Source organism: Bradyrhizobium sp. Kon69 (assembly GCF_055807515.1).
The window spans coordinates 1-56482 of sequence record NZ_JBVVOS010000010.1; the positions used below are offsets into that span (position 1 = coordinate 1).

Annotated in this window: 52 protein-coding genes, 2 pseudogenes and 1 riboswitch (1 of these 55 cut by a window edge); of the genes and pseudogenes, 24 read left to right on the plus strand and 30 right to left on the minus strand. The window is 61.0% G+C overall.

What is annotated here, in order from left to right; all coding sequences use genetic code 11:
- Positions 1-263 precede the first annotated feature (263 nt).
- The gene (locus AC0L3U_RS14890; RefSeq protein WP_473362201.1) at positions 264-1448 is read left to right on the plus strand and encodes a hypothetical protein; all 1185 of its coding nucleotides are present in this window, start codon (positions 264-266) and stop codon (positions 1446-1448) included.
- Between the two features lie 84 nt (positions 1449-1532).
- Here AC0L3U_RS14890 and AC0L3U_RS14895 read toward each other — a convergent pair whose 3' ends face one another.
- Complete coding sequence (locus AC0L3U_RS14895; RefSeq protein WP_473362202.1) at positions 1533-1718, minus strand: hypothetical protein; 186 nt, start codon at positions 1716-1718, stop codon at positions 1533-1535.
- On the opposite strand from AC0L3U_RS14895, the gene AC0L3U_RS14900 reads away from it, so the two are divergent.
- Entirely contained in the window at positions 1717-3960 is a 2244-nt protein-coding gene (locus AC0L3U_RS14900) for a Z1 domain-containing protein (protein WP_473362203.1), read from the plus strand. The two genes, AC0L3U_RS14895 and AC0L3U_RS14900, sit on opposite strands and share 2 nt — an antisense overlap.
- 313 nt (positions 3961-4273) lie before the next feature.
- Here AC0L3U_RS14900 and AC0L3U_RS14905 read toward each other — a convergent pair whose 3' ends face one another.
- Entirely contained in the window at positions 4274-4702 is a 429-nt protein-coding gene (locus tag AC0L3U_RS14905) for a hypothetical protein (RefSeq protein ID WP_473362204.1), read from the minus strand.
- Between the two features lie 34 nt (positions 4703-4736).
- A riboswitch (SAM-I-IV-variant riboswitch) is annotated at positions 4737-4835 on the minus strand.
- 1878 nt (positions 4836-6713) lie between these two features.
- On the opposite strand from AC0L3U_RS14905, the gene AC0L3U_RS14910 reads away from it, so the two are divergent.
- Entirely contained in the window at positions 6714-7313 is a 600-nt protein-coding gene (locus AC0L3U_RS14910) for a putative PDDEXK endonuclease (RefSeq protein ID WP_473362205.1), read from the plus strand.
- A gap of 650 nt (positions 7314-7963) precedes the next feature.
- On the opposite strand, the gene AC0L3U_RS14915 is transcribed toward AC0L3U_RS14910, so the two are convergent.
- Complete coding sequence (locus AC0L3U_RS14915; RefSeq protein WP_473362206.1) at positions 7964-8929, minus strand: TIGR03885 family FMN-dependent LLM class oxidoreductase; 966 nt, start codon at positions 8927-8929, stop codon at positions 7964-7966.
- Between the two features lie 678 nt (positions 8930-9607).
- Between AC0L3U_RS14915 and AC0L3U_RS14920 the strand changes: the two genes are divergently transcribed.
- The 4 genes from AC0L3U_RS14920 to AC0L3U_RS14935 all read left to right on the plus strand — a co-directional run bounded on the left by AC0L3U_RS14920 (position 9608) and on the right by AC0L3U_RS14935 (position 13127).
- A complete protein-coding gene (locus tag AC0L3U_RS14920) occupies positions 9608-10075 on the plus strand; it encodes a phosphatase PAP2 family protein (RefSeq protein WP_473362369.1) in 468 nt (155 codons plus the stop codon).
- An 8-nt stretch (positions 10076-10083) separates the two neighbouring features.
- Positions 10084-10308 carry a hypothetical protein gene (locus AC0L3U_RS14925; RefSeq protein WP_473362207.1) on the plus strand — a complete coding sequence of 75 codons (225 nt, stop codon included), beginning with the start codon at positions 10084-10086 and terminating at the stop codon, positions 10306-10308.
- Between the two features lie 664 nt (positions 10309-10972).
- The gene (locus tag AC0L3U_RS14930) at positions 10973-12304 is read left to right on the plus strand and encodes a hypothetical protein (RefSeq protein ID WP_473362370.1); all 1332 of its coding nucleotides are present in this window, start codon (positions 10973-10975) and stop codon (positions 12302-12304) included.
- A 4-nt stretch (positions 12305-12308) separates the two neighbouring features.
- Entirely contained in the window at positions 12309-13127 is an 819-nt protein-coding gene (locus AC0L3U_RS14935) for a COG3904 family protein (protein ID WP_473362208.1), read from the plus strand.
- A gap of 157 nt (positions 13128-13284) precedes the next feature.
- Here the strand turns inward: AC0L3U_RS14935 and AC0L3U_RS14940 are convergent, their stop codons facing one another.
- Positions 13285-14664, minus strand: coding sequence for an inorganic phosphate transporter (locus AC0L3U_RS14940; protein WP_473362209.1), 1380 nt, complete (start codon positions 14662-14664; stop codon positions 13285-13287).
- A gap of 285 nt (positions 14665-14949) precedes the next feature.
- On the opposite strand from AC0L3U_RS14940, the gene AC0L3U_RS14945 reads away from it, so the two are divergent.
- Positions 14950-17322, plus strand: a complete 2373-nt coding sequence (locus AC0L3U_RS14945) for a membrane-bound PQQ-dependent dehydrogenase, glucose/quinate/shikimate family (RefSeq protein WP_473362210.1) — start codon at positions 14950-14952, stop codon at positions 17320-17322.
- Between the two features lie 64 nt (positions 17323-17386).
- Here AC0L3U_RS14945 and AC0L3U_RS14950 read toward each other — a convergent pair whose 3' ends face one another.
- From AC0L3U_RS14950 to AC0L3U_RS15000, 11 genes and pseudogenes are all read right to left on the minus strand, one after another.
- On the minus strand, positions 17387-17755 hold the full coding sequence (locus AC0L3U_RS14950; RefSeq protein ID WP_473362211.1) for an SPW repeat domain-containing protein: 369 nt from the start codon (positions 17753-17755) through the stop codon (positions 17387-17389).
- 76 nt (positions 17756-17831) lie between these two features.
- On the minus strand, positions 17832-18032 hold the full coding sequence (locus AC0L3U_RS14955; RefSeq protein WP_247453462.1) for a hypothetical protein: 201 nt from the start codon (positions 18030-18032) through the stop codon (positions 17832-17834).
- A gap of 164 nt (positions 18033-18196) precedes the next feature.
- Entirely contained in the window at positions 18197-19450 is a 1254-nt protein-coding gene (locus tag AC0L3U_RS14960; RefSeq protein WP_473362212.1) for a cation:proton antiporter, read from the minus strand.
- A gap of 131 nt (positions 19451-19581) precedes the next feature.
- The gene (locus AC0L3U_RS14965; RefSeq protein ID WP_473362213.1) at positions 19582-19863 is read right to left on the minus strand and encodes a hypothetical protein; all 282 of its coding nucleotides are present in this window, start codon (positions 19861-19863) and stop codon (positions 19582-19584) included.
- Entirely contained in the window at positions 19860-20132 is a 273-nt protein-coding gene (locus AC0L3U_RS14970; RefSeq protein ID WP_027567585.1) for a hypothetical protein, read from the minus strand. The genes AC0L3U_RS14965 and AC0L3U_RS14970 overlap by 4 nt, the downstream gene beginning before the upstream one ends.
- An 847-nt stretch (positions 20133-20979) precedes the next feature.
- Positions 20980-21126 carry a hypothetical protein gene (locus tag AC0L3U_RS14975; RefSeq protein ID WP_473362214.1) on the minus strand — a complete coding sequence of 49 codons (147 nt, stop codon included), beginning with the start codon at positions 21124-21126 and terminating at the stop codon, positions 20980-20982.
- A 199-nt stretch (positions 21127-21325) separates the two neighbouring features.
- A complete protein-coding gene (locus tag AC0L3U_RS14980) occupies positions 21326-24469 on the minus strand; it encodes an efflux RND transporter permease subunit (RefSeq protein ID WP_473362215.1) in 3144 nt (1047 codons plus the stop codon).
- Between the two features lies 1 nt (position 24470).
- Positions 24471-25649, minus strand: a complete 1179-nt coding sequence (locus AC0L3U_RS14985; RefSeq protein WP_473362216.1) for an efflux RND transporter periplasmic adaptor subunit — start codon at positions 25647-25649, stop codon at positions 24471-24473.
- 286 nt (positions 25650-25935) lie between these two features.
- The gene (locus AC0L3U_RS14990) at positions 25936-26196 is read right to left on the minus strand and encodes a hypothetical protein (RefSeq protein WP_473362217.1); all 261 of its coding nucleotides are present in this window, start codon (positions 26194-26196) and stop codon (positions 25936-25938) included.
- 157 nt (positions 26197-26353) lie between these two features.
- A pseudogene (locus AC0L3U_RS14995) lies at positions 26354-27819 on the minus strand (sodium:solute symporter family protein).
- Positions 27816-28013, minus strand: a complete 198-nt coding sequence (locus AC0L3U_RS15000; RefSeq protein ID WP_473362218.1) for a DUF3311 domain-containing protein — start codon at positions 28011-28013, stop codon at positions 27816-27818. Before AC0L3U_RS15000 ends, AC0L3U_RS14995 begins: the two are co-directional and overlap by 4 nt.
- Before the next feature lie 431 nt (positions 28014-28444).
- Here AC0L3U_RS15000 and AC0L3U_RS15005 point away from each other — a divergent pair, with 431 nt between their 5' ends.
- The gene (locus AC0L3U_RS15005) at positions 28445-28690 is read left to right on the plus strand and encodes a DUF3551 domain-containing protein (RefSeq protein WP_473362219.1); all 246 of its coding nucleotides are present in this window, start codon (positions 28445-28447) and stop codon (positions 28688-28690) included.
- 123 nt (positions 28691-28813) lie between these two features.
- Here AC0L3U_RS15005 and AC0L3U_RS15010 read toward each other — a convergent pair whose 3' ends face one another.
- The 7 genes from AC0L3U_RS15010 to AC0L3U_RS15040 all read right to left on the minus strand — a co-directional run bounded on the left by AC0L3U_RS15010 (position 28814) and on the right by AC0L3U_RS15040 (position 33317).
- Positions 28814-28963 (minus strand): hypothetical protein, encoded by a 150-nt coding sequence (locus AC0L3U_RS15010; protein ID WP_473362220.1) that lies wholly within the window; start codon positions 28961-28963, stop codon positions 28814-28816.
- A gap of 323 nt (positions 28964-29286) precedes the next feature.
- The gene (locus AC0L3U_RS15015) at positions 29287-29640 is read right to left on the minus strand and encodes a BA14K family protein (protein ID WP_473362221.1); all 354 of its coding nucleotides are present in this window, start codon (positions 29638-29640) and stop codon (positions 29287-29289) included.
- Between the two features lie 55 nt (positions 29641-29695).
- Positions 29696-29959: a DUF2934 domain-containing protein gene (locus AC0L3U_RS15020; RefSeq protein WP_473362222.1), complete on the minus strand. Its 264-nt coding sequence runs from the start codon at positions 29957-29959 to the stop codon at positions 29696-29698.
- Between the two features lie 11 nt (positions 29960-29970).
- A complete protein-coding gene (locus AC0L3U_RS15025; RefSeq protein WP_473362223.1) occupies positions 29971-30315 on the minus strand; it encodes a hypothetical protein in 345 nt (114 codons plus the stop codon).
- Between the two features lie 492 nt (positions 30316-30807).
- A complete protein-coding gene (locus tag AC0L3U_RS15030; protein ID WP_473362224.1) occupies positions 30808-31581 on the minus strand; it encodes an NAD(P)/FAD-dependent oxidoreductase in 774 nt (257 codons plus the stop codon).
- 53 nt (positions 31582-31634) lie between these two features.
- Positions 31635-32051 (minus strand): FAD-dependent oxidoreductase, encoded by a 417-nt coding sequence (locus AC0L3U_RS15035; protein ID WP_473362225.1) that lies wholly within the window; start codon positions 32049-32051, stop codon positions 31635-31637.
- Between the two features lie 1044 nt (positions 32052-33095).
- Positions 33096-33317: a hypothetical protein gene (locus AC0L3U_RS15040; protein WP_473362226.1), complete on the minus strand. Its 222-nt coding sequence runs from the start codon at positions 33315-33317 to the stop codon at positions 33096-33098.
- 522 nt (positions 33318-33839) lie between these two features.
- Between AC0L3U_RS15040 and AC0L3U_RS15045 the strand changes: the two genes are divergently transcribed.
- The 4 genes from AC0L3U_RS15045 (at position 33840) to AC0L3U_RS15060 (ending at position 37603) form a co-directional block, all read left to right on the plus strand.
- Positions 33840-35195, plus strand: coding sequence for a sensor histidine kinase (locus tag AC0L3U_RS15045; protein WP_473362227.1), 1356 nt, complete (start codon positions 33840-33842; stop codon positions 35193-35195).
- Positions 35188-35562 carry a response regulator gene (locus AC0L3U_RS15050; protein ID WP_473362228.1) on the plus strand — a complete coding sequence of 125 codons (375 nt, stop codon included), beginning with the start codon at positions 35188-35190 and terminating at the stop codon, positions 35560-35562. The genes AC0L3U_RS15045 and AC0L3U_RS15050 overlap by 8 nt, the downstream gene beginning before the upstream one ends.
- A 362-nt stretch (positions 35563-35924) precedes the next feature.
- Entirely contained in the window at positions 35925-36116 is a 192-nt protein-coding gene (locus tag AC0L3U_RS15055; protein ID WP_249808924.1) for a hypothetical protein, read from the plus strand.
- Positions 36117-36883: 767 nt separating this feature from the next.
- Positions 36884-37603, plus strand: coding sequence for a Crp/Fnr family transcriptional regulator (locus AC0L3U_RS15060; RefSeq protein ID WP_473362229.1), 720 nt, complete (start codon positions 36884-36886; stop codon positions 37601-37603).
- Between the two features lie 515 nt (positions 37604-38118).
- On the opposite strand, the gene AC0L3U_RS15065 is transcribed toward AC0L3U_RS15060, so the two are convergent.
- Positions 38119-38652: a DUF4142 domain-containing protein gene (locus AC0L3U_RS15065; RefSeq protein WP_473362230.1), complete on the minus strand. Its 534-nt coding sequence runs from the start codon at positions 38650-38652 to the stop codon at positions 38119-38121.
- Positions 38653-38790: 138 nt separating this feature from the next.
- Positions 38791-39285, minus strand: a complete 495-nt coding sequence (locus AC0L3U_RS15070; RefSeq protein WP_473362231.1) for a hypothetical protein — start codon at positions 39283-39285, stop codon at positions 38791-38793.
- An 8-nt stretch (positions 39286-39293) separates the two neighbouring features.
- Between AC0L3U_RS15070 and AC0L3U_RS15075 the strand changes: the two are divergent.
- The 5 genes and pseudogenes from AC0L3U_RS15075 to AC0L3U_RS15095 all read left to right on the plus strand — a co-directional run.
- Positions 39294-39992, plus strand: a pseudogene (locus AC0L3U_RS15075) (Mu transposase domain-containing protein); the annotation flags it as partial.
- Positions 39993-40162: 170 nt separating this feature from the next.
- Positions 40163-40876, plus strand: coding sequence for a hypothetical protein (locus AC0L3U_RS15080; RefSeq protein ID WP_473362232.1), 714 nt, complete (start codon positions 40163-40165; stop codon positions 40874-40876).
- On the plus strand, positions 40873-41361 hold the full coding sequence (locus tag AC0L3U_RS15085) for an FUSC family protein (RefSeq protein WP_473362233.1): 489 nt from the start codon (positions 40873-40875) through the stop codon (positions 41359-41361). The genes AC0L3U_RS15080 and AC0L3U_RS15085 overlap by 4 nt, the downstream gene beginning before the upstream one ends.
- A 98-nt stretch (positions 41362-41459) precedes the next feature.
- The gene (locus tag AC0L3U_RS15090) at positions 41460-42560 is read left to right on the plus strand and encodes a S1C family serine protease (RefSeq protein WP_473362234.1); all 1101 of its coding nucleotides are present in this window, start codon (positions 41460-41462) and stop codon (positions 42558-42560) included.
- A 971-nt stretch (positions 42561-43531) separates the two neighbouring features.
- Entirely contained in the window at positions 43532-43741 is a 210-nt protein-coding gene (locus tag AC0L3U_RS15095) for a PRC-barrel domain containing protein (protein WP_473362235.1), read from the plus strand.
- A 479-nt stretch (positions 43742-44220) separates the two neighbouring features.
- On the opposite strand, the gene AC0L3U_RS15100 is transcribed toward AC0L3U_RS15095, so the two are convergent.
- Positions 44221-44376: a hypothetical protein gene (locus tag AC0L3U_RS15100; protein WP_473362236.1), complete on the minus strand. Its 156-nt coding sequence runs from the start codon at positions 44374-44376 to the stop codon at positions 44221-44223.
- Positions 44377-44658: 282 nt separating this feature from the next.
- On the opposite strand from AC0L3U_RS15100, the gene AC0L3U_RS15105 reads away from it, so the two are divergent.
- The 3 genes from AC0L3U_RS15105 to AC0L3U_RS15115 are packed head-to-tail and all read left to right on the plus strand — an operon-like array spanning position 44659 to position 47885.
- The gene (locus AC0L3U_RS15105) at positions 44659-45141 is read left to right on the plus strand and encodes a MarR family winged helix-turn-helix transcriptional regulator (protein WP_473362237.1); all 483 of its coding nucleotides are present in this window, start codon (positions 44659-44661) and stop codon (positions 45139-45141) included.
- The gene (locus AC0L3U_RS15110; RefSeq protein ID WP_473362238.1) at positions 45134-46357 is read left to right on the plus strand and encodes an HlyD family secretion protein; all 1224 of its coding nucleotides are present in this window, start codon (positions 45134-45136) and stop codon (positions 46355-46357) included. Before AC0L3U_RS15105 ends, AC0L3U_RS15110 begins: the two co-directional genes overlap by 8 nt.
- A gap of 7 nt (positions 46358-46364) precedes the next feature.
- Positions 46365-47885 (plus strand): DHA2 family efflux MFS transporter permease subunit, encoded by a 1521-nt coding sequence (locus tag AC0L3U_RS15115; protein WP_473362239.1) that lies wholly within the window; start codon positions 46365-46367, stop codon positions 47883-47885.
- Positions 47886-48564: 679 nt separating this feature from the next.
- Here AC0L3U_RS15115 and AC0L3U_RS15120 read toward each other — a convergent pair.
- Both AC0L3U_RS15120 and gcvA read right to left on the minus strand, forming a co-directional pair.
- Positions 48565-49959: a cytochrome P450 gene (locus AC0L3U_RS15120; protein ID WP_473362240.1), complete on the minus strand. Its 1395-nt coding sequence runs from the start codon at positions 49957-49959 to the stop codon at positions 48565-48567.
- A 509-nt stretch (positions 49960-50468) separates the two neighbouring features.
- Positions 50469-51362, minus strand: a complete 894-nt coding sequence (gcvA, locus tag AC0L3U_RS15125; RefSeq protein ID WP_473362241.1) for a transcriptional regulator GcvA — start codon at positions 51360-51362, stop codon at positions 50469-50471.
- 101 nt (positions 51363-51463) lie between these two features.
- On the opposite strand from gcvA, the gene AC0L3U_RS15130 reads away from it, so the two are divergent.
- The 3 genes from AC0L3U_RS15130 to AC0L3U_RS15140 all read left to right on the plus strand — a co-directional run bounded on the left by AC0L3U_RS15130 (position 51464) and on the right by AC0L3U_RS15140 (position 53685).
- Complete coding sequence (locus AC0L3U_RS15130; RefSeq protein ID WP_473362242.1) at positions 51464-52888, plus strand: MATE family efflux transporter; 1425 nt, start codon at positions 51464-51466, stop codon at positions 52886-52888.
- Between the two features lie 157 nt (positions 52889-53045).
- Entirely contained in the window at positions 53046-53246 is a 201-nt protein-coding gene (locus AC0L3U_RS15135) for a hypothetical protein (protein WP_473362243.1), read from the plus strand.
- Positions 53247-53262: 16 nt separating this feature from the next.
- The gene (locus tag AC0L3U_RS15140; RefSeq protein WP_473362244.1) at positions 53263-53685 is read left to right on the plus strand and encodes a hypothetical protein; all 423 of its coding nucleotides are present in this window, start codon (positions 53263-53265) and stop codon (positions 53683-53685) included.
- 173 nt (positions 53686-53858) lie between these two features.
- On the opposite strand, the gene AC0L3U_RS15145 is transcribed toward AC0L3U_RS15140, so the two are convergent.
- From AC0L3U_RS15145 to AC0L3U_RS15155, 3 genes are all read right to left on the minus strand, one after another.
- Positions 53859-54611: a ZIP family metal transporter gene (locus AC0L3U_RS15145; protein WP_473362245.1), complete on the minus strand. Its 753-nt coding sequence runs from the start codon at positions 54609-54611 to the stop codon at positions 53859-53861.
- 283 nt (positions 54612-54894) lie between these two features.
- Positions 54895-55767 carry an SDR family oxidoreductase gene (locus AC0L3U_RS15150; protein ID WP_473362246.1) on the minus strand — a complete coding sequence of 291 codons (873 nt, stop codon included), beginning with the start codon at positions 55765-55767 and terminating at the stop codon, positions 54895-54897.
- On the minus strand, positions 55764-56482 hold the 3' portion of the coding sequence (locus tag AC0L3U_RS15155) for a glycoside hydrolase family 15 protein (RefSeq protein WP_473362371.1). The gene runs 1123 nt beyond the window's last position; only the last 719 of its 1842 coding nucleotides appear in the window; its start codon lies off the right edge, out of view; its stop codon occupies positions 55764-55766. The genes AC0L3U_RS15150 and AC0L3U_RS15155 overlap by 4 nt, the downstream gene beginning before the upstream one ends.

Consider the following 56482-nt stretch of genomic DNA (forward strand, 5'->3'; position numbering starts at 1 on the left):
TTCCGCTTCATCTCTGGTCCTTCCCTAAAGGGCCAGACTCCAGTTCAACATGGATTAAGCCGCGGGGGCAACGTCACGGCGCCTGAAAGCAGCGGCGACCACCGCGGCGCTGGCCGGGACACCTCGGCCGGACGGCGCCACTGCACCAGGACGGCCCCGCCGGCGTTCTGGCCAATCTGCATCAAGCCAGAGCAGGCGAGTTACCGCCTCAAGCGCGGAGGCTGCCTACACCCGACCAAACGACCACGAGCGAGCCAAACGACATGCCCGACGCAGAAGCAAGGAAGCCCGTCACGCTCAGCCGCGAGGAACTGTATGCGCAGGTCTGGGCCACTCCAATAAGTCGCATGGCGGCGCAATACGGGGTTTCTGGCAACGGTCTTGCCAAGATCTGCGGGCGCCTTCATGTACCCTATCCGCCACGAGGCCACTGGGCCCGGAAAGCGGCCGGCAAGAAGGTCACCCAGGTGCCGCTGCCGACGATCCGTCCGGGCACGCCGGCTCAGGTGACAATCACGCCCACCCTCCCGGCACCGACGCCACCGCAGACGCCGCCCGAGCTATTGGAAGCCCTTGCCGCCGCCCGCCGGCTGACCGCCGGCCTCAAGGTCCCCGGCAGGCTAACCCACCCACATCGCGTCGTCGCCGGCTGGATCGAGGAGCGCCGGCGCTGGCGCGACCAGGCAAAACAGCTTTCGTGGGACCGCGGCGAATACGTTCCGCCTGACTTCATGCCGATGGAGCGCCGCCGGCACCGCCTCCTGAGCGCCCTGTTCATTGCGCTCGAGAAGCACGGCTACACGGCGAAGGTTGACGAACGCGGGCGCCCGGCGGTGGAAGTCGACAGGCTGCCGGTCGCCCTCACCATCAAGGAGAAATATCGCCAGGTACGCCTACCGTTCACCGAGGAGGAGAAGAAACGCGGTTTCAATCCGAACCGACCCTGGAAGCGGGAAATGCAGCCCACCGGCCTGCTGCAGCTATCGATCGAACCCGGCCTGCATCCGGCTCTCGCCCAGTCCTGGATCGATACACCCGACCAGTCGCTCGAACAGCAACTGCCGGAGATCGCGGCCGTCCTCGTTGCGGCGGCACCGATCCTGCAGGAGCGCCGCCGACAATACGAGGAAGACGAGCGACGACGACGCGACGAGGAAATGCGGCGCTACGAAGAGCGTCAGGAGCAATTGCGGGAGCGCAACCGTCTGCAGGGCTTCCTGGAGCTTGCTTCACGCTGGAGGCAGGTGGAAGACGCCCGCCTGTTCTTGCAGGCCTTGGCAGCGCGCGCGGCCAACGAGACGGCCGAACTCGTCGGTGATCAGACGATGGATGAATGGGTCGCATGGGCGCGTGAGCGTCTCACCGCGCACGACCCGGTCGAAGCCGGAGTCGCCACGGTGTTTCGGACGATAGCATCCATCGATCAATGGACATACCGCGGCAATTAGCGACGCACTTGTCATCCGATTAGCCCTTGGTTGAATCCGCTCCTCACTTACGAATGGCTCGTCGCTTAGGAACAGATTCATGCCTCAGACTAGGAAGCGCTTGCGCCGTAAGGCCATCCAAAAGAGCGCGGGCGACGCCTGTTGGGCCTTGACGGCGCGCGTCCGTTTTAATTGACTCCGATCTCCGAGGCTCGCATAGGTCGAATCAATCCGTGCCGTGCGGCGATTGGCGCTGTTAATGCCGCGATCATAGGCGCGCGGCGATTTCATGATGCCTCGCGACGAAGAACATAATTGCGAAAGCAGGATGGAAATGCCAACGACAGTTCTGAACCTTTCAGGTTTTTTCTATCCCGCCTACAAGGCCGCTAACTCGTCGTTTAGCGCCGATACATTCAAATGCGCCGAGGAGACTGTTCAAGAACTCCTCGATTCCACGACTACTCTAGACCACCCGGGAATGCTCCTGGGTAAGGTGCAGAGCGGCAAAACAAGAACTTTCATCAGTGTCTTAGCTCTCGCGTTCGACAACGACTTTGACGTCGCGATCATTCTCAGCAAGAACTCGCGCGCACTCATCGAGCAGACATGCAAACGTGTAAGAAGCGAATTCAAGTCCTTCATCGATGAAGGGGAGATTGAAGTCTACGATATAATGCACGCGCCCGAGCGTTTTGGGGCCTTCGAGCTCGAATCCAAGCTGATCTTTGCCGCCAAGAAGCAGACCGACAATCTTGATCGGCTAACGGACCTTTTTTCTCATAGCCCCGCGATGACCGGAAAACGCACACTCATAATCGATGATGAGGCTGACAGCGCTTCAATCGGTTACGCAAAGAAAGGAGGACTGATCGAGGCAAAGACCATCGCTTCTCAAGTAAGTACACTGCGATCAGCCATTGCTCAGTGTTCATTCCTTCAAGTTACCGCGACACCTTATTCGCTCTATCTCCAACCGACGGAGGTCGAGGTCGCCAATGTCATGACATTCAAGCCGACTCGCCCAACCTTCACAAAACTCGTACCAGTTCCTGAGGGGTACGTCGGTGGCGACATCTATTTTGGCGAGGCCTCGCGTAGTGAGGGCGATACGCTCGAAAGTCTCATTCATCATACTGTCGACCACAATGAATTTGCCCGCCTAAAGAAAAAGGACCGTCGCAGTCTGGATCCTGACGACGTTCTGACCTCCGACAAAATCGAAGGCTACAGAAGCGCAATCGTGAACTTCATCGTCGGCGGAACAATCCAGCGCATCAACGGCAGGAATGCCGGACTCAAGGACAAAAAGCTTAGATACTCGTTTCTTCTGCATTCGGAGCCCGGCCGAGAAGCCCATGCGTGGCAGGAGACAATTACTCGAACGATGGTCGCAAAGCTGTCTTCGGTCGCCGCCCATGGTGATCCTATCTTCACTCATCTCATAACCGCATCGCATGCGGACTTATCGCGATCTTTGGCGCTCGATGCTAAGCCCATCCCGCAACTGTCGGATATTCTTATAGCCACTGCCAACGCGCTGCGAGACGAACATGTAACGATTACAAAGGTCAATTCCGACGATGATGTTGCCTCCTTACTGGATGACTCGGGCCAATTGAAGTTGAGAAGCCCGCTCAACGTTTTCATTGGAGGTCAGGTACTCGATCGCGGGGTTACGTTGTCGAGTTTAATCGGATTTTACTATGGCCGGCGACCCAATAAATTCCAGCAGGACACCGTGCTTCAGCATTCCCGTATGTACGGCTATCGTCGAGCCGAGTTGGCAGTCACAAGATTTTATACGTCGCGGACGATACGTTACGCGATGGAGCAAATGGAGGAATTCGATACTTCACTGCGCGAGACGGTTGAGGCGGGCGGCGACCGAGCAATTCAATTCATTCGCAAGGCTACGGACGGATCGATCGTGCCGTGCAGCCCAAATAAGATTTTGGTGGCAACTACGCAGACTCTGCGACCCAACAAGCGGCTGCTGCCGATCGGGTTCCAGAGCGGATATCGCACAGGGGCGCGTGGCATAGGAGCAACCATCGAGGCCTTGGACGCCAGCATCGAAGCGGTATGCGGTTTCAATGGCGAACGTCCGACGCTGGTACCGCTTAAAACAGCAACCTACTTGTTGGATCAAATCAGGCCCACTCTAGAATTTGAGGATGATGAAACGCCGGACTTTGATTGGCCTGCTGCGGAGGCCGCACTCACTCATCTGAGCCATCAAGCGATCAACCCCAGCGATCGTGGCAAAGTGTGGCTCTGGGCTGCAACGGACAGAAACTCCTCGCGTCTTGCAAGCGCCAGTTCACATGCGACTTTCATCGAAACGCCGGATTCCGAACGAACCGAAGGACAGCTCGCAAAGCAGTTCGCGGTCCAACAACCCATCCTTTTCTTGCTGCGACAAAACGGCAACGAAGATAAGGGATGGAGAGGCACCCCGTTTTACTGGCCTGTCATTCGCGCGCAAACTCAAACGCCGACCGCGATTTATACGGCAAAAACGATAGATTAGGCGGCGCTGCTGACCTCTCATGAGCCTTGCCGCCCAAATCGGAGCTTCGCGGCGACTTGCTACTAGATATGGTCTCCTTGGACGCGGGGGACGATTGAAAAAGAAGGCCATGGGTAGCCAGCTATGCAAGATTGGATGCTGCCACGAATTACTGACTACTGGGACCAACGAGTTCGGGCCATAGACCGTCTATCACGGGCATTAACGGCGATTCCTTCATCTGACTACCTTGGAGAGATGGCCTTGTTGCGGGCGGCAATTGCCCGTCACGTTGGCGTTCTCACAGATCAGGACCTGATCATGGCCGCCGTAGTCATGGCCGCTGCTCGGGCTTGCTGCGGCTGATCTCGTCGATCAGCACCGATTCAGCGCCCCACACGGTGGCCGGCGTTTGGAGGAACCGCACTCCCGTCCCCTCGCGATCGGGATAGGGAAAGCCCACCAGGTCATCGAACGAGATCAGGCTGGCATTGTAGTGCCGATGCTGAAGATTCAGCGCCTCCGACAGCGAGTTGAGCAGGTAGGTCTTGCCAGTACCCGACGCACCGATCAACAGCAGCGGATCCCCGGTGACCAGCGCAGCGAGGATGACCGGCTCGATCTCGCCGAAGCCATAGACCCCTAGCGCGGTAAGATATGGACCGGAATTGCGGGCCGGCAGCGCGCTCGGCTCCTTCTTCTCGCAAATTTCCACAACGGATTGACCAGCCTTCGCGCGAAGACCCGACCGACGATTTGACATAAAAAACCCCGAGATTGCACACGCATCTGGAGGGCTGGCGACCTACTGTTGCCCTTGCGGGCCACATCGTCGTGCCACCGTTGCCGGTCAAGGCTGGTTGGCGGGACCGTCAGGTCCTCTCAGGATGCAAAATCAGCGTTAGCATGCCGTTATCGAATGTCAAAACGAAAGTCAGGTCGCGCGGCGGATCCAGAATTGGCCGAGGTACGTGGACAGGGGACCTTCAGCAAGGCAATCTGTCGAAAAAAGGCTGCACCTCATTTCGATCAGTCGCGTCCAAAGGATCCGGCCACATTGTTGGCGTTCAGCACGCCGATGCCGCTTGGATAGCGGTCCCTTCTTTTGCAATTTCAATTAGTTCCGATCATCTGGACGTTCTTGATCGCCATCTATACTTCTTCAGCATCAACCAAAACGATAGTTTAAGGTCCCAGCACCTTGGCAGCGTCAGACCAACTGTTAATCTCCTCGGGGAGACGAGACCGACTATCGCTGGACGTGGCCAACATCCTGCTGGCCGAGAAACACCGTTTGGTGCTCGCCGAGGACAACTGCGTAGGCGGCCTACTCGTGCGCGGGTCATGCCGCCGTCTCGGGCCAGTGCGTTCAATGGACATAAGACTAGTGATCTCGCGTGGCGCCATGCGCATCTAATGCATTCAACGCGCTCAGAGTTTCAAAGGGAATCGATGCCGAAGGGTTTGAGTGCTTCTACGGTTAAGTCGTGGTTCCAGTATCGATGCGAGCGCAAAGTTCGATACGAGCTTTCTAGCGATGAAGAACTCGCTTCTGTTCCCATCATCAAGGACGTGCGGGAGCAAGCATGGGCCATCCTTGGTCGAGATTTCGAGGACCGTATCGTACAGCGATTAGATAAAGAGGCGGGCGTCTTAGTACCTTCTCCTGGAGATCGAGGCGGATTGTCCGAGGTTCTCGCGAGCGCTTTCATTAGAGGAAAACGGCCTGAGCGGTATGCTGCGCAGATTAATCTTCGCACAAAAGAAACCCCGGCCTTCCTTCAAGGAGCGCGCCGGCCCTTTAGACTCAATATAACCAAGCATTTTCGCGCAACCTGGGGCAACCTTAGAGCGGCCTGCGCGGCTTCAGATAGGTCCAATCACGTACAAAAAGCATACAATTGTGACAGGGGTGACGGCACGCCGGCAGGCTTCGCAAAGCTCGCCGGCGCGCGACGTGACCCGACCCGCGGCTGGGAGACACTTCGCACCTCGGCACGCCATGGCCGGCATCGACAGGGAAGCGCCCGCGATCGCGCAAACCGCGGCAGGCGTCTTCCCTGCAAACGTCTGCGTCGCGCCGTTGGCGCCGAACATTCCCCCGTGAGCTCGGCAGGGGCAGCCTACGGGGTGTTCACTACCATCGGCGCTGGAAGCTTTATCAGCCCGTTGGACAACGCGGTCGCGCGCCCTGTGCGAGCGGCTATCATCTACTAGTTTGCATGATTGAGCATGCTGCGCGAGCAGGTTATAATCTTCGACCTCGGACGGATGTTGATGACACGACCCACTGTCGAAGCGCGTTTGACGCTCAACTTGCCTGTCACAAAATTGTGAGTCCACCTCATAGAAGGGTCGATTCGCCTGCTGCGCCGAACGTCTTTAAAACACGTCAGGATGGACTGAATTTCAACTAAATGGCGAAGCGCGCTGGTCGCGGCGATCAGCTTCAGACTCTCAACTGGTAGGCGGCAAGGATTCGAGAACGTGTTCGGGGCGGACCATAATCTTCATCACTCGCGGTCGCACCCTCCGACATTCGATCAAAATCTCGAATGAGAACTTCACCTCCAAGGCAGAAAAGACGCTGCGAAGAATCCGCCGGTCGGCGGGCGACGCCAGCTTGCTTGGCGGGCGGATAGCGGCTGAGCGAATCTTCACCTTCCGACCCGGTGCACCAAAACTCGAATCCTTCCGGACGCAACATCGATCTTCTTTTAACGCCGATTAACCAGGCCGGCTTTAGTCATTTCTACAGAAACCCATCGTTTGCTATGCCGGTGACCGTCGAACACATCGGCCGTCTTGCAGGGGTAAGTGACATTCCAAGACCATCGAACAAGGCGGCGCGAAAGAAGAGGCCGCTCAAGCCCGGGCGGGGCGCGGTAAAAGGCGCGTCGTTCGAGCGGTCAGTCTGCAAGTCGCTTTCCCTCTGGGTTTCTGGAGGTCTCCACGAAGATTGGTTCTGGAGGTCCGCGATGAGCGGCGGGCGGGCGACCGTGGGTCAGAAGACGGGGAAACACCTCGCATGGCAGGCAGGAGACATCAGCCCGACCGCACCCGGTGCCGAACGTCTATCGGAGTTCTTTTACATCGAGTGCAAGTGCGTAAGGTCCCTGGACCTCAGCAGTTGGATTTTCAGGGGAACGGGCAAAGGCCTGCAATTCTGGAAAGACGCGTGCGTCAAGGCGAATATCTATAGTAAGCACCCGATGCTAATCGCGAAGGAGAACGTAACCCGCACTTTGTTGATCGTGCCTTCGGTCCTTCCGAACATCGAGATTGCGTCCGCTGCGCTCGCGCGACTGCCGGATTCAACCTTCTACGATTACGAAACAGTCCTCTCTCAAGCGTTCTGGCTTGCGCGGCGTTAGACTAGACGCGTCTTCCCGCGCTCGACTAAGCTTCGACCATGAGCGAACGCCTCACACCTCTGCCGGGCACCGCGACCGCGGGACTTGGCGCATGCAGAACGCCGACGCGGTGATCTCAGACGGGCGCCTTGCGACATTCGCCGTTCTCGGAAATCCCGACGCCGGCGACGTCTCGCTGATCGGCACCGGGTTCTATCTTCAGGGCATGGCCCAATCTGATCGTCCGCGCCAAGATCGAGCGACAAGCAACAGGATGCCCTCCTGTACTTTTCGTTTCCGGGGTCCCGGGTGCCGGTCACGATGTGCTTATGGCGTGCCGCCAGTCTGACGCTCGGCTCAGGCCACAGAAGCCAATCGTTTGGGGCTTGGACCAGTATCGCTCATTGCCTCCGGCGCCCGTCAGTGCGCTTGTCCTACGGTCTGCTCGCGTTGATTGCGATCTGCGGTATGCAAGTCGCCGCCCGCCCAGCGTCCGATCATGACAGCTAACGCGAACATGAGCGCGACGAAGGCTATCCTCTGCATGCCGTGTCAACGCCAAGAACCCGCAGATGTTGCTTCCGTCGCAGTCGTTTGGCGCAGGCGCTTGTCCGCGAGCACACCCGGTGACCAATTCATGGGCCGCCTTGGAGTCGTGCCGGGTCCATCTCTTAAACCTCTCTCAAGGCCGGCAGCACGTGTTCCCCGAATGCGTCGATAAAGCTCAGTTGGCGCCGCCCGACTTGATGCAGATGGATTTCGGCGAACCCCATTTCCGCGTACTCGGCCAGCCACGCTCGGTGCTGTCCGAGGTCCGCGGAGACCAGGACTGACCGACGAATGTCCTCCCCCTTCACGAGACGGCCAACTGTGTCGAAATCCTGTGGTCGACGGAGGTCCCAGTTCACCTCTCCTCCGGCGACATTTGGCGCCCATTGGTGGAGCGCCTCGGCTTCAGCCTCTTGCTCGCTCGGTGCCCATGATAGCGCCGCCTGCAGAATGACGGGCTTGCCGTGCCCGCCGCCGCGGCGGAACGCCCCTACCACCTTTCCAAGTTGCTTCGGGGCCGCCTGAACCGTGATGAGAGCGTCGGCCCAGCCACCCAGCCATTCTGCCGTCTTCTCGGTCACGGCAGCACCGACCAACATCACCGGCTCTTCCGGGCGGCTGTAGAGCGTTGCCTCGATGACCGTGACGCGGCCACGATGAGTAACGGTCTCGCCCGCGAAAAGCGCCCTGATGATCTCTACACATTCAAGAAGGCGTGCGTTGCGCTCCTGCTTTTCGGGCCATGGCAGTCCAGTGATAGATTCGTTGATCGCCTCGCCGCTGCCGAGCGCCAGCCAAAAGCGACCAGGGTACATCTGCGCCAGGGTTGCAGCGCCCTGAGCTAATACGGCGGGGTGATAACGATAACCTGGTGCCGAGATGACGCCGAAGGGTAGCGAGGTCCCTTCCATGGCGGCCCCGAGCCACGACCAGGCGAACCCGGAATGGCCTTGGCGCTCGCTCCAGGGATGGAAATGGTCGGACGACATCGCGCAGTCGAAGCCCGCCTCCTCCGCGCGCTTGGTCCAACGCAGCAGATCCGACGGCGCAAACTGCTCGTGCGAAACGTGGTATCCGAAGCGCGCCATCTTTTCTCAGTCCTTGCAGATGGACATCGGTTTGCTCTGCGTACAGCAACGTGTGCAGCCTGCGTGTACCTGCAACGCCTCAGCGCAAGCCGCCGTTCCTTTGCTGGCGAGAGGCGCGAACTGTTGGACGCGAACCCTTGGATTTGGATATCACCCGCCTGGTTGAAATGAACGACTTCGGGTTTGCATCTGGGACGTGACCGCGCACTCGCGGGCTTGAGCATCGGTGATGTTTTGCAGCTGGCACTCTGACATCAGCCGGTCGCCAGTCTCGCGGCGGACTGCCTGCGAGATGAGGAAGCCCGCCATCAGCAGCGCAAGCAGCGCAACGGAGATTACCCGCGCATCTCGCACGATAGTCCCTGTGACTTGTCGACCCTCTCAAGCAGGGGCGTACTTTGAACTCCCAACGAGATGCACGTTTCCAAGCTGCGTGGGGTTCACCGCGCCCCGCAGTGAATAGAGGATGGTGTTTGCCGCGGCCAGCGTCTTCCTGCGCTGGCAAGTAGGAACGCCCGAGCGTGCGGCGCGTCGTCACAGGTGCGCGTCTCTCGCGCTCGCCATCAACCAAAAGAGACCATGAAACATTTGTTAATACCGCCTACTCCAATCGATACAGCGATAGCGACTTCAGCAGCCCGCCACACCAACCCCGTTATTCAGGACTTTGCGAGATCGATGACATGGGCGGCTGATGCTCGTGTACTCGGTACGTTGGCGGCCGTAGGTTGGATCGTGTCGCGCGGAGGCGATAGGCGGCAACGCCTTGTCACAAATCACGTAGCTATATCGCTCACGGCAGCAGTCATGTTGCCGAAGATCATAAAGCGAGTGATCGATCGAACACGACCGGACCGAGTCGTCGTAGGCGAGGACCGACGCGCCGTTGGGACGTCCGGCCAGCCGCATGACTCCTTTCCGTCGGGACATGGTGTGCACATTGGTGCGATCGTCTCAGCTCTGAGTTGGGCCTATCCCAAGAAAACAGCAGTATTCCTGGCGATTGGGGGCGCGTTGGCAGCAACCAGAGTGGCCGTGCTTGCGCACTGGACGACCGATGTCGTGCTGGGACTGACCTTTGGCGCGGCGATCGAACGAGCGGCGCGACGCGTCAGTGGAGCGCGACGCGGGAGTACCCGCGCCTGAGACAAGCAATGACCGACAAGCCCCTCCTTCTCTTTCCCGGGATGATCGGGCCGCTGCGAGTGGCCCGGGTATACGGCTACCTGGTTCAGTACGGAGACGCACTCTACCATCCCGGCGGCACGCAGCCGATATGCACAATGGCTCTGGCGCGGAAAATGGTCGAAGGCGGCTGGCTCGAGCAGCACGGCCAACGCTATGAGCCGACGAAGCAGGGTCTGCGAGCGACGGAGTGAGGTCGTCGGAAAATTAAGGAACGGCCCCAGGCCAGGGGGAAGGACCAGGGCTGAGGCCGCTCCGGACTACCTTACAGATAGCCGCATGCGTTTGAAACGCATGGAGAAACAAAGATGGCTGCTGCACATCGCTCCTATCTACCGTCTTGTTCGTTCCCGCCGCCTCATCCGATGCCACTTGACGGGCACACCACGATGCTTCGCCGACGCAACTGAGATCACGAGCACGCGTGACGTCAGATCATGGACGGCTGAGCAGATCGACGGGATGAGGAACCGGGCAGCTCCCAAACAACTTTGGACACGATGATAAAAGAATCTCTTCGGCAGCAGGCCGACCGAGCTGAGGCACTCGCCGCCCAAACGGCGGACGATCAAGGTTCGCGATGCCCTCCTCCAGGCGGCGAGACAGTATAGAGAGCAGCTCAAGACCGAGGAGAGTAAGCCGAGACCCGAGGCGTAGCCGCGGGCCCTTTGGAAGCCCGACGCTTTCGCGGGTTCCGGGATTCGGCTTAGCGGGACCAGGTAACCGCGTCCACTCATTGCCATCCACGGTTCCACAAATCTCGACATAATCTTGTCCGGATTTCCCATTAGTTGCGAATAACTTAGCCGAACAGCGGGGGCGTTGGACGGGCGGCACCACGCCGCTGCAGGAACCGCTATGCCTTCATCGACCACTCTGCCTTCCCGCTCGACCGCCGCAGTCCTTCGCGACGGCGTCTCCCGCCTCCAAGCCACGCTGAAACTCACGACGGCGATCCTGGCCTTGGCCGCCGGCGTCTACACTTATCTCGGGGTCCGAGAGCTGCTCAACGGCAGCCCGACAATGGACGTCTTTGCCGCGGCCATCTATTCGGTTGCTGTCTCCGTGGGCATCTATGCATTCTGGGTGTTCATGATGGAGCTCATGCCGCATGTGCTCGATCGTGTTGGCCGTGGCTTGATGATGGGCTGCATGCTGTTGGGCGCACTGATGATCGTGGCCATGTCGTCGTGGCTGAACGCCTCGGCTTTGGCAGGCGCCGCCGCGATCCAGCAACATCTAGCCATCACGGTGCAGAACTACGCGCGTGACCTGGACGCTGCGAACACCAACGCTATCGCCGCGCAAAGCCTGCTGCCCGATATCCAGCTCGCGTCCTCGCGTTTTGCGAAGCTGGCCGAGGCGGAACGTACGGGCTCGCTGACCGGTACGGCGGGATCCGGCACGGTCGTACAGCTCCTAACTCAGATGTCGAGCCAACTCGACAGTCTTGGGCAGCAGGTGCAGGATTCCGCCAAACGCGTTTCGGCGTTATATGAGCAGGGTGGCAAAAACCTTGCGAAGATGCGCGAGTTGATCTCAGACCGCGGGCCGATATCGTCGCGAAGCGATGCCTTCGCAAGTGAATCGCTGGCGCTGATGGGCGTGATCGCCAACCTGCAACAGACGTCGGTGGCACCCGCCGTCAAACGGGCAGCAAGCTCGCTGTCTTCCGGCTTCATCGCACCCGCGCCCGGCGGCCGCTCAGCCGATTTGGCGGAGCGCCAGACTGCGGTTGTCAGCAAAGTCGAATCCTCGATCGCCGCACAAGCGGCTTCGCTCGCCAATGCCGCCGACAAGATCCTGGCGCTGCCGCGCATCGAGCCGTCGCGTTTCCAGACCATGTCTCCCGCCGAGGCTGTGCTGCATTACGCCGCCGATTTCATACCGAGCTGGGCCGGCGCCATCTCGATCGACCTGATGCCTGCGGTGCTGGTCTTGATCCTGTGCGTCGTCCATGCCTCGATCCGGCACCAAGAGCTGCCTGGGGTCGGCACGTCCGACATTACCGTTGCCGAATTGGTCGCAGCATTGGAGATGTCCGGCGATGTCGAGCGTGCGCGGCGCTCTAGCTGGGCCGATCCCCTGCAGACGCCTGGAGACACGACGCCTCCCGAAGAGCCAGTAGCGTCGCCCCCGTCGTCCGAGGAGAATGTGACGTCGCTGTCGACTATCCGGCACACGAAGTAACCACATGGCTTTTCCAGCTTCTCTCCAGAGACATCTCGTAGGCTGGCTGACCGGCGACCCCGACCAAGCAATCCTGCGGTGGATCTTTCGGTCAGTGCTCGCCTCGACGATTGCCCTGCTCGCGATCGATCTTGCTCAGGTCAACGGATGGATCACATCAGCACCGGCCAGGGATCTACAAAGCCGACCCGAGCTTGCTGTCCCCCTCGCCCCTGGCTCGATGCCGACTGTGGTGGAGCCCGCCTCCACCCAGCGCGACAAGCGGCTGGTATCGGTGCCGCAGCCGGACGACACATTGAGCCGGCCAATGAGCTTCGAATTAGCCAGCGGTGGCCGCCTGATGGCTATGGGTACGATCACCCCAGGTTCATCGCAGGTGTTTGCTGCGGAGATCGAAAAGCGCGGTGACTACGTCAAGACGATTGTTCTTAACTCGCCCGGTGGATCCGTCGCAGACGCCCTCGCGATCGGGCGTCTGATCCGCAAACGTAACTTCGCCACGCGGGTTGAAGCCGGGCGATACTGCGCATCAGCATGCCCGCTCGTTTTTGCCGGAGGCGCGGAGCGCCACGTCGACCCAAGGGGGCTCATAGGCGTGCACCAGATTGTAGCCATTAAGTCTGCACCTGGAGGGCTCGGCCCCGACGAGATGAGCTTTGCCCAGCGAGCATCCGCGCAGTGTTTGGCTTATCTCGTCGAAATGGGGGTAAACCCACGCGTATGGGTTCACGCGATGGAGACACCACACGACCGGCTCTTCGTTTTCCAACCCGATGAGCTTGTGGCGATGAATCTCATCACTGCAGATCCGCCGCGATTATGATGGGCGAGCTAAGAAGAGCTTGCTGCTCACCACGCTTCCGGCCGCGCGCTCCGGGGAGGCCTTTCCGCCGCTCCGCGTCGCCTTGCTCGAAGCCGCCCTTCCCACCACCACGAGGGCTGCGTCCTCGACCCCGCAAGCGCTCGGCGGGCCCACACGATTAGGCCAGGATGGTGAAGAGTATCGCGGATATTCCGATTGTGGCCGGGAGCGTCAATACCCATGCCAGGATTATCCGACGGACCGTTTCGAACTGCAGGCCCGCTCCTGATGCCACCATTGTTCCCGCGATTCCGCCGGTGACAACGTGCGTCGTGCTCACCGGGTACCCGGTAAGCCCCGCGGACCCGATCAGAGTTGCGGCGACTAGCTCCGCGGAGGCTCCTTGGGCCGGCACGAGGTGCTTTCGGCCCAAGCCCTCACCGAGGGTTCTCACAATTCCCTTATATCCGAACATGGTGCCGCACCCCAGACAGAACGCGCTGATGATGCGAACCCACCAAGGTGCATACTCGACGGAGCGCATAATCTCATCGTGCGTCGTCTTCGCCTTCAGCCGATCAGATTCCGACAGCTCTTCCGAGCTTTCGGCAGCACGGAGTGCCGCCAAAACCTGGTGCAGCTTCGCCCTCGTCTTGGAGCGATCCGCGGCTGGGATCTGCTGTAGTGAATGTTTGCTCGAGAACTCGGCATGGAGCTCATTCGCGCTTTGCACGCCTTGCTGCTTCCGATCGTCCCCACCACGCGCGATCAAGTCGGCAGCAACTGGCATGCAATCTGCAATCTTCGCAATGGAAGTCCGGTCCATCGAGAGGTTCAGGGCGTAGCTCGCCGGCGTCAGCCCGATGATGGTCAGCATGATCAGCCCGATACTTTTCTGGCCATCGTTCGTGCCGTGCGCGAACGAAACGCCCGTGCAAGTCAACAGAAGGAGCACGCGCAGGCCGATGGGTGGAGGCAGAAGGTCCTCCGGCGTCTCGAATGCTCTCTTGTCGCGGATGGCAACTGCAAGCAATTTAAAGAGAGCAAGCGCAAGACCGAATCCGAGCAGCGGCGACAGCAGCAACGAGCCGAGCACGATCCCTATCTGAGCCCAGTCGATCGCAATCGTCAGATCTTGCGCCCCCTTGAATGCGACCGCGAGCGTAACACCGATTAAGGAGCCTATCAGCGCATGCGAGCTCGAGTTAGGAAGAGCCAGCCACCACGTTCCCACGTTCCAAATCAGCGCCGAGACAAACACGGCCGTCAACATGCCCACGGCTTGGCTGCCGTCCGGCGGTGAGAGCACCTCGGGCGGAATGATTTCGACCAAGGCGTATGCGACAGCGACGCCGCCGGCAATAACGCCAAGAAAGTTCATCAAGCCGGACCATATCACGGCCGGTGTGGCACCAAGCGCATGAGTATAGATGACGGTCGCAACCGCATTCGCCGTGTCATGGAATCCATTGGACAATTCGAAGAGCAGCACGAGCGCGAAACAGAAAGACAGGACCAAGACCGTCAGTGCAGATCCGCCATCGATGGAAGGCAACATCGTCTCGGGTCCCCGGCAACTCAGGGCAAAAGCTTCGTCCAGGGCGATTGTTCCAGCCCCAAGAGCCACTGCGAAGTTTCAGGGCTGTTTCGCCAAAATTGATCGTCCCCTCCGGCCCGGACCTGAAGCTTGGTGACAAGCAGGAGAAGAACCGCACCCTCGCAATTAGGAACGAGGGGGTGGATCTCGAATTGCGTGTGGTGCCGGCCGCCTTCACGCGAATGGGCCAATCCTCTGCTCGTTCCGGGGCGCGGCCGGCTTGTGTGTTCGCGCAAGGAAGCTCTAATGTACCAGCTCATTCGCTCCCGCCCGGTGATCTCCGGCACGATCTTCATTCTTCTCGGTGTCTTCTTTGCCGGGGCCGGCGGATGGCTCGTCGCGCTTGGCGGCAGCTGGTATTACCTGATCGCTGGGATCGGCCTGATCGCCACCGGCATTTTGCTGATCCTTGGCCGTCGGCTTGCCCTGGTCATCTACGCCGTAGTTTGGCTGTACACCCTGATCTGGGCGTTCTCCGAAAGCGGCCTAGACCCATGGAATTTGATGCCCCGCGTCGTCGCCCCGACGCTGCTCGGGCTCTATTTGTTGATGCCCTGGGTGACGCGAAATCTTGCTCCGCCGTTGCGCATGGACCGGCGTGGGTCTGTCGCAGCGGCCGGACTCGTCATTGCCGGAATGCTATGGGCAGCGGGCACCTGGTTCGGGCCCCAGGCCGCGCATTCGCAAATGACGGCTCCCGTCGACCGTACCGCGGCAACCGACAATGATTGGCCATTTTACGGGCACGGCCCCGAAGGAGACCGTTTCGCCGCACTGAACGAAATTTCGCCGGCCAACGTAGGTCAGCTGAAGGTAGCCTGGACCAACCGCTCAGGTGATAGTGCCGACCAAGCCGAAATCCGCCACGAGCGCGAATTCCACAGCGAAGCCACTCCGCTCAAGATCGGAGACACGCTGTTCACCTGCTTTCCGCACAGTGTCATCTTGGCCATCGACGCGACGACGGGCAAGACGAAATGGCGCTTCGACCCTAAACTCGATCGGGACGGCAATCCCTATCTGGTCTGTCGCGGCGTTGCCTATTACGAGGTGGATGATCCCGCCTGTCCGCGTCGAATCTACGCTCCGATGTTCAATGCGCAAATCGTGGCGCTCGACGCCGAGAGTGGAAAGCCATGCGAGGGCTTCGGCGACAAGGGCTTTGTCAACCAGCTCGAGAACATGGGATCATCGCCGGCGGGCTACACCATTTCCACCTCGCCGCCGCTCGTCATCAATGGTCGCATGATCGTCGGCAGCCGTATCCGCGACAATCAGGCGGTGGACGAACCCTCGGGTGTAGTTCGCGCTTACGATCCAAAGACCGGCGCGCTCGTTTGGGTGTGGGACATGGGCCGCGGGGACGACGCGACCGGGCCGCTTCCGCCGGATCAGGTTTATACAAGGGGCACTCCGAACGTCTGGGGGACGCTCACCGCAGATCCCAAGCTCAACATGGTATATCTGCCGCTAGGTAACGCCACGCCGGACTATTTCATCGGCAATCGCCGGCCGTTCGACAATAAGTACGGCAGTTCGATCGTTGCCCTGGATATTACCACAGGCAAGCAGAGGTGGTCTTTCCAGACAGTACATCACGACCAGTGGGACTTCGATCTTCCGGTTGGGCCGTCCCTCGTAGATCTGCCCTCGGAGTCCGGGCAGGTTGTTCCCGCTCTCGTGCAGACAACGAAGCAGGGGCAGATCTTCCTGCTGAACCGGGAGACCGGAGCGCCCGTCGCGTCGGTTGAAGAACGTCCGGTGCCCACCGATGGCGTTGTGCCCGGCCAGCCGATATCGACGACGCAGCCGTTCTCGGTTGGAATGCCTTCCTTCACGCCGCAACAGTTGAAGGAGAGCGATATGTGGGGCGCGACGCCAATCGACCAACTGATGTGCCGGATCGAATTCCATCGCCTCCGTTACCAGGGCATTTTCACCCCGCAAAGCACGCAAGGCATCATCGGGCACCCTGCCTTCGATGGCGTGTCCGATTGGGGCGGCGCATCGATAGATCCCGAGCGCAAGATCATGGTGCTCAACACCATGGTGATGCCGTTCAAGATTCGAATGATTCCGAAAGACAGCGCTGAAGCGAAGCAAGTATCGGGTGGCAGTCAAGTGGGCGAGGCGCCGCCTCCGAACACCGGAATGAACTACTACCCCCAGCGCGGCACGCCGTTCATTGCAGCGGTGGGACCCTGGCTCGGCATCTTCCGTACACCCTGCGCCGGCCCGCCTTGGGGCCAACTCTCCGCAGTCGACCTGAAGAGCCGGAAGCTGCTTTGGAACGTGACGCTCGGGACCTCGCGCGATACCGGCCCGTTCGGCGTGCGCTTGCCGCTGCCGCTCGGCACGGGCGCTCCCAACGTAGGCGGCGCGGTCGTGACCCGGAGCGGACTCATCTTCATCGCCGCGACGACGGACCAGTATCTGCGCGCGTTCGACCTGAGCACCGGGAAGGAGCTGTGGAGCGATCGTTTACCCGCGGGTGGCCAAGCGACGCCGATGACCTATATGGGTTCCGACGCCCGTCAATATCTGGTCATTACCGCGGGCGGCCACGGAGCTCTCGGCACGCGGTATGGAGACTACACCATCGCTTACCGCCTGCCATAGGGCGACGATTTTAACCTGGTTGTGGGACTGCCGGCGAAAGCTGCTGCGCGCCTCTGCGGCGAGATCAGGTCCGGGTCTTGGTCGGCCCCTGATCCGCTCGATCTCTCCTGGTCAAAACAACTACCGAGATCGCGAGCACGCCGAGGCTGGCAACCACGATTCGACTGCTCTGCGGAAAGGAGACGAGCATACTTGCAGCGATCATGACCGCCGCGAACAGCAGATCCAGGGCAAGGTGCGATCGGAACGGAATGACCGGCAAGAGGCCGAGCTCGTAGTCAGTCAATAGACTATAAACCAGGGCGCTTCCGCCAAGCAGCAGAAGGATGGTCTTCCGTGTGCTGTGCATGTCGTAGAGATAGGGCAGCAGCAGCACAATCAGCCCCACGGAATAGTCGGCTATTCCGTGGATTGATGTGGAAAGTAAGCGCATTGCGGTCTCCGGCCTGTCGAGCTGAAGGCGGACCAAGTCGGCCCGAGCTGCTGGCCCCCTGAGGCTCACTTGAACTCTAGCGCCACATTGTGGGGGCTTCGCCGAGGGCGGTTCGCCCGACGTGCTTCAGATTGGCGACCGAAGTATCGCCGGCCATCGCAGCTTCGAGAAGCTTGGAGGCGACATATGTGCGAGCGCTGGTTTCGTAGCGGGAGACGCTCACGCAAACCTCATCGAGAACCGCCCGCAGAATGGCGGTAGTTTCGGCGTCGAACATGGGAACTCCTCTTCCGGCACCCGAAGCGATACCGGAATCCGGGATTTCGGTGATTCAATTGAGTTAAAATGTGAGAACTTTTTGAGCTGGCCGTCGTCTGCGCCCACGTGCAAGATGCTCGAGCATCGGCTTCTTTTACTTTTTCGCCATGACTCAAGAGAGCTTCACTCAACTCCGTCCTTCCAACGAGTCAGCCGCACGACCCGCTCCAGCGTCAACCCTTGAACAACGATCGAGAACACCACCACCGCGTAGCAGATCGCCAGAAGTTCGCTCTTCCATTCGCTGGAGCCGGTACTCAGCGCCAAGGCAACCGAAACCGCACCGCGCAACCCACCCCAGGTCAGGACGACGATTGCGGGCCAACGGTTCGGATTCCTTTTATGAAGCCACAAGGCGGTGCCGATGATGCTTGCCGCTCTGACGAGCAGACCGAGCGGGATCGCAATTGCCATGACGAACAAGGTCGAGCTTTCGAGACGCGCAAGCCCGAGCATCTCGAAGCCGATCAGCAAGAACAGCAGCGAGTTCAGAATCTCGTCGACCACTGACCAGAACAGCGCAAGATTGCGGCGCGTCCTTTCGCTCATTGCCTTGCGGCGTCCGCGACTGCCGATCAAAAGGCCCGCAAGCACCACCGCGATCGGGCCGGAGGCGCCGAGACCGTTCGCGAGCGCATAAGACCCACTCGCAACAGCCAATGACATGGTGATCTCCAGGGGATAGTCGTCGATGCGCTTCATGGCCATATAACCAATCCAGCCACTTCCTGCGCCAATGATGACGCCGCCACCAATCTCTCGCAAAAGATCAAAACTGATGGAGCCAAACGTGGGATGCGCCCCTACCGCATAGGACAGCGCGGTCTGAAAAAGCACCACCGCTACGCCATCGTTGAACAGGCTCTCTCCCGCCATCACCGCCTGCAACTTTTTGGACAATCCAACTCGCGACAGGATCGTACCGACAGCCACGGGATCTGTTGGCGCCAGAATTGCACCGAGCACGAGGGACCAGGAGAGCGGCATCTTCACCCCGGTGAGGCTGAAGGCGAAATAGATCCCCAGCCCAAACAGCGCGGTCGCGATTACTACGCCGGCCGTCGCCAGAAGAAAAACCGTGATCTTGCGGGACCACAACGCAGAAACATCGACCTGCAATGTACCGGCAAAAAGCAGGAAGCAGAGGACGCCGTTCAACAGCGTATCCGGCAACTCCCGGATCCCTAGAAAGTCCTGGAGTGCCAGTCGCAGGTTCAAAGCGGGAAACAGAGCGCCGAACGCGATCACGACAAGCGATGCCATGAGCGCAACCACCGTCAGCCCAATCGTACCGGGAAGCCGCAGAACCGTCCGGTTGAGAAGACCGAACGTGGACGCAAGACAGAATAGCAATGCTATGAATGAAAGTGGCGACATCCCTCGGCCCTGATCGCGGCCGCATGCTCGATAGTCCAGGCTGGCACGTCACCACGGCGAAACTGGAGAGCCAGTATCCGGGCGCAGCACGCGACTTGAGCCGCGCCCGCTCGTCTGACTTCGCCAGCGGGCTACTTGTCGCTGCCCTGCCCTGATGAGCCGGACGTGGCGTTGCTCGTCGCAGGTTGGCCCGTCCGACCCCTGCCTGGACTGATCCCACCCGCCGCATTGTTGCCGTAGCTGTTGCCCTGGTTGGTATGGATGGTGCCGCTGGCGTTCGTGCCCGCGGTACCCTGAACGCTCGACGAATTGGTCGTCGTTTGTCCCGCGGCCGACCCGCCCGAATTGCTCTGCGCGAGGGCAAAGGGCAAACTGCCAAACATGAGGCTTAGAAAAATCGCGATATACTTCATGTTCTATCTCGGCTCCGTTTTCGAAATGGATCTGCAGCCTCGTCGTACCCACGCCGGCTGCTAAAGAACATCAGCGCCATCAGTCCGCAGCCAATCGCGAGCGAAAAGAACGATCCAAGGCCAAGTGCGATCCAGCCGTTCTCGTCCATGGCGACGTCGTCGACGCCATTGGTTGCATCCGAGACCCACACGATACCGACCACGACAAGTGCGAGCATGGCGCACAACGCAACGATGAGAATTGCTTGACCTAGGCTTAGGCTTCGCATGGGCGGCTCCTTCGACCGGCAACTGCAACGATGCGCGGCGGTTCCTAAGACAGTTTCCGGCTGGGCTGCCGCTTCGCAATCTCTGCTTTCAGATCACAGCAGACACGGCCGCCTGCGTCGGAAGAGCCGGCATGCGCGAACAAGGTAACGGCGGTACGCCGGCAGCTGAGAAGATGATCAACAGCTACGGACTTCTGAAGCTGTCAGGGTGAGGAAGCCGGCGGCTTTTCTCTGTTCAGACGGGGGGCCGAAGCCAGCTCACTAGGAACTGCGGCGCCGTCCACATTGTTCATCTCCGATGGAAATCATCGCGTTTGCAGTCCTTGCGCTGGTACTTGTCTTGGCCATCGCTCGTCTGACCGCCGGCCGGCGAAAATCCCGGCAGGAACTTGGCCGAAGCCAGGCCGCGCGCGAGTCCCGCCAGATCCTGAAAGAGGTCTCGGCACGAGCCGGAGATTCCGGCGCGCCGGCGCAAGTCGCAGTCGATCGTAACAACCGTATCGTCCCCAGCGATCTCAGCCCTAACGGGCGGCGAACAAATGCGCCACCTCGCGACGACGAGCCCATGGCCTGATCGCTTCTTGAAGCGGCGTCCACTCGAATCGCTTTCAAGCGCTCGACTGAGGGGGAGCCATCCGCGCGAGCCTCGCCTCACATGCAAAAGGCCCCGGCCGGAGCCGAGGCCTTGCGGCTTGTCAGGGGTACATCCGCCCTGCACGGCCGAAGCAGGTCTATACGTCTTGTCTAAACGAAACGGCGGTGACCGAAATAACATGTGATGGGGTAACGGAAAAATTCGACTTGCGGTCGATCCGCCCTACCAGCGTTTCACGGGGGCCGGGCCGGCCTAATATGAAGCCATGCCGCGCATCGCTTGGGTGAACCATACGCCGCGTGAATCGCGGAAGGGTTTATCAGCGAGATTGGCCCAAATGCCGGTCCCGATCAGGAGGAATGCAATCGTTAACGTCAATAAACGCGCAGTATAGCTCATCGCATTGCTCCACTTCAGCTATAATCTGCGAACGCAATGCAGGCGATGGGGGAACGTTCCTCACCACAATCGCCGTTCAAGATTTGGCAGCGAAGCCGGTGAGCCACGCCTTTCGGAGGACATCGACTTAACTGATCTGCTCGCGACCGATCGGCTGGGACAAGCGATGGCCAGCGCCCGCGCTGGTTCAAGGCATTGGCTACTCGACGGCCGGCAGTGATCTCGCACCGGGCGCGAACCGGGCCTTCACTCGCTCTCGCGCATTCTGGAAGAATATGTAAAGCATCGGGATCAGGAATATGCCGATCAAGCTTGCCGCCAGCATCCCCCCGAAGACCGCAGTGCCTACCGCGCGTCGGCTCATTTGGGCAGCCCCCGTTGCGATGACGAGGGGCACGAGCCCGAGGATGAAGGCAATCGACGTCATCATCACCGCGCGAAACCGCATGCGGGCGCCGAGCACCGCCGCATCCTCGACCGACTGCCCGGCCTCGCGCTGCTCCTTGGCAAATTCGACGATCAGAATGCCGTTCTTGGCGGCAAGCGCGATCAGGACAACGAGGCCTATCTGGGCATACAGATCGAGATTGAGCCGTGCGATCCGGATCGCGAGATAGGAGCCGAGCACGCCGACGGTGACGGACAGGAGCACGGGCACAGGGATCGTCCAGCTCTCGTAGAGCGCGACAAGGAAGAGGTAAGCGAACAGCACCGCGAGACCCAATATGACGGCGGTCTGGCCCGAGGCCTGCTGCTCCTGAAACGCCGTGCCGGTCCATTCATAGGAGAAGCCCGACGGCAGAGTTCTGCTGGAAATATCCTGCATGGCGGCGATGGCTGTTCCGGAGGAAACGCCGCCTGCCGGAGCACCGTTGATGGTGATCGAGCGGTAGTTATTGTACCGACTGATCACCTGAGGTCCCTGCACGATCTTCGCAGTTGCGATCGACCGCAGCGGGACCATCTCGTTGCGCGCGTTCCGAACATAGATCTGCCACAGCGCATCGATGTCTGCGCGGTCTTTGGCTTCGCCCTGAACGTTGACCTGCCAGGTCCGTCCGAACAGGTTGAAGTTATTGACGTAGTAGCCTCCTAGGGTTGCCTGGAGAGCGGTGAAGACGTCGCTCATGTTCAGCCCCAAGACTTCCGCCTTGGCGCGATCGATATCCAGATAGATCGACGGATTGTTGGCCGAGAAGGTGGAGAAGACGTGCGTGAGCCTCGGATCCTGGTTGGCTGCGGCGATGAGGCCGTTCATGGCAGCGTTCATCGCCTTCGGATCCTGACCTTCCAGCGCCTCGAGCTGGTACTCGAAACCGCCGCTTGTCGATAGGCCGATGATCGGCGGCAGGTTGAATGCCATGACATTCGCTTCACGGATCTGGCTGCCCATGGCAAAGGCCTTCGCGATCAGCGCCTGCGCGGATTGCTCGGCACTCGTTCGGTCTGCAAACGGCTTCAGGCGGACGACAAGCAACGCCGCATTTGGCTCGGCTCCAGCGTCGAGCAGCGAGAATCCGATGATCGAGAGCACGTGATCGACGCCGTCCAGCTGGCGCATTTTTTCCTCGACCTGTGCCGCGACCTGACTGGTTCGGGGTACGGAGGCGCCATCTGGCAGCTGGACCATCACGAAAAACGCGCCCTGATCTTCCTCGGGCAGGAAGCCGGTCGGCGTGATCAGAGACATGCCGAATATGCCGCCGGCACAGAGCGCGACCAGCACGACGGATACGGCGGCGAGCCGCACCAGGCGGCGAACACCAATTGCATACCGATCCCGCGTCCAATCGATGCCACCGAGCACACGTGCCATGATGCCGCGCCGGGGACCCGTATGCCGCAGGAACAGCGCGCATAGCGCCGGCGAGAGCGTCAGCGCGTTGATCGCGGAAATCACCATCGCCGCGCTGATCGTGACTGCGAATTGCCGGAACAGCGTGCCGGAGATGCCCGGTATGAAGGCGATCGGAACGAACACCGACAGCAAGACGAGGCTGATGGCGATGATCGGCGCGGTGATCTGGCGCATCGCCTCCTTCGCGGCTTCCGCAGGCGACAGCTCCGGGTGCTCTTCCATGACGCGTTCGACGTTCTCGACCACGACGATGGCGTCGTCCACGACGATGCCGATGGCGAGCACCATCGCCAGCAGCGACACCGTGTTGGCGGAGTAGCCCATGGCCAGCAAAACGGCGAAGGCGCCGATCAGGCTGACGGGAACAGCGACGGCCGGAATGATGGTCGCGCGCAGATTGCCGAGGAACAGGAACACGACGATCACGACAAGAATGAAGGCTTCCGCAAGCGTCCGAAGCACCTCGCGGATCGTGTCGCGCACGAAGGTCGTGGAGTCGTGGACAACGCGGTAGGTCAGGCCTGGTGGAAAGCGCGGCGACATCCGGTCCAGCGTCGCTTGCACGGCATTGGCCGTCGTCACGGCATTCGCGCCTGGGGCCAGATAAATGCCAATGGGAACGCCGGGCTTGCCATCTATCCGAGCCTCGCTGTCCAGGTTCTGCGCGCCGATCTCGACGCGCGCAACGTCGCGCACGCGCAGCACCGATCCATCGGGATTGGCACGCAAGACGATCTCGCCGAACTGCTCGGCCGAGGCCAGGCGGCCCTGGGTCTGCACGTTGAACTGAAACTGCTGCTGATCGCTGATCGGACGCGCACCGATCCGCCCCACAGGAGCCTGCACGCTCTGGCCCCGGATAGCGTTGACGACATCGCTCGGCGCCAGGCTCAGGCTGGTGAGCCGCTGAGTATCGAACCAGATCCGCATCGAGTAGTTCATGCGGGCAAACAGGTTGGCTTGCCCGACACCCGGCGTCCGCGAGATCGCGTCGAGCAGATTGATGATGGCGTAATTGGTGATGAAGACAGGGTCTTGCGCGCCGGTTTCGCTATATAGCACCAGGAACTGCAGTACCGCCGACGATCGTTTCTGGACGTTGAGACCCTGGGCCTGCACTTCCGAAGGAAGCTGCGACAGCGCGGTCTGCACCCGGTTGTTGACGTTGACGGTGTCGATGTTCGGGTCGGAGCCGAGCGCAAAAGATACTGTGAGGCTGTAGCTGCCATCATTGCCGCTCGTGGATTTCATGTAGAGCATCTGGTCCACGCCGACGATCTGCGCCTCGAGCGGCTGCGCGACACTGGATTCGACAACGGCGGCGGACGCTCCGGGGAACATGCCAGACACCGTGACCTGGGGCGGCACGATGTCCGGGAATTGAGCGACGGCGATGCGCAGCAACGCCAGTCCGCCGGCGATGGTTATGACAAATGCGATCACGATGGCGAGACGCGGTCGGTCGATGAAAATCGCCGAGATCATGTCAGCGCCCGCCTTTATTGCTATTCGGACTTGCTGCCCGGCCGCCTCCCTGGCCAGCGCCTTGGCCAGTGGTCGTTGATCCACCCGAAGCTGCTGCCGATCCCTGTGGACGGCCAACGGCTGCTGTTCCGCCGCCCTCCTCTGCAATTTCCTTCATTTGGGCTTGGAGCTGCGAGCTTGCCGGTGCTGGCGAAACCTTGGCTCCAACTCTGACCCGCTGCAGGCCCTCGACGATGACCTGATCGCCCGATTGCAGTCCACCGATAATGCCTGCCAGCGTCGTAGTCGATTGCCCGACCTGGATGCGGCGCTGCTCCGCGGTATTGTCCTTTCCGACCACGAAGACGTAGCTGCCCTGCTGGTCCGACAGCACAGCCGAGCGCGGCACCGCAAGGACGTCGATCGGCTGTACGCCCTCGAGCAGCACGGTCACGAACTCGCCGTCAAACAGCTCGCGGATCGGCGTGCCGCCCTCGACGTGCTGGGTGGGAGGGTTTTCGATCTCGCCGCGCAGGGTAATGGTATCCGTGTTGGTCGTGACCGTGTTGTTCGCGAAATTCAGATGGCCGGTGCGATCGTAGGCTCTACCGTTGGGCAGGCGCAGGCGAATGACCACCGCACTGAAGCCGCCGCGCGGCGCATAGCGGTCGCGCAGCGTCAGAGCCTCCCGGACAGAAACCGGAAACGTCACGTACATCGGGTCTTGGCTGACAATCGTGGTAAGCACACCGGAAGACGGGCTCACCACGTTGCCCTCGGTCACGGCGGTCCGGCCGATCTTGCCGTCGATGGGCGACGTGATGTCGGTGTATCCAAGATTGATCTGCGACGCTTGCACCTGCGCCTCGGCGGCTTGGACCTGGGCTTCGAGGCTGCGCTGGTTCGCGATCGCCGCATCATAATTGGACTGCAATCCAGCGGGGCCGCTCAGCAGCGCCCTCGCACGCTCGGTGGTCAGTCGAGCGTTCTCCAATGTCGCCTGCAACTGGGCGACAGCAGCCTGTTTGGCCGCGAGGTCGGCCTGGAACGGGCCCTTCTCGAGCTCGTAGAGCTTGTCTCCGCTCTTGACCTCGCTGCCGTCCGTAAAGAGGCGCTTGGTCAGAAAGGCCGAAACCCGTGCGACGACATCGACGTGGCGAACGGCCTCTACACGTCCCAGGAACTCCTCTGACTGGGTCATAGGGCGTGGCGCCGCAGCGATCACGCCCACCGCAGCCGGTGCGACAGGCGGGGTTTGGGCAGATGCAGCGGACGCGAGTACAAATCCGACGCAAAACAGGAGCAGCCCGGGATGAACCCGCGCACGGGCGGGCGACCTGCCCTCCCTGCGGCAGTGGCGAAGCAGAGAGGTGGCGAGGGCCCCTAGCACCAGCGGCACAGAGGACTCGCGAGCGCGAGCACGACTGGGATCGACCTTCTTCTCGCTTTTGTTGGCATTCGGGCGGACCTGCCTAGGAAGGAAAAGCTTACTGCCGCGGCCAGGGCCCGCGATGCGGCCGCATGCGTGCCGCAGAGGACGGACGAACCCGCTCACGATAGCCTGCGCCCCACGACACGTACTCGTTTCCGTAGTGGAGCCAGCGGTAACTGGGAAGTTCGACGCCTTCAAAAACCGCGCCGGCCGAATAACCGCCCATCGCGGGTCCAATAGCGGCGCGCGCATGCGTCGGTGCTGCCAAGGCAAACAGGATTGCGGGTGCCGCCAGAACAGGTGCCTTGCTCTTCATCCTTGCTCTCCGCAGGTGGATACGCTGCAACAGTCTCGTCCACGAAGCGAGCGAGTAACTGTCCCGGATGGTAAGTCGTTCCTCGCGTCAGGGAGCGCTCCTTAACCTGTGTTAGCTCCAAACGCGCTCGGCTCCGGTGCGGGAGTTTTAGCAGCGCCTATTCGGCGGCCGCATGAGCAGGGGCCGCCGCGAGCCGCATGCCCAAGCTGACGGCGATCAGCACGATCAAGTTGACCGCCAGCGCGACGATACCGATGTTGAGATCCTGCACCTGCGGTGGCAGCCAGGGCAATTTATGGAAATTGAGACCGGTAAGGCTGACGAACGCAACCGTGGCGATACCGGCGAGGATGCCAGCGGCTGCCCCCTCACGCGTTGCGATGTTGCGTTTCCCAAGGCTGAGCACCAGAGAGGGAAACAACTGCGTGACCAGGCTGTATCCCATCAGCAGGAGAGCCACGATGGTCTCCCCGCCCCTCAGTGTGAAGAACACCGCGACGAGCGAGATCACCGGCACGAGCAGCTTTGCCACCCGCGAGACTTGCCGATCGTCGGCGGAAGGGGCGACCACGCGGTAAAGATTGTTGGCGATCAGCGTCGCCGTGGTCATCAGGATCATGGATCCGGGCACCAGCGCGGTGAGCACGCCGGGGGCCCCTATGATGCCGACCAGCCACGGATCGAACGTCTTGACCGACAGTTGAACAGCGCCAGGTCTATGTCCGGCCCGGTCAGCCCGGGCACCTGCAGGATCGCCGCGAAGCCGACGAAGAAGACGAACAGCAGGATGAGCTGATAAAGCGGGAGCACGATCGCGTTCTTGCGAATCACGGTCGCGTTTCGGGCGGTATAGATCGAGCCGAAGCTGTGCGGCCACATGTAGAAGCCGAGCGCCGTGAGCAGTACGGTGGACGAGAACCACCACAGGCTTTCACCATGCGGGGGCAGGACCGTGAAGCCGGGCTTGGCTTGCTCGATCGCCTGAAACATCGACCCGAGTCCGCCGTAATAGTGCCAGGGAAGGTAGAGGCCGAGAAAAACCACGATGACGAGAATCAGGATGTCCTTGGCCACGGCGGTCCACGCCGAGCCATGCACGCCCGACACCATGACATAGCCTGCCACGACGGCAGCGCCTGTCCAGATCGCGACGTTAGAGGAAATCGCCCCGTAGCCGGCGATTTCAACGATGATCCCGAGTCCCTTGAACTGAAGCACCAGATAAGGAATCAGCGCGACGATGTCGACGAGCGTCACGATGATGCCGAGCGCCGGGCTGTCATATTTGCGGACGAAGAAGTCGGACTGCGAGTAGAGCCGGTGCTCCTTGGCAAAGCGCCAGATTGGCGGCAGCATGAAATATGAGAGCACGTAGGCAAGTGTGCCATAGCATAGAATGTAATAGGCCGGCGCGCCCTTGCCGTAGGCGAAGCCGCTTCCGCCGAGAAACGTGAAGGTGGTGTAGATTTCTCCCGCAAGCAACAGGAAGACAAACACGGCCCCAAAGCCACGGCCACCCACCGTCCATTGCTCCAGGTTCATGTCCTTCCCGCGCTGCGCGAGGAAGCCGAGCGCGAGGGCCAGCAGTGCCGCAGCCGCTATAAACGGGAGCGCGCCATTCACGGTTCACTCTCCTGGTTGGCGCGGTCAACCGCGTAGATCACCGCCATGATGAGCGACGTCAGGAGGATCCAGGCCACGATCCAGACCAGCAGGAACGGCAGGCCGAAGACGAGCGGGTGCACCCGGTTGACGAAGAACGGACCAATCAGGAGGGCTAGGAACGGCGCGACGGCGATCCAGTGTATGCGGCGCATGGCGGAAACTCTTGCTGTGGCCAAAACCGGTGCATTCTGCAAAAGTTCCTGTGACTTCCGGGGGACGTGAACACCGGATGAAAGATCTGGCCGTTCGGCGCCCGCCGGGCCCACAGTCGGGGTGCCCTGGACAGATGGACGGGGTGACCTCTGCGGAGATGCTGGACTTTCATTTCGTGGTCCAGATCAGCGTCCCTTCCCTTGTCCGAGTTCGGAACGGGACACTTAACTCACCATTGATAGTCCTGCACTCCAGACTTCCTCCAATGAGCAAAGTCGTCCTCGGCGTCACTGTTGTCGGACTCGCAATCGTCATAGCGACCGCGGTGTACGTCATGCTGATCTGAAACATCTCGGCCACCTCACGAAGTCCCTCAGGAACGGCGCGCGATTCGCTCCGTTGACCGGCGCACATCAAGGAGATTTTTCATATGCTTAAACTTTCGATCCAATCGGCCGCATTCGTTGCAGCCGGCGTGCTGCTACTCTCCGCGCCTGCTGCCAAGGCGCAGGATTACCGTTGGTGCATTCAGGGCAAAGGCGTCGGCTACCCAGGCGACTGCAGCTATTCGACACGCGCTCAATGCCTGGCTTCGGCGTCTGGCCGGAATGTCGGTTGCGGGATCAATCCGCGCGCCGCATACCGGCAGCAGGACCGCCACCGAGGCTGGCGGTAGTTGAAGGAACGAGCGGCGCGAGTGGCCTGTTCCGCCCGACCAACTTAAACATTCAGCGCACGCAGAGCGGAGCGCGCCGCGCTTCTGCCGTTGCGAGCTACCGGCGCGGGCCGACTGCCCCATTCAATGCTTTCCTGAACTCTCAGGTTTCTTCAGCTGGGGCCCGAAATGTGCGCCCAACGCGAGGATGACGAAGAAGAACACGGCCTTGAACTCGCCTCGGGCTGCCTGAAGGCTCGCTAACACGAGCAGAGTTAGGATCGTGTATTTCATGATCACTCCCATTGCTGGAGAGTGGCGCGACGGGGCATTCGTGGCTTGACATCACCCTCAGCCGCCGCACCCGCGCATCCACGCCGGCGGCCGATCTCGGGAGCGGAGCTGTCCTTTAGAGCGAATTGCAAAAGCGTGGGTTCTTGATATCTCCGCGGTCTGACCCGCAGAGCGGACCTATTGGGCCCCAGCCTTTTCTCCGGCGACTGGGGCCCCCATGTTCGGCGGCAGGTGGCGATGCCTTTCGGCTGCCGTCGTCTGAACAATCATCGCCGCTTCGAACGACAACTCCGAACGGGAGATGAAAGTTCGGACCGCCTCCCTTATGGGCAGGGTCGCCGCGAGCCGTCGCTGCTCAAATAGGTACCCGATGTCGGGTCATACGAACGGAAGCGCTGTGCGCAGTACGCGCTCGCGTTTTGTTGCGCCTGACTGTTGGCGATCGCACCGCCGATCAGAGCGCCCGCGGCCAATCCGCCGATCACGGCGGCGCCGCCCCCATAATGACGGTGCCGCCACCCACCACCGCGATAACCGCCGTGCCAATGGCGATATTGGACCTGCTGAATGTTGGCGTCCGGCGTGATCGACGAAGGCGCGATCGGTGCCGCCTCCGCCGGAGCGCAGGCAGTCCCGATCAAGAAGCTTGCGATTGCAAGTTTGCTTACGAACGTCATTGGCAGTCTCCTGGTGTGGTGGCTGGGCTATTGTGTCGCTGGGGGACTATTCAAGTCAGCCTGGATCGGCCATGTCGCCAGGCGCGTGCTGCTCGCCTTGATCGGTGAGAGTCGGAAATTCGCCCTGGTTCAACAAAGCTTCGATCGGCTCGGCCGTATCGTTTGTAATAGGTCTTTGCATCTGGGGTTTTGCGTCCTCAAACGCGATCGCCAGACGCGCGAGCTCCCAATGGGCTTCGGCTTTGCCCTCTGGCTGTCCTTCGTCGAGCCACATACGATGAGCTCGTTCGCGTATTCTTTGCTCGATATCGTCGATCATGTACTCGCCCTTCAGATGATCTTCGGCATCGAGTCGCCTCGGTCGAACACTGGGCTCTCAAAATCGTCGACTTCAGTCTCGTCCTCGGCTGCCGCGCGCACTGCTTCTTCCGTCTCACTCAGTCCGTCGACGGTTTCGTTGGCGCCCATCCCGGGCTGGTGCTGCCCCGTGACCTCGCTCCTTGGCCGCGCGCCGACAGGCCGATCGACATCCGCGGCCGACGGAGATGCCGGATCAGCCCCCAGATCGTCCTCTCTGCCTGATATGCCTGGAAGCAGTACCCGGTCAGATCCCCGCACCTGTGCCGTATTGGCGAATTCCGATTCCGATGATTTGTTGAGTTCGTCCTGATCCAACGCTACGCTCCTGTCTTCTTCGCACGTATTAGCGTTCGGCGTTGCGTATCGTTCCTAACGGCCGCTGCAGCGCGCAGGTAGTGATCGAAGGGCGGTGCGGCTCGCGAGCGCTAATCCTGCGCGTAGCGAAGGAACGGCCAAGTGCTGGGAAGACTTCAAGTGATCGCCAGGCAGCGTCGGAACGACGCGCGGGCAACGTCTCAATATTCGATCGAAGGAGCATCAGCATGAGTGATACGGGACCGAAGCCTGCGGGCGCCTCCGGCATAAGGTCGGGGCTGCAGCCAGGCGGTACGACGCCAGCCAGCCGAACTGGCGCTATCGGAGGCGCAATTGGAACTGGCGGCGGCAGTACGGCGAACCACCCAACCGGGAATGCGAGAGAAGACGAGCCCGCCCCCGCCGATCCGGATAAGACCAGCAGACGGTAGCCTCATCCCACCGCACGGATCTTTTTGAAGCACGGGTGCGTGACTTCTCTGCGGCGCGCCCCTAGGAGATGAGCCGCGCACCCCGCTGGAAGGTGAGATATTCCCAAAGCCAGTTGATGGCCACCGTTATCCTGTTCCTCAGTCCGATGAGGAAGTAGATGTGGACCACGCTCCAGAAGAGCCAACCCAGCAGCCCTCTCAGCCGGATCCGCCCGAGCGACACTACGGCGGACTTTCGGCCGATCGTCGCGAGATCGCCCTGGTGACGATAGACAAAGCGTTCCGGCTTTCGACTTCCCCCTGATATTTCCTCCGCAATGATAGACCCGACGAACTGCCCCATCTGCTTCGCGGCGGGTGCCAGTCCCGGCACCGGCTTGCCCTCGCTCTTTGCCGCCGCAAGGTCGCCGATCGCGAAGATGTTGCGATGAGGTGAGACCCGCAAGGAGTCGTCCACAATTACCCGGCCGGCGCGGTCGGCGGGGGCTTCGAGCCAAGCCGCGGCAGCGCTCGCGCGCACACCTGCAGCCCACAAGGTGCAGCAGCAATCGATACGACGGCCGTCGGAGAGTGTGACACCGTCCGCAGAAACGTCCGTCACCGAGCATCCCGCCAAGACCTCGACGCCCATTTTCCGCAAAGCCTCGCGTGTATACTCGGAGAGCTCTTCTTCGAAAGTCGGCAGCACGCGCTTACCAGCGTCGAGCAGCACGATTTTCGCGGACCGGGGATCAACCCGGCGAAAGTCGCGCGCAAGGACGTTATGCGCGACGTCCGCTATCGCGCCGGCAAGCTCGACCCCAGTCGGACCTCCCCCCACGATCGCGAAGGTCATGGCCTTTTGCCGAGGCGCTTCGTCCTGCAACCGCTCGGCCTGCTCAAAGCAACTCAGGATGCGCGCACGAATTCGCGTAGCATCTTCGATCGTCTAAGGCCGGGCGCGTACTGGGCCCAGTCAGGGTGCCCAAAATACGAGCTGGTCGCACCAGTTGCCAGCACAAGGTAGTCGAACGGAATCGTGAGGCCATCGAGCGTTGCGACGGCGCGAGCTTTGAGGTCTATGCCGCTCACCTCGGCCATAATCACCGTGGCATTCTGCTGCCTGGACAACACCGACCTGATCGGCCAGGCCACATCGGCCGGCGAAAGCGCGGCAGTTGCGACCTGATAGAGCAAGGGTTGAAAGCAGTGATGGTTCTTTTTGTCGACCAGGGTTACGTCGACATCGACATCTGCGAGCGCCCGGGCCACTTCCAAGCCTCCGAAGCCGCCGCCGACCACCACGACCGAAGGACGCTTTGGCAAAAAACCTCCCACCTGGGTTAGCAAGACTGCATCTGGACATCTAGTTCAACTTGCCGAGCGTGCGGGCCCGGCACGTTTATTCTGCGCGCAGTTCAACCGCCGAAATTGGCCAACGCCTCGGCGAGCTTCGTCAGGATTTGAGTTTTCATGGCGTTCCTTTGCTGCTGATCAATTGGACCCGCAGGGCTTCGTTCCTATCCGTGTGCTGTGCGATGCCTGATCTTGCTCGCTGGTTTGAGGGTGCGATGACTTCATTTTGCGTCAGATTGCGCATTGACGAAGCGCCGTCGGCGCTCAAACCGTGCTGCCGATAGCGGCATCGATCACGCTGTGGTCCGTCACCCCTCCCGGATCTTGCCTGGTCGGCACGAACCGGCGGTAGATCATCCGTTCCCGCCGACTGGCGACTTCGGCACGCGCCATGGCCCGGCGGATCATCAACGAAGCCCCGAAAGGCAATTACGTGAGGGTCATGGCAAATGGCGGCAACTTGACGCCGCAAGTATCCAGTTCGATATCCGCATCTTGCTCCGCTACCCAGAGTAGTCTCCCAGACCAGCCTAGGCTCCCATGCGAATAAAGGCGGACGCAAGCATCCACATGTTAGCGGGGCGTTGCTGGGGCGCTTGCGAATGGCCCGCGCCATCTCATCGGGCCGGGGAAGCGGTTGGCAATGTCCAATGCTCCTTGTTCATTTGTCTCCAGCGCTATTTTCTGCGCGAGCATGACGTCCCCTTCAGCCAAGGCCCCTGCAGGGACAAAGCACCATCCCGGGCCAAGTTGGTCGTTTCCATCAAGCTCGTTGATATTTGCTGATGTTCCTCGCCTGATGCGATATCGCTTCCCGCTGTGACAGCCGACGACGTCAAAGAAGCCATTTGCTTCGAATTGCTTCTTCTGGTGAGGCGACAGCCAAGCGCGGAGCAGCTGCCGCGCCCGAGCATGGCTTGTGTTCTCTTCGCGGGAAGCGCGGTACAACAGCCTTACGGCCCATGCCCGCACTCTCCAGCGGCCTCGACGGGAGTTACGCATTCGCCCAGCCGACTAACCACCCACAAGACGCGGGAAAAACAACGTCTCTTCTACGGTGGGATCGAATCTGGAGATCTTGCTCACGTCGCCTTCGGCAGTCCGGACCGCCGCGGTGAAGCCTTTGCCCGTCAATTCCACGAAGCGCCGCTCGGCATCTGCCAGCGCCCTTGCATCGGTATTACTGAAGTCATGACGGCTATCGCCGCTGTGGTCCATCACGATATGCGTTGCCATTTAGGGCTCCCATTGTCTGCCTACCAGCAATGTTGCAGAGGACGCACCCGTTCCTATTACCCCTCTGAGCGCCGGCGCTCCAATCGTCGGGCGATAACAGGAGGTTGCCGCAGCCGGGCGGCGGAGAATCACCGAGCGATGCTCGAGCGTCCCAGCCATCGGGCACAGCTCGCGGCCTCCCGGCGTGATGAGGACGCCGGACGCCCAGCCGTGCAGGAATGCCTAGATCAGCTCGGCATTCGGCGAGCGATCGTGCTCAACCATTCGGGCCAGCAGTCTGCGGCTGCTGAATTGAGCCCGGACCGAGAAGAACGTACTGGCGGAGCCGGGGGCCCAAAGAGACGATATCTACTCACGCCCAATGGCATGCGCGTAGGAACGTCCGTTCTGCGGCACGATTGCAGTTCCGAGGGCGTTTCAGACCGGCTTCGATCTCCTTCCGGCCTGCAGGCCCAGCGGAGGCAGCAAGTGACGGACGATCCAGTTAGCCGACCCGAACGAGGCGCACCCGGCAGTGACGAAATGTTGCGCCTTCTGGTGGAGAGTGCAACGGACTTCGCCATCATGGCCTTAGACCGACAAGGCGTGGTCACAAGTTGGAATGTTGGGGCCGAGCGACTCTTGGGCTACGCCGCCGACGAGATCGTCGGCCGCGACGGCGACATCGTGTTCACGCCTGAGGACCGCGCTGCCATGGCTCCTCAAAAAGAGCGCGAGGAGGGCCGCGCCCGAGGGCGGGCGGAAGACGAGCGCTGGCACGTACGGAAGGATAGCTCGCGCTTCTGGGGGTCGGGGGCCATCATGCCGCTTGCGGACGGGAGCGGCTTCGTGAAGATCCTGCGCGATCTGACCAAGCGCCGGAATGCAGAGGAGCAGCTCCGCAAAAGCGAGGAGCTCTTTCGTCTGCTGGCGACCAACATTCCCCAACTCGTGTTCCGCACGCGCGGCACCGGCGAGCGCAACTGGGGCAGCCCGCAATGGATCGTGTTCACCGGAGTGACGTTCGAGCAAAGTCTCGGCTTCGGTTGGCTCGATGCGGTCCATCCCGACGATCGTAATGTGACCGTGGCGGAATGGACGCAGGCTCGTACAACCGGCGAATACTACATCGAGCACCGCATCCGACAAGCGAAAGACGACGAGTACCGCTGGCATCAGACAAGGGCGAAGCCGCTCGGCCTCGCTCAGGACGAGGACAGCGACTGGGTCGGCACCTCAACAGACGTCCACGACATGCGAGGGCTCCAGGAATGCCAAAAGGTCCTCTTCGCGGAGCTCCAGCACCGAACCCGCAACCTGCTTGCGGTGGTACAGTCGATCGCGCGCCAGACGATCCGCACCAGCGGCTCGACAGACCAATTCGCGACCGAGTTCGAGGGCCGATTGCGCGCTCTCAGCCGAGTTCAGGGGCTGCTCGCGCGGGTCGACCACGGCGCCATTGATCTGCGGGAGCTTATCGAGCTGGAGCTAACGGCGCACGGCGACGGAGGTGTAGAGCCGGGCAAGGTCACGATTGACGGTCCGCCGGCCATGCTGCCTCCCAGCTCAGCTCAAACATTCGCGCTTGCGATCCATGAACTCGCCACCAATGCGCTCAAGTACGGGGCTTTGAGGCAACCGGCGGGTAGGCTCGATATTCTGTGGGGGCTGGAGGGAGCTAACGGGTCCAAACGGCGAGCCGTGCTTGACTGGCGCGAGAGCGGCGTCCAGATGCCGGATGGAAGCGACCGTCCGGCTCGGAAGGGCTATGGCAGCGAGCTGATTGAGCGCGCGCTCCCCTACCAGCTTAATGCCAAGACCTGTCTGGAATTTGGTCCCGACGGCGTGCGCTGCCGGATCGCAACCGAGATTGAGAGCCATGGGGCTGTGGATGGCTGATGCAGCGAGAAGGGTGCTGGAAGGACGACACGTTCTGGTGGTCGAGGACGAATACATGATCGCTGTCGACCTTGCGAGGGCTCTCGAGGATCTCGGCGCGACGGTGATCGGTCCCACAGCCTCCGTGGCAGATGCCTTGGCGCTCGTCGCAGGAGAGTCGGCGCTCGATTTTGCCATCCTCGACGTGAATCTCGGTGCCGAGAAGGTTTTCCCTGTAGCCGACGATCTGCGCGCGCGAGGAGTGCCGTTCATCTTCGCCACCGGCTATGACCAGTGGCTAATACCGAGCGCATATGCTGACGCCCCCCGGTTTGACAAGCCGGTCGACGCGCGTGCGCTTGCACGCGCGCTGTCCACCTCCGAGTAGAGAGCGCAAAGCAAAGGCTTTTGCGTCCGCCCGAAGGGGGACAGCGAATGCCGCCGAGGGTTGCAAGTCGGCTTCTTCGTCCCGTTTATGTTTTCCTTCGATCGGCATCAGCACACCTCTCTCCGGCCACTGCCTTGCGCGGCTACTTGGTGGGTTGTCGCTTTTCTCTGGGCGTCTCATACCGGCAGATGGGCGGAACGACACGCCGATGCTGACGGCGCGAGATTCTGGGGCTCGGTGACACGCCCGCCATAACATTTGCGACGGCCGAGCGAAAATAAATCGCAGGCGCGATTAGCTTATGATCCTGCAGCTTCCATTCCGCCGGAGATACAACCGCCGAGCAACGGAAGGAAGTGTCAATGTTGATCAAACGCAGGCGACGGTTCAAGCAAACAGTTTCTCTCGAAATTCGGCTGGCGAAGTTCGCCATGACTCTGCGAGAGCAGGCGGATCAGAAACCTCCGGGAGAGGAACGCAAGTCCTTGCTGAAGCGCGCTTATAACGCAGATCGAGCAATAGAGCTGGAGCGGCAGCTGCGCGAACATCAGTAGCGCAGCAGGGATCTGAGCGCCGAACGACCCATGACGGCCGTTCGGGGCAAGCATTGCAATCTAGAGAAAAAGGCGTGAAGGAAGGCTTCTGGATCCGACTCGTCATGCTTAACCAGTGCGAGACCTGCTCCGCTCACCCCAGCAGCACGCAGACGGCAAGTGGACAGTTCCGAGGTCCCGCCCGGCTGCCGGTGGAAGGCAAAGTTCGGAGAACGCTCCATCTGGGCCTGGCGCTGCTATCAAGCAGCGCTCGCATTCGGATGCATGACGAGCCTGCCCCGGAGGCTCGCTCCGGCGCCAGATGCAGACTTCTGCGGAACGGAACGAATCAGCCCGGCCGCGTTGAATCGGCATGTGTGCCGTGGCATTGCGTCAGTCTCGTTTGGGAGTATCGCGCGTGCTGGGCGCGGTGAATTGAGAGACTACACAGGTGACGATCTTTGGCGAGGCAAGCCTTGGCAGATCGTCGTTAACAGCCCAACCTGAACCTACTTCAAGCTGACACTAACAGCCACGGAGTAGGCCCCGGTTGGGTGCGCGTCGGCAGTTCATGTGATGAATTGGCCACCTTCTTAACGTGGATCAGTACGTTCGCGCTTAACTCATCACAAAGCCCGTTTGGGACTCACAGGACCTGTTTCATTCCTGTTAGGTTATTTTCTGTCCCCGGCAGATATCATTGGGCGCCGGCGCTGAGAGTTCAAGCGACTCCCGCCTAGCAGGCCGGAGTGGATACGCCATCATTCGGGTCTCATGAGGATGATCCGATGCCGGCAAATCTCGCGTCAGCCCTCATCACCAGACTCGCTGTGTCGAACCATCTGGATGGCGAGGACATCCGCGCCATTCAGAGCCTGCGGATTCGTGAGCGGCATCTCGGGGCCCGTGAAACTATCGTCGCGGATGGCGCTCGTCCCGGCGAGTGCTGCCTGATCGTTGAGGGGTTTGCCTCACGCTCGAAAACGACCGCCGAAGGAGAGCGACAGGTCCTGTCCTTGCATATTCCAGGCGACATACCTGACCTTCAAAGCCTTCACCTCGGGATCATGGACCATGATTTGGTCAGCCTTTCGCCTTGCACGCTTGGGTTCATTTCGCATGCCGAGCTGACCGAGGTGACGGCGCGACGCCCCCACCTGGCCGCGGCCTTGTGGCGAGAGACGCTGATCGATGCTTCTATCTTCCGAGAATGGATCGTGAATGTTGGGCGGCGAGCCGCGCTGCCGAGAATGGCTCACCTGTTGATCGAAGTGCACGAGCGGCTTGAAGCAATCGGGCGCTCTCGCGGGGGAGCGTTTAACTTGCCATCACTCAAATCGACCTCGGCGATTGTTTCAGTGGTCCATACGAACCGTACCCTCCAAGGTCTGCGCGGGGAACGGTTGGTCGAAACGGACAGATCCGGCTTCAGCCTGCTCGACCAGGAACGCTTGAAGGAATTGGCAGGGTTCGATCGGACCTATCTCCATCTGACGCCAAGCGGTTAGCGTCGACGCACGTAGTGCAATCCGAAGCGAAGGTTCCGCCATTGAACACCTGCACCCCGTCCCCTAAGGTTAAGGTCGACCGCCACACAATGGCGCGCGGGAGGCAACGCAGCGATGCCGATGATGAGCGCGACCGAACATCTCGAGCTTGCACGCCAGCTCGGCTGCTGAGATGACTCCCGACTCCCCCGCGCGTCAACAGCGTCATGCGATGGTCGACACATACGTCATGCTGGCGCGAAGTCTGCTTCCCTGGAGAAGTCGAACAAACTACTCCGCGACCTCGAGCGCCGGCGGACGAGATCGCCCCAGGTTGGCGACGGCCGCGACGTCATCGCCGAAAGAGCGTCGGATCAGTCCGTTGGCCTCCCGCGTCCGCTGGCGGCGCCCCCGGCCGGCTGCGCCTTGGCACCAACCGTCGCAAGCGCAAGCCATGCGCATGCGATAACGAGAATTCCGCTAATGAAACTCCGAATTTATCGCGATTCGCGTCGTCGCAGCGACGTCTGCCAGCTCTACCGGAACGCGCTCTTCTGAAGCGACCGGGCCGTCTCCAAATGCTTTTGCAGCACCGGAACCGTCTGCTTGGCGAAATCGGCGACGGGTGACTGGGATTTTGCTTCCTTCTGGAACTTGCGCACGTCTTCCTCGTGGTCCTTCACCATGCTGCGCGCCAAGGCGGCATCGAATTGCGCGCCGGACAGCCCGTTCAGCTTGTCGTAGATCGCCTTCTGCTTGCTGTTCGGCTCGCTCGGTGCCTGAACGCCCTGCGCGTTGGCGAGCTGCTGCGCCTGCTTCAGATTGTCCGAGTGGTCCTGCTCGAGCATCTTTCCGAACTGCTTGGCCTGGTCGCTCTGCGCCTTCTGCTGGGCGAGCTGACCGACCTTCACTTCGGAGAGATCGCCCTGGATGGCTTCGATCAGGAAGTGCTGGTCGTGCTTGCTGGCCTTGCCCTGCGGCGCGGCGGATGCGCCTCCAATCGTCATGAGACAAAGACCGACGACCGCCGCGACGCCTTTCGAAATCTGATTCCGGACCTTGGTTTGCATGGTACGCCTTCCTGATTGATCGTGGGGGTTACGCGTCCGGGCGCGAGGTCGCGAAAGCCGACAGGGCGCGCGGGCTGTTCGTCTCAACAAATCGGTCCCGCGCGGCGCGTTCCTATGTCGTTGCAGAGCTAACCTGTATTAGCTGCGACGTACTGGTCGCCTGCCCGGGGATTGCTTCAACCGCGGCCCCCGCGAACTTGCAACGAGCATTCCCGCAATGAGCGCGAGACAATCCCCGATCAGCACCGGCGCTAACCGCGCGACGCCACCGGTTGTCACCACTGCGTGATCCCCGGCCTCCTTGCCGAAACGTCCGTGGGTCCGATGCAACGAAGCAACCGGCGTCATCAGATTGTCCTTGCGATCGGATTCGACCGGCTGCGCCGTTTCCTGCCCCTCGAAAGCGACGCTGGCGAGATAACGGTCGAGGAAGGCCGGCAGCAGCATGTCGCCGAGGATCACCTTCAGCGTACTGGTGCCAATCCAGACCTCGCGCCGCCCGTGAATGACGGCGTCGAAGGCGGCTCGCGCGATCACTTCAGGCTGGAACGCCGGCGCGACTGGGCGCGGCCGCCGCGGCATCCGCGTTCGCGCCCAGTCGATTTGAGGCGTGTTGGCCGCGGGCAGTTCCATGATAGTGAGTCGTCAGGGAACGCTTCTTCACGCCGCGGCTGCGGTTCAAAAACCTCGACGAGTTAAACGCCTGGCCGCTCGACAAGTGCATCGCCTACGCCAAAGCTCATCGCCATCCAGAGCTGGTCGATCAGACGATCTGGGAAGTGTTCGAAGCCGAACGCCCCAAACCCGTTCCCTATGCCGGCCGCTTCGACGGCTTCCATGCGGTGACGGCATCCGTCTCGAAGACCTGCCTGGTGCGCTTCGAGAGCAACAAGTACTCGGTCGCAGCCAGCGCAGTCGGACGACCGGGTAATCCGTCAGGATGGACGCATCCTTGCCGAGCACCCGCGATCCTTTGGCCGCGGCGATACCGTCTACGACCCCTGGCATTATGTGCCGGTGCTCGCCCCCAAACCCGGCGCCTTGCGCAACGGTGCTCCCTTCAAAGACTGGGTGCTGCCGGCCGCGATCGAGCGGATCCGGCGCAAGCTTGCCAGCACCGACGATGGCAATCGGCAGATGGTCGACATCCTCAACGCGGTGCTGATTGACGGTCTGCCCGCGGTGGAAGCGGCCTGTGCCGAAGCGCTCAGTCACAGCGTCCATTCCGCCGAGGTCGTTCTCAATATCCTGGCCCGTCAACGTGAACCCGCCCCATCGGCCAACATCCTCCGGCCGCACTGACGCTCCGTCATGCACCGATCGCCGATTGTGCCCGTTAGCTGAGGCCGTTCCGGATATCACGTCCTAGCTGCGAGTGCGCCATGATGCATAGCACGAGCAATCGATCTACCGCACGGGGGCTGGATAGAGGCGCTTGGAACGCCTAATCGGCGGACCAGTTCTGCTCCAAGGCTGCGACGTAGTGCATTGACGTGACCGGAACCCGACGATGTCGGACACAACCGCCATTCCGCAAACGTGGCGCTCTTTCCTCAAGCAGGCGCTCGAGATCCGGTGGTCGGAGATCCACCCCGTAGCCGCGCTGATATCCAGCATCGCGGTGGCGGCCTGCGTCCTCGGCGGGCTGCTCGCAGGCTCCGGGCACATCGGGCTGACGGCAACGACTGGAGCGCTGCCCACGGGGTTTGGAGCTTTCCAGCGGCAGTCCTCGGGCGGTGTGCGCGGCGCGGCAATGTTGCTCGCCGCCACCGGTATGGCTCTCTCTGGGTTTCTCGGCGCCTTATTGGGTCACTCCGTGATCTTGACCGCGATCATTGGCGGGCTGATCGCCACGATCTGTGGGCTGGCTACCCGACTTGGGCAGGCGCCATGGTGGTTCACGCTGCAGTGGTCGATCGCGTTTTTCCTGGCGGTAGCGACGCCGTCGGATTTGCGCGATGCCCTGCAAAGGGGGCTGCTGATCTTGGGGGGTGCCATGCTGCAGACTGGGATCATTGTCATCGCTTGGACCTGGCATCCCTTCGGCGCCGCAAGCGAGCCGAAAGACCGTGACGCAGATGCTCGGCTCGAACCGAAAGCCCCCGAACAACCGCCCTCCTCTCCTGCTCAGCTCCGATACGCGCTGACGGTCGGCACAATGGTTGGCATCGCGCTGCTGCTGGAGCTCGCCCCAGATTGGAGAATGGGTATTGGATCCCGATGACCGCTCTAATCATCGTCAAACCCAGCGGTCGGGATACGCTTGTCCGTACCGTTCAGCGTATACTCGGAACCCTGATGGGCGGCGCCGCCGCGACCGCAATGGCCGCCCTGCTCCGGCCTTCGCCCGGCACGGTTGCGGTCCTGGTCACCATCTGCGGATGGAGTACATATGCGATGCAGCGAGCCAGCTATGCCGCTTTCTCCTTCTGGATCACGGCAACGATTGTGTTCATGACCGCGTTGGCCGGCTTGCCCGAACCCGAAGCGGCTTGGCGGCGTGTCGTCGCGACCATCATCGGCGCCGCACTCGCGGTGATTGCCGGCTTGATAGCGACGCCCGGCGACAAGCCTAGCAGACGAGGTGATCATGTACTTTGCTCTGTCGTGCTGGGACCGCCGAGCTCAAAAAACGCCTTGCTGCGGGCCGAGGCTGCGCATCGGCTGCTCCTTCGGCGGGCAACAATGGCCAGATGCGCTCGTTGCTAAAAAGTAAGCCTAAGACTGCATCAGCCGGCGCAGCCGCGAGACGTCGTTAGGAACCATCGGGATAACCTGAAATTGGAAGCGGCAAAGGAGGCACGAGGGTGCCGATTCGTTTCCTGCGCGTCATCACGGTCTGGCTGCTGTGTTTGGCAACGATCTGGCTGATACAGCCCTACCTGTCCGCTCTGTGGTTTTCTGCCTCTGATCCCCGCCCTGTCGCTCCCCGCGCCGATCTTGCTTCGAGCGAACAAGCGACTGTTCGTCTGTTCAAGGACGCCTCCCCGTCGGTCGTGCATGTATTCGCTCGAACTGCGCGGAGCACGTCTTTCTTTTCCGACGAACAAAGCGTGACGCAATCGGGCTCGGGCATTATATGGGATCTGGCAGGTCATGTGATCACGAACAACCACGTGATCAATGGCACGGCCCAGATTGGAGTTAGGCTGACCTCCGGGGAATTCGTTGCTGCACAAGTAGTAGGCGCTGCTCCAAATTACGACCTTGCCGTTCTTCAGTTGGAGCGACCAAGGTCGGCGCTGCATCCCATTACTGTTGGCCGCTCGGCTGATCTACAGGTCGGCCAGACTGCCTTCGCGATCGGCAATCCCTACGGCCTCGATCAGACGTTGACCTCCGGCATCGTGAGCGCACTCGGCCGAAGACTTCCGTCGGTGACGGCGCGTGAGGTCAAAGGGATGATTCAGACCGACGCTCCCATCAATCCCGGGAATTCGGGCGGACCGCTGCTCGACAGCGCCGGACGGCTCATTGGGGTGAACAGCGCGATTCTGTCGGGCTCGGGCGCCTCCGCAGGCATCGGTTTCGCGATTCCCGTCGACATCGTCAACCGCGTTGCGGCCCAGCTGATCCGCGATGGTCACGTGCCCTTGGCGGGCCTCGGTATCGTCGCTGCCAAGCAGGATGAGGCAACAAGCCTCGGAATTGACGGGATCATTATCCTGCGAACGTTGCCCGGCTCTCCCGCCGCGCAAGCGGGACTTGAGGGCGCAAGCGAGGACGGAGTGATCAAGGACATCATCACCGAAGCAGATGGGAAGCCTGTTCACAGCATGGAGGAACTGACTTCTGTGCTCGAAAATGAAGGGATCGGTAAGCAGGTCGAATTGACCATCGACCGAGCCGGGCAAAGCCGCACTCTGAAGTTGACTATCTCAGACATCTCCCAGTTGGACCAGCGATGATCGGTCCGCCTGAACCGGAGTGCGCCTGCGGCGCGTTGGAGCCGGGCTCGTGGTTGTTGCCGGCATTAGAGTGAGGGGCGGTCGTGGCACACTGAACGAACCATGCGATCGTGGGCTTCGTTGTCTTCGAGGGATTCAAAACCGGCAACGCGGTAAAGTTGAAAGGCTGTGCCACGTCAAACGCGGTCTTCGTGACGGAAATGGCATAGTTGATTGCGAGGCGCCGAAAGGAGGCGCCCAGGTTAGGCCCACACCGGCAGATGATCGCAGAACGTTGGAGTTCGGCAGGTTGATCGTCTGGCCCCCGATGCTCGTTGGCCCGGTGTAGCGGAGCGACGGCGCGGCTGAAGCCTAATTTGATCCCATCAGCTTCCAATTTGACTCCACACGTGATGAACATTCCGGTGATGGTTCAAGGAGTTCGGCGGTCTGGCCGGGGTCGTTTGGTACGATTCACCTGGGTTATGGCACCACTGAGTATGCATCCTTTACTAATGCGAAATGGGCAACGACCGACCAAGCATCGAAGGCGCATCATGCAGCGGCCTCATTGGCCGCTTTGCTTGCCCGCCAGCGGGACGACTCGAAACACACGTGTGAGGAACGAGACCGCCTCCTGAAAAAGGCAAAAGCCGCGGAGAATGAGCTGGAGCTTGAGCGATCCCTAACTGGGGTTCTGGCAGGTATCCCGATTGATCCCAAGGCCTGAACAACGCAAGCAACGCGACAGTCGTGGCAGCCCGCAGCTCAGGATAAGTGGGCGGGCAGGCAACATCCGCGTCCGGACTGCATCTGCGGTTCTGCGCTTCAGGTCTTGGCAGGGGTTGACATACTTGCTGGGCACCGATCTGGGCGACTTCTCTCGAACATTTCGCAGTCGAACTGTTTGCCGATCCGGCCGAGGGGGCGCCGCGCCACGAAACGATATGCACTTCCGGTGAATGCTTCTGCCGCTATCGAGAACACCTTTCATGATTAAGGCTAAGAGACATGCGTTGGCGATTCTTCGTGAGCTCGAGCTGGCCGAAGACGAGTCACTCGGAAAATGTGTCGTCCTGACGGACGCCAAGGCGGGCACGATAGACCGCCTCGTTCTCGACGAATTGCATGGACTTCGGCTACAAGTTTCGGGGCACGACGGGGCTTGGCCTGTCTCGACCATCAAATTCCTAGAAGGTTGAAAGCGCCGGGCCGCAGGACTAAAGATGATCCGCTGCAGCGGCTTCTTTGGAGGTCGGGGCCTCCTAGGCCGCACAATGATCGTTCGGCAACAGCACTCCCTCCTGCTTGGTTGCAATCCCCACAAGGCTTCTCCTTCAATGAGAACCGGAAGGCTCAGTACTCGAGCGGCGAAATTGGCGACGATCTGGAGTGTGTGCCGTTTGCCGTGCAGAGCGTACTTCTATGCCGCCCAGAACCCATCCGTGCCGATCAGATTTCGCGCGGCCGCAACAAAGCCTCCTCTGATCAGCGGACGATCTTCTCGCGTCGAAGTCTCAGGAAGTGGCCTCCAGCGCCCGGAAGTCGAGACTCGCGGGCAGGCTGTCGAGCCTTCCGGGGCGAGCCTCGAGGTCAGAATCATCTGTTCCTCGCACCGGTCCGGAATTCGGGCACGCATCTCCGGCGTTGAAAACGGCTGGAACTGCGCGAACTCCCTCCGTCACCCCTCGCCTCTGAGCTCGACAGCAATGATCGCGTCCGAGCCGCGGCGCTCCACGCCGGTCTGCTGCGCGCGCCCGAGCTGCATCTCAAAGCACTTGGGATTGCCCTCCGCCCGCTGCTGCGGCGTCTGTCCTCGCCGGAGGCCGAGAGTCATGTCACTTCATTCACGTCGAGCTCTCCGTTGCGCTACCGGTCAGCAAGCGGCTCGGTAAAGGACCGGAAACGCATTCCGGAATCGCCTTAGCTTGCACGCGGCTCAGGCATAAAAGACAAACTCCGGTATCACGCCGGGCGCTTGCCGGGCCGCCGACCATCGGAGATTTGTGGCACACGCCGGGAACCCGGCGCGCCTGAATCAACTGCATGTGAGGAGCGGATCAATCCTAAGCATTGACCATTATGAGCTTGCTTACTATCTGCCGAAAGTGAGTTCGCTATGAACGGCTCGAATCTTACCGGATCCGCCGAACTAGGGTTCCTCCTGCACGACGTCGCGCGTCTCATGCGCAAGAGGTTCGAGCAGCACGCCCGTGGGTTCGGACTGACGCGCGCGCAGTGGCAAGCGCTGGCCTACCTCTCGCGGAATGAAGGCATCAGTCAAACGGGGCTCGCGGATCTCCTCGATGTCGAACCGATCACGTTGAGCCGAATAATAGATCGCTTGGTGGAGTCCGGCTTCGTGGACCGCATCCCTCACGCGACGGACCGCCGGGTTTGGCGGCTTCGTCTTACGGACGCGGCGAAACCCAAACTGAAGCAGGTTCGGGAGCTCGGAGAGAGAACGCGCTCGGAGACGCTCGCTGGGCTCTCTCAATCCGATCGCGAGTGCCTTCTGAGGTCGCTTTCCGCGATGCGCTTGAACCTCTCGGCCGCCTGTGACGCGCCGCCAACGAACAAGAAGAAGGTCGGTCATGGATAAAGTGAAAGAAGACAGGAAGCAGACCGCGGAGGACGGCAACGTTCACCAGCTCGACCGCGGCCGGCCCGAGCGCCGCAGCGAGGACCCGCACACAGAGCAGCAGGATCAGGTCGAAGCCCGCGGCCAGACCCAATCGCAGTTCGGGCAAAAACGGGCGGCAGCCGCACCTGCTCGATCAAACCGGCGATCAATGCTGCGGGTCGGGCTGTTTGCACTGCTGCCCATCGCACTGATCGTGGGAGGATACCTCTACGTCACCGGCGGCGCGGTGATGGAGACCGAAAACGCCTATGTTCAGGCAGATACCGTCGGGATCTCCACTGACGTATCCGGAATGGTCCAACAGGTGCTGGTCAAGGACAATCAAAAGGTCGCGAAGGGAGACGTGCTGTTCAAGCTCGATCCCAAGCCCTTCCAATTTGCGCTTGAAAGAGCCGCAGCACAGGTTGGTAACACCAAAAATGATCTCATGGCAATGCAGGCGAGTTACCGGAACATGGAAGCCCAGGTGCAGCAGGCCAAGGCAGATGTTGACTTCAACATGACCAACTTCAAGCGCCAGGAGCAGCTGCTCGCTAACAACTTCACTCCGCGAGCGACCTACGATGCTGCCAAGAACAGCCTGCAGAGCGCGCAGCAGAAGCTCGCGTCCTTGCAGCAGCAGCTTGAAGGGCTTGCGGCGAACCTCAACGGCGAGCCCAACGGAAACATCGAGGACCACCCGCGCTACAAGGATGCCGTCGCCGCCCGAGACGAAGCCGCCAGACAGTTGGACCACACGACAGTCCAGGCGCCGTTCACCGGCATCGCGACGAACGTTCCGACGTTGCAGCCCGGGCAGTATCTCGCAGCGTCCACGGTCGCGTTCAATCTTGTGTCCTCAGACCACGTCTGGATACAGGCCAACCCGAAGGAGACCGAGCTCACGTACGTCAAACCCGGGCAAAAGGCCACGATCGACGTGGACACTTATCCCGGCGTGGAATGGTCCGGCACCGTCGACAGCATCAGCCCTGCGTCTTCATCCAGCTTCTCATTGCTGCCTTCGGAAAACTCCAGCGGCAACTGGGTCAAGGTCGTGCAGCGCATCCCCTTGCGAGTGCGCGTTCAGAGCGATACGGACAAGCCGCCGCTGCGGGTGGGCATGAGCGTGGAGCTCAGCATCGACACCGGCCATGCCCGCGGCCTCCCCCATTTCATCACGAAGTACCTCTAATCATCGAATGACTGCCGCCGTCCAGAATAGAGGAGAGATCACCGCCTGCATCATCTTGGCGGTGGTCATGCAGGCGCTCGACACCACGATTGCGAACGTCGCGCTGCCGTACATGCAGGGCAGCGTCTCGGCAAGCGCCGACCAGATCAACTGGGTGCTGACCTCCTACATCGTCGCGGCAGCCATCATGACGCCGCCGTCCGGATTTTTGGCGGCGCGGTTCGGGCGCAAGCGGGTGCTGATGGTGGCCATCGTAGGTTTCGTCGGGGCATCTGTCCTCTGCGGACTGGCGCAGTCGCTAACCCAAATCGTGGGGTTCCGTCTCATGCAGGGCTTTTTCGGCGCGGCGCTAGTGCCGATCGCCCAATCCATTCTTCTGGACATCTACACCCCTGAGGAACGCGGCTCCGCGATGGCACTCTTCGGAATCTCTGTCATGGTCGGACCAGTATTGGGACCGGTCATCGGCGGCTGGCTGACCGACCACATGAGCTGGCGTTGGGTGTTCTACATCAATGTTCCCATTGGCGCGCTCGCCTTCATCGGCATCTCGGCCTTCATGCGGACAGACTCCTTGATCGGCAGTGGTCGAATGGACTGGCTTGGCTTTGGCAGTCTTAGCGTTGCGATCGGCGCCATGCAGGTGTTCCTAGACCGCGGCGCGCAGCTCGACTGGTTTTCCTCCATTGAGATCATCATCGAGGCAACGGTCGCGGTCTCGGCCTTCTACGTCTTCCTGGTGCATACTTTCACCGCGGAGCATTCGTTCGTGGACCCCCGCCTGTTCCTCGATCGCAATTTTACGATCGGAATGTTCTTCATTTTCATCGTCGGCATCACCTATCTTGCATCGATGGCGCTCCTCACGCCGTATCTGCAGACACTGATGGGCTATCCCGTCGTGACGGCCGGCATCGTGATGGGACCGCGCGGTGTCGGCACCATGGCCTGCATGTTCGTGGTCGGGCGGTTGATCAACAAGGTTGACACACGCCTCCTGCTGCTTGCGGGGCTTCTACTCACGGCCTGGGCCATGTACGACATGACCGGCTGGACCCCCGCCGTCTCGCAGTGGACCATCGCCGTTACGGGCTTCATTCAGGGCGCCGGCCTCGGCTTTCTTTTCGTTCCACTGACCACGGTGACGTTCGCGACCCTCGACCCGGCCAAGCGCGGCGACGGGACCGGCCTCTATAACCTGTCGCGCAATGTGGGATCCAGCGTCGGCATCTCCGTTGTCTCGTACCTGCTGATCCGGAACGGCCAAGTCAACCACGCCATCATCGGCGCGCATGTGACCGCGACGAACCGCGAGCTTGCGCAGCACGCCTTCCGCGCTTTGAGCCCGTGGACGGCCCCTGGACGAGCCGCACTGGACGCGCTCATCCAGCAACAGGCCACCATCATCAGCTACATCGACGATTTCAAGCTGATGATGATCCTGACCCTCGCGGCTATTCCCCTGCTGCTCCTGCTTCGGGGCGCGCCGGCATCGGCTCCCGGCGATCACGCCATGGTCATGGAGTAACAGTCCACCTGCTGGAAGGCTTCCTCAATTTCATGCCTTACATCGTGGCGCCTGCGGGGCGGTTCTTGTGGCTCTGGCGCAGTGTCCTACTGTTGCCGCTTGGGTCGCCGTCCTGTTCTTAACGATGCAACTGTTGGAGAGGAATGCCATCGGACCATGGATTCAGAAACGAACGGTCTCGCTGCCGCCAGCACTCACGATATTTTCCCAAACTCCAATTCGCTGCTGCTTCGCGAATTCAGTTACGTTGCGGCGCAAGCCCCTAGGTGAGCGGCCGAGCGACCATTGCCCCAGGGTTCGCATGGCTGTGGCGCCCGACCGCCCGGTCGCAGGGCGGCCGCGACCAGGCACCACAATAATTCTGAGTCGCGATTTTCTCTTCGATTCTAAACATTAATCTTAGTGCCGAAGGCAGCGTTCAAAGTCCTATCTTACCTAGAAGCCGGACCCCTTGGCGTATCTGGCGGAGCATCGCCCGTGCGGCATCCGTGTACAGGCCGTTGTCGCAATGCTCATCAGCAGCGATAGCTAAGACGAGAGCCAACGCTGCAATGAAAAGGCCATGGCCCATTATCGCTGCTCCACCGTTCTGTTCGAGCACTCCAACATGCAGCTTACCGGCGTCAGTGGACGTTTCGAAAGCGGAACTGATCAACAGAACGCGGCCGTCGCCCCTTGTTCAGTCTGGCAGTCTAGTGATGCGCATGGGGAGCCCGTGCGCCGGCCTCAAGGTGATCCGCTGCAGCGGCCAGACTCTGGTGCCCGGCAGCAGTTCCAGGTCGAAGCGTCGCATCAGAACCGCCAGCACGATCGTCGCCTCCTGTAGCGCAAAGGATGATCCGATGCAGGTGCGGGGCCCCACGCCGAAAGGTAAGTAGGCGAAACGGGGCACTTCGCTCCTTGCCGGCGGCAGGAAGCGCGCGGGGTCGAATGCATCTGGCCGGTCCCAGAGGCGTTGGTGCCGATGCAGCACGTAGGGCGCGATGACGATCAGGGACCGCGCGTCGACCTCATGAGATCCCAAGCGGTCGGGCCGTTCCGACATTCGGCTGACCGCGGCGATGGGGGGATAGAGACGCAGGGCCTCTTCGACGACCGCCCGCGTCACCATAAGCCGATCGGGGAGGCCCGCGGCCGGGCCGTTCAATTCGCGCTCGGCCTCCTCTCGAACGCGCATCCGCCACTCAGGAGCCTGCGAAAGCAAAAAAATCGACCACGCCAGCGAATTGGACGTTGTTTCATGGCCGGCAGAGAGGAAGGTGAGAATGTTCGACCTCACCTCGGCGAGACTCATCGGCTGTCCCGTCGAAGGATCGAGCGCCCGCAGCAAGAGTGTGAGCAGATCATTCGGAGCGGTATCGGCCGAACAGGCAAGCCGCCGGCGCCGCGCTTCGACGATCTCGTCGATGATGCGCTCGAAATAGCTCATCGTCCGGCGCAGCCGCGCCCGCCCGGGTCGCGGCACGAATTCCGGAGCGCCGAACAGATCGAGCGCGCCGATCCGTCCGATCACGCCGAAATAAGCATTCATGGCTTCACGAAATTCCTCAAAGTCTCCACCGATCCCGTCGGAGAAGATGGTAAGGGCGAGGATCTTGAGGGTTAGCAGCGTCATCTCGGCGGCGGCATCGACCACGGCGCCGTCCTCGAAGCGGCTCCATTTCTCGGCGAGTTCGTGCGCGGCCGTCAGCATCGCCTCGGTGAAGGACGCGACGGTCCGTTTCGCGAACAGCGGCGCGAGAGTCCGGCGCTGCACCTCCCAACGACTTCCTTCCACGCTCAAGAGGCCGTCGGCGAGGCCCGAGGACAGGACACGGCGCTGGATCGGGTCCTTACGGTAGTTGTCTGCGTTGTCGAGAAGGACCCGCTTGATCGCGGCCGGCTCGTGAACCAAAAACGCCCGCGCAAAGGGCAGTCTAATTCTCGCGATCGGCTCGCGGAAAAACTCGGCGCTCCAGCATTCGAGAGGATTCCGTCTCAGGGTCCGGATGATCTCGATCAGACCGAGGCGTGTCGCCGGTGGTTCGGGAACCGGCGGTCGATAATCAGTATTGGTCGGACTGCGATCGAGCATCGGACCTTCCCGCATTGCGAGCCGGCGCATTTCCAGCGCCAAACACTCTTAGGCATCGCCGCCGCAACCCGCGATGCCTGTCGGCGGCGGCATCCAGGTCAAGATAGCGGGTCCCGGATGGCTAAGGCCAGCGCTCATCAGATCATGTTCTAAGCTTGTTCACGAGAGTCGAGCTTCGGTGCGGTGCCGAGATGTGCAGGCGTATGCAGGAAGAGGCGCCGTGAAGAAAGCGATCCGATACGCTAGTGCCGGTACCTTGCAAGGGCCTGACGCATCGGGGGCGCTGGACAGCTGCAACACTCGCTCAATGAGCGGCCTACTGCAAAACTCGAAAGAGCGCCCCCGACAGACAGTATCCGATCTTGAGCTACGCTCGGGATCGAACTGTTCGGCCGGCCGGGGTGATGAGAGTGGCGCCGGTTTCGTCACGGCTCTCGCTGCAATACCCATGACAGATCGCACGAAGCGTTGTTGGGCCTCATCACGTCCGTTTCGACGTAAATGCGGATCTAGTGCTGCAAGCCCAAGCCTTCGACGGCCTCCGCCAGCATCCACTCGCGGAACGTCATCGCCGGCGCATTGCTCTCTAGCAACGGCGGATGAACGAGGAAGTGCGATAATGGCAGGCGGCAGTTATGGTCGGACAACCGGACCAATCTGCCATTGAGTAAATCCGCGCGAGTGACCGAGCGGCGCGCGATCGCAATTCCTTGACCGTCGATCGCCGCCTCCATCAGCAGATTCGCATCGGCGAAGGAGTTGCCGACGATCTTCCGGTCGATCTGCACTCCGAGCGATTTGAACCAGGTCGACCAGGGGACGTTCGGATCGATTAACAACCGCTCATTCACGAATGCCGCCGGGTCTCGCGTGAACTGCCCTCCGTTGTAGCGCGGGCTGCAGACCGGGAAGATCTCCTCGTCCATCATCCGGATGGCGTGAAGCCCCTTCCAGGTTCCGGTGCCGAGACGTAAAGCGATATCGACCTTGTCCGACTTGAAATTGGCGAGTTGCCGATCCGACTTCACGTTGACGTGGATGTGGGGGTAATGCTCGTTGAATCGGGGCAAGCGCGGCAACAGCCAGCGGGCGGCCATCACCGGCAGCAAGCTCACCGTGACTTCGGCATCCATGCGGGAAGATCTCAGCGAAGTGAGTGCCCCGGTTAGCTCGGCTAACGAGCGCGCAACCCGACCATAGAGGCGCCGCCCGTCCGGCGTGGGTACCATTCGGTGCCCCATTCGCTCGAAAAGCTTGATCCCGACCCGCTCTTCGATCTGCCGAATCCTTTGGCTTACCGCCCCATGAGTGATGTGAAGTTCTTCGGCCGCTTTGGAATAGCTGCCATGACGAGCGGCGACTTCAAACACGCGCATGGCTTCAAGTGGCGGTAAACGGACCATTTTAGAGTGTTAGTTTTTCTAACAGAGGGTGTCAATTCATATGGTTGGGCCGCGTTCAGTGGCCGTGGTCATTTCGCTCTCTGCAACGGGAGGAAGTGATCGTGAACGGACCCGCGAATATCGCCGAGTCAAAGCCGCACGCGGCGCGCACGCTGCGCGATGACCGACTTGACGCGCTGGTTGGCCATCCGGTCGCCTTAACGATCCTCCGCCTGGCGGTCCCGAATTCGACCGTGATGCTCGTCCAGGTGCTGATGGGACTTCTCGAGGTTTACTTCATCGCAAAGCTCGGGCTCGACGCTCTCGCCGGAGTGACGCTGGTCTTCCCGCTGCTCGCGCTTACCGTAGCGATCTCCCAAGGTGCGACGGGCGGTGGTATCGTCACTTCGGTGGCGCGGGCGCTAGGACGCGGCGAATTCGCCGAGGCGAGTTCCTACCCTTGGTACGCGATCGGGTTGGCGCTGCCGCTTGGATTGGCAACCACCGCATTGATGTATGGGCTGGGGCCCTTGATCTATCGTGCGATGGGCGGGCATGGCGCTTCGCTCCAGATCTCGCTGCAATATTCGACGGTGGTCTTTGGCGGAGCGACGCTGATCTGGACATTCAACTTGCTGATGGCGGCGGTGCGCGGCACCGGAAATTTGCGAGTGCCGGTCGTTGTCGTGTGCTCAGGCGCAACGCTGCTGGTGCCGTTATCACCGCTTCTGATTTTCGGCGGCTTCGGCATTCCCGCGCTTGGCCCAATAGGCGGTGGCGTCGCACTGTTGATCAACTACGCTCTCGGAACACTTGCCTACGCAATCTACCTGTGGGGCCATATGGGCTTGTTGCGGCCTTCGCGAACCCCACCGCACCTGGCGCTCGCGCCTGCCTTGACGATCCTCAAGATCGGCGGCGTCTCTGCCATCGTCGCGGCGAGCACCAATGTAACGCTGACGCTTGTGACCGCTTACGTCGGCTCCCATGGTATCGCTGCTTTGGCAGGGTATGGCTCAGCCTCTCGTCTAGAGTTCCTGCTTGTGCCGATCTCCTACGGTGTGGGCGGCCCGGTCGGCATGGTTGTCAGCGCCAGCCTCGGCGCCGGACTGATCGAGCGTGCGCGGCGCGCCGCCTGGACGGGCGCGGTTCTAGGCGCTGCGGTGACCGCCACAATAGGACTCGTCGGCGCGCTTTTAGCGCGCCAATGGATCGGCCTTTTCAACGACGACCCCGCGACCATCCAGGCGGGCGTGCAGTACCTGCACGACGTCGGCCCCTTCTTCGGTTTCTTCGGTCTCGGCTTTGTGCTGTACTGTGTAGGCCAAGCCACCCGGCGGCTCGCGCCTTCGCTGCTCGGAGCTCTGACCCGCGCGCTGATCGCTGCTGCGGGCGGTTATCTGCTGCTGCGCTGGAATGCGAGTCTCGACCTGAACTTTTTCGCAGTCTCTGCTGGGATGATGGCGTTCGGGTTGATACCGCTTTCTAGTCTGATGCAGCGCGTTGGCTTCGAAGCCGGTGATATCCCCAGCAAGAGAACCAGATAGTCCGCCGGCAAGAAGCGACCGGAGCAGCAATCACGCTCGCCCCCGACACTCTTGGCTCCCTCATACCTTCGACTGCATTTTTCCCGGAAGCTTAACATGCCTGAATCCCCAGCCGGCAAAACCGGGCTACGCTACCCCTTTCCCTCTGAGGCGCCTCATGTTTGATACGGAGACAACCGAGCTTTTGCGCGCGGTCCTGGACGAAGTCTGCGAAAGCGTTTCGCATCGCGAGATCGGGGCGCGGACTCATGTCGCTTCGAAAATCCTAGAGGCCGCCGCCATAGGCGAGGTTTCGGTGGATGGCCTCAAGCAAGTCGGCCTCGACGCCCTATCCCGCGCACCCACGATGTGGCGCTGATTGATCCGGAGGGGGCGTGAACTTCCAGGTGACGGTCCTCAAGATCCTGGTGAGCTATCCGGATGGCTTTGCCGTCATGGAAGACCTCAAACGCGACATGGCTATCCTGGCGACCAGTGGCCGCGATTGGGCGGACCGGACCAAGCGCCTTGCCGCACGGGTGCCGGATCTCGACATCTTTTCCCATGGGCTGGTCGAACGCATCAGCAGCGGATGGCAGATCACTGCCAAGGGACGGGCGGTGCTCGAGTTCATGGAAGCCCGCCCCGCTGCGACCGAACCGATCCAGGCGCCTTTGGTCGAGGAGGCTCCGGCGCCGATAGTCGCTTCGACGCAGGTTCCTCCGCTGCGGCAGCCCCCTGACCGAGCCAAGCGGCGGCGCGAACGTCGCGAACGTTGGCGCGAGGCGCGCGAACGAGCGAGGGCGAACGCCTCCTGAGGCGAGGTCGAGGGCGAGAAAGAAGCTCCAGACAAGGTCCGGCGATTTAGATTGAGGCCGATGAGTCCCGAGCCCGAAGCGTACCTAACGCGATCGCGCCTGAGCTCTAAGCCGCGCCTGAAGTGGCAGATGGGCCAACAACACCCGATTCATTGAGAAGGCGCCTAACGCCCTTAAGTTTGCCCGACGTTAGAAAGCGCGAAGGCGGCGAGTAAGCCGATAACAACAAGCACTCCGGCCAGCTTCTGTTCGCCTTCGACAGCTTCCGGCACCATGGTGTTCACCACCATCGTGAGAAGAGCGCCCGCAGCTACGGCACTGACGGTAGCAACGACCTGAGGGGCAGCACCGCCCAGGAAAGCTGCTCCTAACCCGGCGGCAAGTCCCGAAAGGACGGTGATCGCGCTCCAAAGGCCAAAGATGTAGGTCGCGGAACGGCCAGCGGCTCGCATGCCGAGCGCACTCGAAAGCCCCTCCGGGAAGTTTGACAGAAAGATAGCGGCGAGCATCGCGATGCTGATGCCCTTTCCGCTCAACAGCCCCAGCCCTAGGACAACACTTTCCGGAATACCGTCGAGAAGTGAGCCGACGGCAATCGCCAGGCCCCCGCCTTCGCTGGCATTGACCTGTTGGTCTCCTGATCGCTTGCGGGAGTGCGCTCCTTCTCGGGAGACCGCCCAATCGGCAAGAGCATAGGTGGTAGAGCCAGCGATCGCACCCGCAACGATCGGCCAAATGCCGCCTTCCTGGTATCCGTCCTCCAGAAGGTCATAGGCAACGGCCGAAATCAGCACGCCGCAGCCGAAAGACATGATCCCGGCAGTAACGTAGCGCGGCATCCTGAAGAGGAATGCGACCGTTGCTCCCAGCAGCAACGATGATGCCCCAAGCAGCCCCCAAAGACCCGCAGTAAGCCAGATTGCCATGGGAGCTACCGCTACTTTTCGGGGCGTAGCGAGGGCGAGGTCTGGCGGGGTGGTTTTTCCTCTTTTCTATGGCCCTTCTTCGGGAAGCTGACGGAATGGCACTTCAGAGCGGACGCCAGTGCTCTCGCTACCTCGCGGGCGATCTTGCCTGCGGCCATTGCCCGTGCGCCATTTGGCAATGCTCATTCCTCCACTTGCCGAACGACCCCATGCCGCAACACCCGCATGCTTTAGCCGTTCCGATGGGCCGCTTACACTTTCGTTGAGAATGGTGCGGTTGTGGCTATCCCCCGCTTGCAAAGCCCGGGAAGAGCATCATGCCGCCGTCGATGAACAAGGTAGTGCCAAGCACGTAGTCGGCCGCATCTGAAACCAGCCAGGCCACCGCTTGGGCGATATCGTTTGGCTCACCGATGCGCCGATAGGGGACCAGCGTCATCAGGCTATCGTAGGCTTCCTTGGATTCCCAGGCGGGTCCGTTGATCGGTGTACGGATGGCTCCAGGCGCGACGCCGTTGACTCGGATGGCCAGCGGAGCAACTTCCTGCGCCAGGCTTCGCATCATCTGCATGACGCCACCCTTTGAGGCCGCATAGTTCGCATGACCCGCCCAAGGGATCTCCTGATGGACGGAGCTCATGCAGACGAGTTTACCAGCTGCCGCAGAGATGTCCTTCACTACACCTCGTCTCTTGAACTCACGAATTGCCTCTCTGGCGCATAGAAACTGGCCCGTGAGATTAACGCCGATGACTTTGTTCCAGTGTTCAAGCGTCATCTCGTGAAACGGCGCATCCCGCTGCAATCCGGCATTGTTCACCACGATGTGCAGAGTTCCAAACTTGTCTATGGCCTTGGCGAACATCGCGCGGACGTCCTCTTCGTCGCTGACGTCGGCTTTGATAGTGATCGCCTTCCGGCCAAGCGCCTCGACTTGATGCGCCACGTCGTCCGCTGCTTGTGGGTCAACGACATAGTTGACAGCTACATCAGCGCCAGAGGCCGCGAGCCCAAGGGCCACTGCGCGCCCGATTCCCGAGTTTGCCCCTGTCACCAGCGCTGGCTGCCCTTCCAGCACGATCGGAAAGCGAACCGGCCCTTGAGGTCGCGCCTCCGGACCCGCTGAGGCAGCAGCATCGATCGGCCTCTCTGTCATACGTGTCTCCTCGTGGTGCCCTCACCCTGCCCCTTGCTCGGGAGCGCTTTCTTGCTACCTCGATGCTCGGAAGGCTTTTGGCGGTGGGTGAGATTGTGAGCCGTGTTCACCAGGGCGATGTGAGAAAAGGCCTGGGGGAAGTTGCCGACCAACCGACTTCGCCCGGTGTCGTACTCTTCCGAGAGCAGACCTACGTCATTGGCGAGAGCAAGAAGACGCTCGAACAATGCCTTGGCGTCGGCATCGCGGCCGATCAGGTGATAGGCATCTGCCAGCCAGAAGCTGCAGGCCAGAAACATCCCTTCGCCAGGCGGCAGGCCGTCCTTGGTCGCCTTCGTATCGTATCGCTGCACAAAGCCGTCCTTGAGCAACTCGCGTTCGATAGCCTCAATGGTCGAGATCACCCGCGGATCTTCGGGCGGCAGGAAACCTACCGCCGGGATCAGCAGCAGCGATGCGTCGAGCTGGGGCTCACCGTAGACCTGAACGAAGGTTTTTCGCTGTTCATCGTAGCCGCGCTGACAGACATCTTTCTGAATGGCGGCGCGCTGCGCTTTCCAATCGTCCACGGGACCGTGCATCCCGAACTCGTCGGTCGATTTGATGGCTCGGTCGAAAGCCACCCACGCCATGATCTTCGAATAGGTGAAATGCTTGGCCCCACCTCGCACTTCCCAGATACCCTCATCCGGCTCTGTCCAAATCTTCTTGAGCT

Excerpts from the sequence above, each read along its gene's own strand:
- gcvA (WP_473362241.1), bottom strand. The coding sequence starts at position 51,362 with ATGGTCCGTTTACCGCCACTTGAAGCCATGCGCGTGTTTGAAGTCGCC.
- AC0L3U_RS14895 (WP_473362202.1), bottom strand. The coding sequence starts at position 1,718 with ATGAAATCGCCGCGCGCCTATGATCGCGGCATTAACAGCGCCAATCGC.
- AC0L3U_RS14970 (WP_027567585.1), bottom strand. The coding sequence starts at position 20,132 with ATGCGAAGCCTAAGCCTAGGTCAAGCAATTCTCATCGTTGCGTTGTGC.
- AC0L3U_RS14905 (WP_473362204.1), bottom strand. The coding sequence starts at position 4,702 with ATGTCAAATCGTCGGTCGGGTCTTCGCGCGAAGGCTGGTCAATCCGTT.
- AC0L3U_RS14910 (WP_473362205.1), top strand. The coding sequence starts at position 6,714 with ATGCCGGTGACCGTCGAACACATCGGCCGTCTTGCAGGGGTAAGTGAC.
- AC0L3U_RS14980 (WP_473362215.1), bottom strand. The coding sequence starts at position 24,469 with ATGATCTCGGCGATTTTCATCGACCGACCGCGTCTCGCCATCGTGATC.
- AC0L3U_RS14920 (WP_473362369.1), top strand. The coding sequence starts at position 9,608 with ATGACATGGGCGGCTGATGCTCGTGTACTCGGTACGTTGGCGGCCGTA.
- AC0L3U_RS14915 (WP_473362206.1), bottom strand. The coding sequence starts at position 8,929 with ATGGCGCGCTTCGGATACCACGTTTCGCACGAGCAGTTTGCGCCGTCG.
- AC0L3U_RS15055 (WP_249808924.1), top strand. The coding sequence starts at position 35,925 with ATGTTGATCAAACGCAGGCGACGGTTCAAGCAAACAGTTTCTCTCGAA.
- AC0L3U_RS15000 (WP_473362218.1), bottom strand. The coding sequence starts at position 28,013 with ATGCGCCGCATACACTGGATCGCCGTCGCGCCGTTCCTAGCCCTCCTG.
- AC0L3U_RS15060 (WP_473362229.1), top strand. The coding sequence starts at position 36,884 with ATGCCGGCAAATCTCGCGTCAGCCCTCATCACCAGACTCGCTGTGTCG.
- AC0L3U_RS14960 (WP_473362212.1), bottom strand. The coding sequence starts at position 19,450 with ATGTCGCCACTTTCATTCATAGCATTGCTATTCTGTCTTGCGTCCACG.
- AC0L3U_RS15015 (WP_473362221.1), bottom strand. The coding sequence starts at position 29,640 with ATGACGTTCGTAAGCAAACTTGCAATCGCAAGCTTCTTGATCGGGACT.
- AC0L3U_RS15115 (WP_473362239.1), top strand. The coding sequence starts at position 46,365 with ATGACTGCCGCCGTCCAGAATAGAGGAGAGATCACCGCCTGCATCATC.
- AC0L3U_RS14985 (WP_473362216.1), bottom strand. The coding sequence starts at position 25,649 with ATGACCCAGTCAGAGGAGTTCCTGGGACGTGTAGAGGCCGTTCGCCAC.
- AC0L3U_RS15040 (WP_473362226.1), bottom strand. The coding sequence starts at position 33,317 with ATGGCAACGCATATCGTGATGGACCACAGCGGCGATAGCCGTCATGAC.
- AC0L3U_RS15105 (WP_473362237.1), top strand. The coding sequence starts at position 44,659 with ATGAACGGCTCGAATCTTACCGGATCCGCCGAACTAGGGTTCCTCCTG.
- AC0L3U_RS15080 (WP_473362232.1), top strand. The coding sequence starts at position 40,163 with ATGTCGGACACAACCGCCATTCCGCAAACGTGGCGCTCTTTCCTCAAG.
- AC0L3U_RS14935 (WP_473362208.1), top strand. The coding sequence starts at position 12,309 with ATGGCTTTTCCAGCTTCTCTCCAGAGACATCTCGTAGGCTGGCTGACC.
- AC0L3U_RS14930 (WP_473362370.1), top strand. The coding sequence starts at position 10,973 with ATGCCTTCATCGACCACTCTGCCTTCCCGCTCGACCGCCGCAGTCCTT.
- AC0L3U_RS14900 (WP_473362203.1), top strand. The coding sequence starts at position 1,717 with ATGATGCCTCGCGACGAAGAACATAATTGCGAAAGCAGGATGGAAATG.
- AC0L3U_RS14990 (WP_473362217.1), bottom strand. The coding sequence starts at position 26,196 with ATGAAGAGCAAGGCACCTGTTCTGGCGGCACCCGCAATCCTGTTTGCC.
- AC0L3U_RS14965 (WP_473362213.1), bottom strand. The coding sequence starts at position 19,863 with ATGAAGTATATCGCGATTTTTCTAAGCCTCATGTTTGGCAGTTTGCCC.
- AC0L3U_RS15050 (WP_473362228.1), top strand. The coding sequence starts at position 35,188 with ATGGCTGATGCAGCGAGAAGGGTGCTGGAAGGACGACACGTTCTGGTG.
- AC0L3U_RS15145 (WP_473362245.1), bottom strand. The coding sequence starts at position 54,611 with ATGGCAATCTGGCTTACTGCGGGTCTTTGGGGGCTGCTTGGGGCATCA.
- AC0L3U_RS15120 (WP_473362240.1), bottom strand. The coding sequence starts at position 49,959 with ATGCTCGATCGCAGTCCGACCAATACTGATTATCGACCGCCGGTTCCC.
- AC0L3U_RS14955 (WP_247453462.1), bottom strand. The coding sequence starts at position 18,032 with ATGTTCGACGCCGAAACTACCGCCATTCTGCGGGCGGTTCTCGATGAG.
- AC0L3U_RS15085 (WP_473362233.1), top strand. The coding sequence starts at position 40,873 with ATGACCGCTCTAATCATCGTCAAACCCAGCGGTCGGGATACGCTTGTC.
- AC0L3U_RS14975 (WP_473362214.1), bottom strand. The coding sequence starts at position 21,126 with ATGAGCTATACTGCGCGTTTATTGACGTTAACGATTGCATTCCTCCTG.
- AC0L3U_RS15030 (WP_473362224.1), bottom strand. The coding sequence starts at position 31,581 with ATGACCTTCGCGATCGTGGGGGGAGGTCCGACTGGGGTCGAGCTTGCC.
- AC0L3U_RS15045 (WP_473362227.1), top strand. The coding sequence starts at position 33,840 with ATGTTGCGCCTTCTGGTGGAGAGTGCAACGGACTTCGCCATCATGGCC.
- AC0L3U_RS15070 (WP_473362231.1), bottom strand. The coding sequence starts at position 39,285 with ATGGAACTGCCCGCGGCCAACACGCCTCAAATCGACTGGGCGCGAACG.
- AC0L3U_RS15020 (WP_473362222.1), bottom strand. The coding sequence starts at position 29,959 with ATGATCGACGATATCGAGCAAAGAATACGCGAACGAGCTCATCGTATG.
- AC0L3U_RS14950 (WP_473362211.1), bottom strand. The coding sequence starts at position 17,755 with ATGCGCTTACTTTCCACATCAATCCACGGAATAGCCGACTATTCCGTG.
- AC0L3U_RS15005 (WP_473362219.1), top strand. The coding sequence starts at position 28,445 with ATGCTTAAACTTTCGATCCAATCGGCCGCATTCGTTGCAGCCGGCGTG.
- AC0L3U_RS15135 (WP_473362243.1), top strand. The coding sequence starts at position 53,046 with ATGTTTGATACGGAGACAACCGAGCTTTTGCGCGCGGTCCTGGACGAA.
- AC0L3U_RS15095 (WP_473362235.1), top strand. The coding sequence starts at position 43,532 with ATGATTAAGGCTAAGAGACATGCGTTGGCGATTCTTCGTGAGCTCGAG.
- AC0L3U_RS14940 (WP_473362209.1), bottom strand. The coding sequence starts at position 14,664 with ATGTTGCCTTCCATCGATGGCGGATCTGCACTGACGGTCTTGGTCCTG.
- AC0L3U_RS15150 (WP_473362246.1), bottom strand. The coding sequence starts at position 55,767 with ATGACAGAGAGGCCGATCGATGCTGCTGCCTCAGCGGGTCCGGAGGCG.
- AC0L3U_RS15065 (WP_473362230.1), bottom strand. The coding sequence starts at position 38,652 with ATGCAAACCAAGGTCCGGAATCAGATTTCGAAAGGCGTCGCGGCGGTC.
- AC0L3U_RS15010 (WP_473362220.1), bottom strand. The coding sequence starts at position 28,963 with ATGAAATACACGATCCTAACTCTGCTCGTGTTAGCGAGCCTTCAGGCA.
- AC0L3U_RS15100 (WP_473362236.1), bottom strand. The coding sequence starts at position 44,376 with ATGACTCTCGGCCTCCGGCGAGGACAGACGCCGCAGCAGCGGGCGGAG.
- AC0L3U_RS15110 (WP_473362238.1), top strand. The coding sequence starts at position 45,134 with ATGGATAAAGTGAAAGAAGACAGGAAGCAGACCGCGGAGGACGGCAAC.
- AC0L3U_RS14925 (WP_473362207.1), top strand. The coding sequence starts at position 10,084 with ATGACCGACAAGCCCCTCCTTCTCTTTCCCGGGATGATCGGGCCGCTG.
- AC0L3U_RS14890 (WP_473362201.1), top strand. The coding sequence starts at position 264 with ATGCCCGACGCAGAAGCAAGGAAGCCCGTCACGCTCAGCCGCGAGGAA.
- AC0L3U_RS14945 (WP_473362210.1), top strand. The coding sequence starts at position 14,950 with ATGTACCAGCTCATTCGCTCCCGCCCGGTGATCTCCGGCACGATCTTC.